At 62.7% G+C, this 56265-nt stretch carries 57 protein-coding genes, 1 tRNA gene and 1 pseudogene (2 of these 59 cut by a window edge); 28 read left to right on the plus strand and 31 right to left on the minus strand.

The window, feature by feature from the left end:
- The 3 genes in view from DP106_RS02010 to DP106_RS02020 are tightly spaced (each overlapping or abutting the next) and all read left to right on the plus strand, a layout consistent with a single transcriptional unit that may run on beyond the window.
- Nucleotides 1-1213: the 3' portion of a CTP synthase gene (locus DP106_RS02010; RefSeq protein ID WP_120083005.1), read on the plus strand. The gene continues 470 nt to the left of window position 1, outside the view; the window shows 1213 of its 1683 coding nt (coding positions 471-1683); the start codon falls outside the window, past its left edge; it ends in the stop codon at nucleotides 1211-1213.
- A complete protein-coding gene (gene guaA, locus DP106_RS02015) occupies nucleotides 1214-2131 on the plus strand; it encodes a glutamine-hydrolyzing GMP synthase (protein WP_120083007.1) in 918 nt (305 codons plus the stop codon). It begins immediately after the preceding gene.
- Entirely contained in the window at nucleotides 2128-2463 is a 336-nt protein-coding gene (locus tag DP106_RS02020) for a DUF7126 family protein (protein ID WP_120083010.1), read from the plus strand. The genes guaA and DP106_RS02020 overlap by 4 nt, the downstream gene beginning before the upstream one ends.
- 178 nt (nucleotides 2464-2641) lie before the next feature.
- On the opposite strand, the gene DP106_RS16030 is transcribed toward DP106_RS02020, so the two are convergent.
- Nucleotides 2642-2932 (minus strand): hypothetical protein, encoded by a 291-nt coding sequence (locus tag DP106_RS16030; RefSeq protein WP_205738862.1) that lies wholly within the window; start codon nucleotides 2930-2932, stop codon nucleotides 2642-2644.
- Entirely contained in the window at nucleotides 2901-3161 is a 261-nt protein-coding gene (locus DP106_RS02030) for an AbrB/MazE/SpoVT family DNA-binding domain-containing protein (RefSeq protein WP_120083012.1), read from the minus strand. The genes DP106_RS16030 and DP106_RS02030 overlap by 32 nt, the downstream gene beginning before the upstream one ends.
- 152 nt (nucleotides 3162-3313) lie before the next feature.
- Here DP106_RS02030 and DP106_RS02035 point away from each other — a divergent pair, with 152 nt between their 5' ends.
- Nucleotides 3314-4207 (plus strand): hypothetical protein, encoded by an 894-nt coding sequence (locus tag DP106_RS02035; protein WP_120083014.1) that lies wholly within the window; start codon nucleotides 3314-3316, stop codon nucleotides 4205-4207.
- A 132-nt stretch (nucleotides 4208-4339) separates the two neighbouring features.
- On the opposite strand, the gene ppc is transcribed toward DP106_RS02035, so the two are convergent.
- Entirely contained in the window at nucleotides 4340-7033 is a 2694-nt protein-coding gene (gene ppc, locus DP106_RS02040) for a phosphoenolpyruvate carboxylase (protein ID WP_120083016.1), read from the minus strand.
- Nucleotides 7034-7193: 160 nt separating this feature from the next.
- On the opposite strand from ppc, the gene DP106_RS02045 reads away from it, so the two are divergent.
- The 3 genes from DP106_RS02045 (at nucleotide 7194) to DP106_RS15705 (ending at nucleotide 8709) form a co-directional block, all read left to right on the plus strand.
- Entirely contained in the window at nucleotides 7194-8042 is an 849-nt protein-coding gene (locus DP106_RS02045) for a Rieske 2Fe-2S domain-containing protein (RefSeq protein ID WP_120083018.1), read from the plus strand.
- Nucleotides 8043-8109: 67 nt separating this feature from the next.
- Complete coding sequence (locus tag DP106_RS02050; RefSeq protein ID WP_120083021.1) at nucleotides 8110-8487, plus strand: hypothetical protein; 378 nt, start codon at nucleotides 8110-8112, stop codon at nucleotides 8485-8487.
- 45 nt (nucleotides 8488-8532) lie between these two features.
- Nucleotides 8533-8709: a hypothetical protein gene (locus DP106_RS15705; protein ID WP_165857798.1), complete on the plus strand. Its 177-nt coding sequence runs from the start codon at nucleotides 8533-8535 to the stop codon at nucleotides 8707-8709.
- 18 nt (nucleotides 8710-8727) lie between these two features.
- Here the strand turns inward: DP106_RS15705 and DP106_RS02055 are convergent, their stop codons facing one another.
- Nucleotides 8728-10686: a molybdopterin biosynthesis protein gene (locus DP106_RS02055; protein WP_120083023.1), complete on the minus strand. Its 1959-nt coding sequence runs from the start codon at nucleotides 10684-10686 to the stop codon at nucleotides 8728-8730.
- Nucleotides 10683-11915: a molybdopterin molybdotransferase MoeA gene (locus tag DP106_RS02060; protein ID WP_120083025.1), complete on the minus strand. Its 1233-nt coding sequence runs from the start codon at nucleotides 11913-11915 to the stop codon at nucleotides 10683-10685. Before DP106_RS02060 ends, DP106_RS02055 begins: the two co-directional genes overlap by 4 nt.
- Before the next feature lie 92 nt (nucleotides 11916-12007).
- On the opposite strand from DP106_RS02060, the gene DP106_RS02065 reads away from it, so the two are divergent.
- From DP106_RS02065 to DP106_RS02090, 6 genes are all read left to right on the plus strand, one after another.
- The gene (locus DP106_RS02065; RefSeq protein WP_120083027.1) at nucleotides 12008-12367 is read left to right on the plus strand and encodes an Hsp20/alpha crystallin family protein; all 360 of its coding nucleotides are present in this window, start codon (nucleotides 12008-12010) and stop codon (nucleotides 12365-12367) included.
- A complete protein-coding gene (locus DP106_RS02070; RefSeq protein ID WP_120083030.1) occupies nucleotides 12368-14053 on the plus strand; it encodes an ABC1 kinase family protein in 1686 nt (561 codons plus the stop codon).
- Nucleotides 14054-14124: 71 nt separating this feature from the next.
- A complete protein-coding gene (locus tag DP106_RS02075) occupies nucleotides 14125-14427 on the plus strand; it encodes a UPF0175 family protein (RefSeq protein ID WP_120083032.1) in 303 nt (100 codons plus the stop codon).
- Nucleotides 14424-14948 carry a hypothetical protein gene (locus DP106_RS02080; RefSeq protein ID WP_120083034.1) on the plus strand — a complete coding sequence of 175 codons (525 nt, stop codon included), beginning with the start codon at nucleotides 14424-14426 and terminating at the stop codon, nucleotides 14946-14948. Before DP106_RS02075 ends, DP106_RS02080 begins: the two co-directional genes overlap by 4 nt.
- Before the next feature lie 44 nt (nucleotides 14949-14992).
- Nucleotides 14993-15934, plus strand: coding sequence for an NAD(P)H-binding protein (locus DP106_RS02085; protein ID WP_120083036.1), 942 nt, complete (start codon nucleotides 14993-14995; stop codon nucleotides 15932-15934).
- 67 nt (nucleotides 15935-16001) lie between these two features.
- Nucleotides 16002-16724 carry a DUF7530 family protein gene (locus tag DP106_RS02090; protein WP_120083214.1) on the plus strand — a complete coding sequence of 241 codons (723 nt, stop codon included), beginning with the start codon at nucleotides 16002-16004 and terminating at the stop codon, nucleotides 16722-16724.
- 97 nt (nucleotides 16725-16821) lie between these two features.
- On the opposite strand, the gene DP106_RS15710 is transcribed toward DP106_RS02090, so the two are convergent.
- Nucleotides 16822-16995, minus strand: coding sequence for a DUF5786 family protein (locus tag DP106_RS15710; protein ID WP_165857799.1), 174 nt, complete (start codon nucleotides 16993-16995; stop codon nucleotides 16822-16824).
- 116 nt (nucleotides 16996-17111) lie between these two features.
- On the opposite strand from DP106_RS15710, the gene DP106_RS02095 reads away from it, so the two are divergent.
- The 5 genes from DP106_RS02095 to DP106_RS15720 all read left to right on the plus strand — a co-directional run bounded on the left by DP106_RS02095 (nucleotide 17112) and on the right by DP106_RS15720 (nucleotide 20538).
- Entirely contained in the window at nucleotides 17112-18182 is a 1071-nt protein-coding gene (locus DP106_RS02095) for a DUF5784 family protein (protein ID WP_120083038.1), read from the plus strand.
- A gap of 56 nt (nucleotides 18183-18238) precedes the next feature.
- Entirely contained in the window at nucleotides 18239-19033 is a 795-nt protein-coding gene (locus tag DP106_RS02100; RefSeq protein ID WP_120083040.1) for a PHP domain-containing protein, read from the plus strand.
- Nucleotides 19034-19063: 30 nt separating this feature from the next.
- Entirely contained in the window at nucleotides 19064-19228 is a 165-nt protein-coding gene (locus tag DP106_RS15715) for a DUF6757 family protein (RefSeq protein ID WP_165857800.1), read from the plus strand.
- A 72-nt stretch (nucleotides 19229-19300) separates the two neighbouring features.
- Nucleotides 19301-20287 carry a porphobilinogen synthase gene (gene hemB / locus DP106_RS02105; protein ID WP_120083043.1) on the plus strand — a complete coding sequence of 329 codons (987 nt, stop codon included), beginning with the start codon at nucleotides 19301-19303 and terminating at the stop codon, nucleotides 20285-20287.
- Nucleotides 20288-20370: 83 nt separating this feature from the next.
- Entirely contained in the window at nucleotides 20371-20538 is a 168-nt protein-coding gene (locus tag DP106_RS15720; protein ID WP_165857801.1) for a DUF7576 family protein, read from the plus strand.
- Between the two features lie 55 nt (nucleotides 20539-20593).
- Here the strand turns inward: DP106_RS15720 and sufU are convergent, their stop codons facing one another.
- Nucleotides 20594-21022 (minus strand): Fe-S cluster assembly sulfur transfer protein SufU, encoded by a 429-nt coding sequence (sufU, locus tag DP106_RS02110; protein WP_120083045.1) that lies wholly within the window; start codon nucleotides 21020-21022, stop codon nucleotides 20594-20596.
- 279 nt (nucleotides 21023-21301) lie between these two features.
- Nucleotides 21302-21823, minus strand: coding sequence for a hypothetical protein (locus tag DP106_RS02115; RefSeq protein ID WP_205738863.1), 522 nt, complete (start codon nucleotides 21821-21823; stop codon nucleotides 21302-21304).
- Between the two features lie 77 nt (nucleotides 21824-21900).
- On the opposite strand from DP106_RS02115, the gene DP106_RS02120 reads away from it, so the two are divergent.
- The gene (locus DP106_RS02120; RefSeq protein ID WP_120083047.1) at nucleotides 21901-23139 is read left to right on the plus strand and encodes a PAS domain S-box protein; all 1239 of its coding nucleotides are present in this window, start codon (nucleotides 21901-21903) and stop codon (nucleotides 23137-23139) included.
- Between the two features lie 437 nt (nucleotides 23140-23576).
- Here the strand turns inward: DP106_RS02120 and thpR are convergent.
- A pseudogene (thpR, locus tag DP106_RS02125) lies at nucleotides 23577-24138 on the minus strand (RNA 2',3'-cyclic phosphodiesterase).
- A 196-nt stretch (nucleotides 24139-24334) separates the two neighbouring features.
- On the opposite strand from thpR, the gene uvsE reads away from it, so the two are divergent.
- From uvsE to DP106_RS02140, 3 genes are all read left to right on the plus strand, one after another.
- The gene (gene uvsE, locus DP106_RS02130; RefSeq protein ID WP_120083049.1) at nucleotides 24335-25297 is read left to right on the plus strand and encodes a UV DNA damage repair endonuclease UvsE; all 963 of its coding nucleotides are present in this window, start codon (nucleotides 24335-24337) and stop codon (nucleotides 25295-25297) included.
- A 68-nt stretch (nucleotides 25298-25365) separates the two neighbouring features.
- Entirely contained in the window at nucleotides 25366-26553 is a 1188-nt protein-coding gene (locus DP106_RS02135; RefSeq protein WP_120083052.1) for an inorganic phosphate transporter, read from the plus strand.
- A gap of 51 nt (nucleotides 26554-26604) precedes the next feature.
- Complete coding sequence (locus DP106_RS02140) at nucleotides 26605-27024, plus strand: universal stress protein (protein WP_120083055.1); 420 nt, start codon at nucleotides 26605-26607, stop codon at nucleotides 27022-27024.
- A 25-nt stretch (nucleotides 27025-27049) separates the two neighbouring features.
- Here DP106_RS02140 and DP106_RS02145 read toward each other — a convergent pair whose 3' ends face one another.
- Nucleotides 27050-27643 (minus strand): IMP cyclohydrolase, encoded by a 594-nt coding sequence (locus DP106_RS02145; RefSeq protein ID WP_120083057.1) that lies wholly within the window; start codon nucleotides 27641-27643, stop codon nucleotides 27050-27052.
- Nucleotides 27644-27798: 155 nt separating this feature from the next.
- Here DP106_RS02145 and DP106_RS02150 point away from each other — a divergent pair.
- A tRNA-Gln gene (locus DP106_RS02150) sits at nucleotides 27799-27871 on the plus strand.
- A gap of 113 nt (nucleotides 27872-27984) precedes the next feature.
- On the opposite strand, the gene cgi121 is transcribed toward DP106_RS02150, so the two are convergent.
- Nucleotides 27985-28485: a KEOPS complex subunit Cgi121 gene (gene cgi121 / locus DP106_RS02155; RefSeq protein WP_120083060.1), complete on the minus strand. Its 501-nt coding sequence runs from the start codon at nucleotides 28483-28485 to the stop codon at nucleotides 27985-27987.
- On the minus strand, nucleotides 28482-30959 hold the full coding sequence (locus tag DP106_RS02160; RefSeq protein WP_120083062.1) for an ATP-dependent DNA helicase: 2478 nt from the start codon (nucleotides 30957-30959) through the stop codon (nucleotides 28482-28484). Before DP106_RS02160 ends, cgi121 begins: the two co-directional genes overlap by 4 nt.
- A 147-nt stretch (nucleotides 30960-31106) precedes the next feature.
- On the opposite strand from DP106_RS02160, the gene DP106_RS02165 reads away from it, so the two are divergent.
- Entirely contained in the window at nucleotides 31107-32216 is a 1110-nt protein-coding gene (locus tag DP106_RS02165; RefSeq protein WP_120083215.1) for a pyridoxal-phosphate-dependent aminotransferase family protein, read from the plus strand.
- A 32-nt stretch (nucleotides 32217-32248) separates the two neighbouring features.
- Here the strand turns inward: DP106_RS02165 and DP106_RS02170 are convergent, their stop codons facing one another.
- Nucleotides 32249-32590: a type II toxin-antitoxin system RelE family toxin gene (locus DP106_RS02170; protein WP_120083065.1), complete on the minus strand. Its 342-nt coding sequence runs from the start codon at nucleotides 32588-32590 to the stop codon at nucleotides 32249-32251.
- Nucleotides 32590-32754: a hypothetical protein gene (locus DP106_RS15725; protein ID WP_165857802.1), complete on the minus strand. Its 165-nt coding sequence runs from the start codon at nucleotides 32752-32754 to the stop codon at nucleotides 32590-32592. Before DP106_RS15725 ends, DP106_RS02170 begins: the two co-directional genes overlap by 1 nt.
- Before the next feature lie 160 nt (nucleotides 32755-32914).
- Between DP106_RS15725 and DP106_RS02175 the strand changes: the two genes are divergently transcribed.
- Entirely contained in the window at nucleotides 32915-33157 is a 243-nt protein-coding gene (locus tag DP106_RS02175) for a ferredoxin (protein ID WP_120083067.1), read from the plus strand.
- A gap of 13 nt (nucleotides 33158-33170) precedes the next feature.
- Here DP106_RS02175 and DP106_RS02180 read toward each other — a convergent pair whose 3' ends face one another.
- The 4 genes from DP106_RS02180 to DP106_RS02195 all read right to left on the minus strand — a co-directional run bounded on the left by DP106_RS02180 (nucleotide 33171) and on the right by DP106_RS02195 (nucleotide 38916).
- Nucleotides 33171-34460 carry an O-acetylhomoserine aminocarboxypropyltransferase/cysteine synthase family protein gene (locus DP106_RS02180; protein WP_120083070.1) on the minus strand — a complete coding sequence of 430 codons (1290 nt, stop codon included), beginning with the start codon at nucleotides 34458-34460 and terminating at the stop codon, nucleotides 33171-33173.
- Between the two features lie 102 nt (nucleotides 34461-34562).
- A complete protein-coding gene (gene metX / locus DP106_RS02185; protein WP_120083072.1) occupies nucleotides 34563-35819 on the minus strand; it encodes a homoserine O-acetyltransferase MetX in 1257 nt (418 codons plus the stop codon).
- Between the two features lie 39 nt (nucleotides 35820-35858).
- Nucleotides 35859-37139: an O-acetylhomoserine aminocarboxypropyltransferase/cysteine synthase family protein gene (locus DP106_RS02190; protein ID WP_120083075.1), complete on the minus strand. Its 1281-nt coding sequence runs from the start codon at nucleotides 37137-37139 to the stop codon at nucleotides 35859-35861.
- Between the two features lie 88 nt (nucleotides 37140-37227).
- Nucleotides 37228-38916: a sensor histidine kinase gene (locus DP106_RS02195; RefSeq protein ID WP_165857803.1), complete on the minus strand. Its 1689-nt coding sequence runs from the start codon at nucleotides 38914-38916 to the stop codon at nucleotides 37228-37230.
- Nucleotides 38917-39045: 129 nt separating this feature from the next.
- On the opposite strand from DP106_RS02195, the gene ligA reads away from it, so the two are divergent.
- Entirely contained in the window at nucleotides 39046-41154 is a 2109-nt protein-coding gene (ligA, locus tag DP106_RS02200; protein WP_120083081.1) for an NAD-dependent DNA ligase LigA, read from the plus strand.
- Nucleotide 41155: 1 nt separating this feature from the next.
- Here the strand turns inward: ligA and DP106_RS02205 are convergent, their stop codons facing one another.
- Nucleotides 41156-41431 carry a hypothetical protein gene (locus tag DP106_RS02205; RefSeq protein WP_120083083.1) on the minus strand — a complete coding sequence of 92 codons (276 nt, stop codon included), beginning with the start codon at nucleotides 41429-41431 and terminating at the stop codon, nucleotides 41156-41158.
- A 144-nt stretch (nucleotides 41432-41575) separates the two neighbouring features.
- Here DP106_RS02205 and DP106_RS02210 point away from each other — a divergent pair, with 144 nt between their 5' ends.
- Complete coding sequence (locus tag DP106_RS02210; protein WP_120083086.1) at nucleotides 41576-42106, plus strand: DUF7437 domain-containing protein; 531 nt, start codon at nucleotides 41576-41578, stop codon at nucleotides 42104-42106.
- Nucleotides 42103-42627, plus strand: coding sequence for a hypothetical protein (locus tag DP106_RS02215; RefSeq protein ID WP_120083088.1), 525 nt, complete (start codon nucleotides 42103-42105; stop codon nucleotides 42625-42627). The genes DP106_RS02210 and DP106_RS02215 overlap by 4 nt, the downstream gene beginning before the upstream one ends.
- A 12-nt stretch (nucleotides 42628-42639) precedes the next feature.
- Here the strand turns inward: DP106_RS02215 and DP106_RS02220 are convergent, their stop codons facing one another.
- The 12 genes from DP106_RS02220 to glyS all read right to left on the minus strand — a co-directional run.
- Nucleotides 42640-44829 (minus strand): ATP-dependent DNA helicase, encoded by a 2190-nt coding sequence (locus DP106_RS02220; RefSeq protein ID WP_240625308.1) that lies wholly within the window; start codon nucleotides 44827-44829, stop codon nucleotides 42640-42642.
- Between the two features lie 40 nt (nucleotides 44830-44869).
- Nucleotides 44870-45763, minus strand: coding sequence for an ornithine carbamoyltransferase (gene argF, locus DP106_RS02225; RefSeq protein ID WP_120083094.1), 894 nt, complete (start codon nucleotides 45761-45763; stop codon nucleotides 44870-44872).
- A complete protein-coding gene (locus tag DP106_RS02230; RefSeq protein WP_120083096.1) occupies nucleotides 45760-46905 on the minus strand; it encodes a [LysW]-lysine hydrolase in 1146 nt (381 codons plus the stop codon). The genes argF and DP106_RS02230 overlap by 4 nt, the downstream gene beginning before the upstream one ends.
- Complete coding sequence (locus tag DP106_RS02235) at nucleotides 46905-48041, minus strand: aspartate aminotransferase family protein (RefSeq protein WP_120083099.1); 1137 nt, start codon at nucleotides 48039-48041, stop codon at nucleotides 46905-46907. Before DP106_RS02235 ends, DP106_RS02230 begins: the two co-directional genes overlap by 1 nt.
- Nucleotides 48038-49003: an acetylglutamate/acetylaminoadipate kinase gene (locus DP106_RS02240; RefSeq protein WP_120083101.1), complete on the minus strand. Its 966-nt coding sequence runs from the start codon at nucleotides 49001-49003 to the stop codon at nucleotides 48038-48040. The genes DP106_RS02235 and DP106_RS02240 overlap by 4 nt, the downstream gene beginning before the upstream one ends.
- A 16-nt stretch (nucleotides 49004-49019) precedes the next feature.
- On the minus strand, nucleotides 49020-50063 hold the full coding sequence (argC, locus tag DP106_RS02245; RefSeq protein ID WP_120083103.1) for an N-acetyl-gamma-glutamyl-phosphate reductase: 1044 nt from the start codon (nucleotides 50061-50063) through the stop codon (nucleotides 49020-49022).
- Between the two features lie 25 nt (nucleotides 50064-50088).
- Nucleotides 50089-50970: a RimK family alpha-L-glutamate ligase gene (locus DP106_RS02250; RefSeq protein WP_120083105.1), complete on the minus strand. Its 882-nt coding sequence runs from the start codon at nucleotides 50968-50970 to the stop codon at nucleotides 50089-50091.
- A gap of 54 nt (nucleotides 50971-51024) precedes the next feature.
- On the minus strand, nucleotides 51025-51195 hold the full coding sequence (gene lysW, locus DP106_RS02255) for a lysine biosynthesis protein LysW (protein ID WP_120083107.1): 171 nt from the start codon (nucleotides 51193-51195) through the stop codon (nucleotides 51025-51027).
- A 203-nt stretch (nucleotides 51196-51398) separates the two neighbouring features.
- Nucleotides 51399-52904, minus strand: a complete 1506-nt coding sequence (gene argH / locus DP106_RS02260) for an argininosuccinate lyase (protein ID WP_120083109.1) — start codon at nucleotides 52902-52904, stop codon at nucleotides 51399-51401.
- Nucleotides 52905-52910: 6 nt separating this feature from the next.
- A complete protein-coding gene (locus tag DP106_RS02265; RefSeq protein ID WP_120083112.1) occupies nucleotides 52911-54137 on the minus strand; it encodes an argininosuccinate synthase in 1227 nt (408 codons plus the stop codon).
- 298 nt (nucleotides 54138-54435) lie between these two features.
- On the minus strand, nucleotides 54436-55053 hold the full coding sequence (locus DP106_RS02270; RefSeq protein ID WP_120083114.1) for a diacylglycerol/polyprenol kinase family protein: 618 nt from the start codon (nucleotides 55051-55053) through the stop codon (nucleotides 54436-54438).
- Nucleotides 55054-55102: 49 nt separating this feature from the next.
- Nucleotides 55103-56265 carry the 3' portion of a glycine--tRNA ligase gene (gene glyS / locus DP106_RS02275; RefSeq protein ID WP_394343442.1) on the minus strand. Its footprint extends 682 nt past the window's final position, so only the last 1163 of its 1845 coding nucleotides appear in the window; the start codon falls outside the window, past its right edge; its stop codon occupies nucleotides 55103-55105.

Here is a 56265-nt window from a genome sequence, read left to right on the forward strand (position 1 = left end):
CGGCGACATCGAGTCGATGCCGTTTCTCGAATCCCTCCGGCAGTTCGCCAGCGAGGAACGCGACGATGATCTGCTCTTCATGCACGTCACGCTCGTCCCCAACTCGATGAACGGCGAGCAGAAGACCAAACCGACCCAACACAGCGTCAAGGAACTGCGATCGATCGGCTTGCAGCCCGACATCCTCGTCGGGCGCAACGAGGAGCGACTCAACGAGAAGACGAAAACGAAGATCGCCCGCTTCTGTGACGTCTCAACCGATGCCGTCTTCTCGAATCCTGATGTCGACGACATCTACAAGGTGCCGCTGATGGTCGAAGACGAGGGCCTCGACGAGTACGTGATGGAACGGCTCGGCATCGCCAACAACGCCGTCCCGAAAGCCGACCGCTCCCAACGCTGGCGGGAGCTTGTCACCCGTGAACGCGATGGCAGCGTCAAGATCGCGCTGGTCGGCAAATACGGGCTTGAAGACGCCTATATGTCGATCCACGAGGCGCTGAAACACGCCGGGATCGAACAACAAACCGATGTCGAGGTCTTGTGGGTTGATGCCGACGAGATGGCGGAGAAACACGCCGAGCGGATGGAATCGGCCGACGGGATCATCGTCCCCGGCGGCTTCGGCTCCCGCGGCGCGGCAGGGAAGATCAACGCTGTCCGCTACGCTCGCGAAAACGACGTGCCGTTCCTCGGGCTCTGTCTGGGCTTCCAGATGGCAGTCATCGAGCAAGCCCGCAACGTGCTGGGGCTTGCGGGGGCCCACTCCGCTGAGATCGATGAGGAGACACCGCATCCCGTCATCGACATCCTGCCCGAGCAGACAGAGATCGACGACATGGGCGGGACGATGCGGCTCGGTGCCCACGAAACCCGGATCGACCCCGACACGCTGGCCGCCGAGATCTACAACGCGGACTCCTGTACCGAACGCCACCGCCACCGCTACGAGGTCAATCCCGAGTATATCGACGAACTGGAGTCCGAGAACATGGTCTTCTCCGGAACCTCGGGCCGACGCATGGAGATCCTCGAACTCGACGACCACCCATTTTTCCTCGGGACGCAGTTCCACCCCGAGTTCCGGTCGCGGCCCGACCGCGCGAGCCCGCCGTTCGTGGGCTTCCTTGCGGCGGTCACGGAGCACAGCGACTCGACTGAAGCGGCAAGCGAACCAACCGATGATGACACCGAAACCGAGGCGACAGTTTAGATGGTAAACCCAACCGAGTTCATCGACGACGCAGTCGAATCGATCAGCGAGCAGATCGGCGACGACAACGCGATTATCGCGCTGTCGGGCGGTGTCGACTCCTCCGTGGCCGCGACAGTCGCCTACGAGGCCGTCGGCGAGCAACTCACGCCGGTCTACGTCGACACCGGCCTGATGCGGAAAGGCGAAACCGAGCAGATCCGCGAGACGTTTTCCTTCATGGATTCCCTCCAGGTTGTCGATGCCCGCGAACGGTTTCTCGACGCGCTGGAGGGGGTGACTGATCCCGAGGAGAAACGGGAGGCCATCGGCGAGCAGTTCATCCGGGAGTTCGAACGCGAAGCGAAGGAAACGGACGCCAAGCAGTTGGTGCAGGGAACGATCTATCCCGACCGCATCGAGTCGGAAGGCAACATCAAATCCCACCACAACGTCGGCGGGCTGCCCGAGGTCGTCGACTTCGAGGGGATCGTCGAGCCCGTCCGCGACCTCTACAAGGACGAGGTTCGGGCGGTCGCCCGCGAACTCGACCTCGAAGCGATTATCTCTGAACGCATGCCGTTCCCCGGCCCCGGCCTTGCGGTGCGGATTATCGGCGAGGTGACACCGGAGAAGGTCAAGGTTGCCCGCGAATCCTGTCACGTCGTCGAAGAGGAGCTTGCGGAGTACGAGCCGTGGCAGGCCTTCGCCGCCGTGATCGGGAAAGCGACGGGCGTCAAAGGTGACAACCGCGTTCACGGCTGGGTCGTGGCCGTCCGGTCGGTCGAGAGCCGCGACGGGATGACTGCCCGCGCTCAAGAGATCGACTGGGAAACACTCCAGCGCGTCCAGAGCCGCATCACCGGCGAAAACGAGAATGTCGCCCGCGTCGTCTACGACGTGACCCACAAGCCGCCGGCGACCATCGAGTACGAATGAGCGAGACCGCAATCGTCGCCGGCCCCGATCCCGATGGGCTGGGCGACGCCCTGGCCGACGAGGGGTTCAGCATCACCCGGATCGACGGTGTGGTATCGTCGTCGACGCTGGATGCTGCCGGCATTGACGACGCCGCGATGGTGGTGTTGACCGACGTGGGCGAAGCCAGCGGGATTCCCGTTGCCAAGGAACTGAACCCCGAGGTTCGCGTGGTCGTCTACAGCGAGCAGTCGCTGCCGGAGGTCGCAACACGGCAGACTGACTTGGCGGTCGATCCCGCGCTGTTGGACGTGAGCGTTGTCGCCGAGGAGTTGGCCGCCGAATCTAGTTGACGCTGTGAGATTCCTCAAGAACGGGCGACGGAACAGGATTCACATATTCAAACGGTTCGCCGTCGCATAACGATTCAAAATCCAGATCAGTCGTGACGAGCCGATCCGCTTCAGCCTGCCGTGCGAGCGAGAGGTAGAAACAGTCATACACATCGTGATTTTTTGCCGCGCTGATCTCCTAGGCGTTGCGGACGGTTGTCTCGTCGCTATCGACGAACTCGATGGGATATGCAAGCAGAGAGTTGACCGCGTTTTTGGCTTCGACTGTCTCGAAGCCGAGATCTTCCAATAACCATTGCACACGAAGCGGGAGGTAGCCAAAGACCAGCAACGTCTCGCTGCCGCGGAGCACGGGCACCAACTCGTCGGCAACGTACGAATGGCCCGGATGGTCGTCGATCAGCTGGATCGTCAGCGCGTTCAGATCCGGGAGGACGCTATCGGCAACCGAACGTCGCCTCCCCAGCATCGCGGAACGCTTCCTCGCCCCACTCGTCGCCGTGGGTAACCGTTTCTAACTCCGGTAATTCCCGGACGAGACGGATATTACCGCCCTCCCGAATCACGGTGAACTCAACACCGCCGTCGAGCTGTAAGTCCTCCCGGAGCGATTTCGGAATCGTCAGCCGGCCGCGGTCATTCAACTCCGCCGTGCCGTACTGCTCGCCGGTATCGGTGTCGTCGTCAGTTTGACTCATCCAATCAGCTATATTTAATCGAAAGAGTTTGATCATTATAGGTCTTGGTGACCCCAGCGTAGTTATGATCGAGTGGTTCTTCGACAACCCGAATGCCCGCCGAGAATTAGTGTATCAAAGGCTATATTTATATTCAGGTTAAGCAAATCTGTATGTATGTTCGCTCTGGTGATAACCCCCTCCAGACGCCGGAGCAGTTAGATGGGCGTTTCAAGCTTGTGGCCGGGCTTTACGCCGCCGCATTGCTCTCACCAGCAGTGTTAGGCCTCGCGACACCGTGGCTGGGGTCGGTGAGCTGGCCAGTCACGCTCGGCTTGCTTGGGGCAGTGGGAGCAGTTCTCACCGCCACCGTCGCATGGACAGTTTCCCGGCAAAGCGAGTTCGTTGCATGGCTTGACTCTCCTTGGATCGCGTTTCTCGTCCCCGCTGTCGGTATCCTCCCGATAAGTCTCTATCTGTTTGATGTCTTCCTATTCGTCGCGTTCGCCGTTACGGATCTTCAGCCGGACACCGCGGCCAATCTCATTGGATTCGTCGGCTTTGTTGCCGGGATAGCGGCTACGTTACTGGGTGAGTACCTCGTCCTCAGAGCCCGCACTCAACTGGCGAACACGACGGTAGACGACACCGACGTTGCTGTCGAGTGGACGGCAGGGTGGCCACGACGCGCTCAGCTTTGGTTCATGATTGGAACACTCGTCGTCATCGGCCTTCTCGCCGGAGTGGCCTTCTGGCGACTGGGCTGGAGGGGGGTAACGACTGTCCTACCTCTCGGACCGGTACTCGTGATCGCACTCAGATCGGTGGTTTCCGAGCGCACGCATCGTGCGAGTTCAGTGGGACTGGAACGGCGCAGAGACGGGCGATGGCTCGGCCCCCGTCGCCTCATCCCGTGGTCGAGGGTTGATGGCTTCAGTGTGACCGATGACGCGATCATCCTCCACCGGGCGTTGCCCCGCGTCGACATTCGATGCCAACGGAATCTCATCGATGACGAGGCAGTCGTCGCGGCACTCAACACCCATCTCGATCGACGGGACACATAGCGTCTCGGTATCTCTCGATTAGATCGCAGCGAATACTATCGGCCGCCGAAGGTCATCTCCCAGACCGCCGCGAAACGCTTTTTTTACCACTCGTCAGCGTGGGCGAAGGACAGAGCCGACAGTACGACGGCGTTATCCGGTGTTTTTCATCCCGGCGGCGATCCCATTGACTGTCAGCCGGAGGGTTCGCTCCTCAGCTTCGGTGAGATGGGTCTGGCTCAACAGATGCGTCTGCAGCAGGTTCAGCGGATCGACGTATGGGTTGCGGCGTTCGAGGCTCTCGGCGAACCAGTCACGCCGCAACAGCGAGCTTCGGCCGGTGATCTCCTGCATGTACTCGACGGTCTGTTCGTACTCGGCTTCGAGCCGGGGCTGGAACTCCTCACGAAGTTCGCTGTCGGCCAGCGCGGCGTACTCGTCGGCGATTTCGAGATCCGTTCGGGCGAGTGCGATCGTCGCCCGATCAAATGTCGTCCGGAAAAACGGCCACTCCTCGTACATCTCGGCGAGCGTATCGAGATCGCCGCCGTCATCGAGATAGGCGTCGATACCGGCGGCGATCGAGTACCACCCCGGCAGGATACACCGCGATTGCGTCCAGGAGAACACCCACGGGATCGCTCGAAGATCCTCGACGGATCGCTCCTCGGAGCGGGAGGCTGGCCGAGAGCCAAGGTTGAGATTCTCGATAACGGTGATCGGCGTCGCCTGCTCAAAGTAGGAGACGAAGCCATCGGTTTCCAGCAGGTCGCGGTACGCCTCGCGGGCGGCCGTAGCCATCGTGTTCATCGCTTCCGTCCACTCGTCGGGTACCTGCTCGACGGGCTCCTGCAAGGCGTTGTTGCGGGCGCGGATCTGGGCGTCGAGCATCTGTTCGAGGTTGCGCTCGGCGATCCGCGGGGTGCCGTACTTTTCGGCGATGGCTTCGCCCTGCTCGGTGAATTTGACCTGGCCGGTGACAGTCTCGTTTGGCAGCGCGAGCAGCGCGCGGTTCATCGGGCCGCCGCCGCGAGAGATCGAGCCGCCGCGACCGTGGAACAGCCGCATCGTGATATCGTAGTCGGCGGTGATCTCCGCGAGGCGTCGCTGGTTCTTGTAGAGATCCCAGTTGGCCGCCATGAACCCGTTTTCCTTGTTGGAGTCGGAGTACCCAAGCAAGATCTCTTGGGTGTCGTTGCGGGCCTCAATGGCCTGTCCATAGGCCTCGTTTTCGAACAACGTGCCCATAATCCGGTCGGCCCCGTTGAGCGCGTACTCGGTTTCGAGCAGCGGGACGATGTCGAGGCCGACGTGATCGGGCAGGGAGACGACATCAACCTGATCGGCGAGGAAGAGGACTTCGAGGACGTGGCTTGGCTCCTCGGCCATCGAGATACAGTAGGTGTCGATGGCCTCGGTGCCGTACTCCGTCTGCCAGTCGCCGAGGGCGACAAACCGATCAACCACCTTCTGAGATTCCTCGGTGAGGTCGCCCGGCGACGCCATGTCAATCAGCGGCTCGTCTTGGAGAATCGCCTCCGTCAGGAGCTCGGTGCGATCGTCCTCGTCGAGTTCGCGGTAGTCGATCCCCTCGTTGGCGAGGGCTTCATCGACCGCTTTTGTGTGTTGAATGCGGTGATCCCGAAGGTCGAGGCTGGCCAGCGAGAAGCCGAAGGTGTCGACCTGGCGGATCAGCGGCTCGATGAACGCGTCGGCGATGTCGACGCCGCCGTAGCTGCGCAGGCTTGCGTCGACGGTTTCGAGATCGGCCAGCAGTTCCGCCTCATCCTCGTAGCCACCGGGACGAACGTCGCCGACGCGGGCGAGTCGCTCCCGCATAAAGCCGAACTTCTGGCGGTAGGGTTCCTCGGGGTATCGCTCCTTGGCCTCCTCGGAGACCGAGGGGAACCGTTCCATATCCGCCGCAAGCGAGGTTTGGAACGCGCCGGTCGTCGCATACCGGTTGCCGTCCTGGCTCAGCACGGCCGAGAGCCGCTTGAGTTGGGTCTTGTAGCGATCGAGCACGATCTCACGCTGGGTGTCCAGCGTTTCGTCGGTCACATCGACGGTGACAAAGGGGTTACCGTCGCGGTCGCTGCCGGCCCACGAGCGGAACTCAAAGAGCTTCGGAACGTCGATATCGGGGTATTCGTCGGCGATGACAGCCTCAAACTCGCTGTAGACCTCGCCGACGACATCGAACAGCGTGTTTTCGAGATACCACTGCACGTTGCGGGCCTCATCCTGTGGCTCGGGCTGTCGTTGTCGCACCTGTCGGGTCTGCCAGAGGCTGGTCACCTCGGCGTTGATGTCCTGCCAGACATCGTCTGCTTCCTGATCGGTGAGATTGTGTTCGTCCAGCGTTTTGAGATGGTCGGCGATCGAGCGGAGCTTGGCTTTGACCGTGCTGCGGCGGGCCTCTGTCGGGTGGGCGGTAAACGTCGGCTCGATGAGCACATCGTTGAGAATGCCTTCGACAGTCTCGCTGTCGGCCCCGTCGTCGGCCAGCGCGGAGATCGTCTTATCGAGACTGTCATCGAGGGTGTCTTCCTGTGAGCCCTCCCGAACCGCGCGGACGCGTTCGCGCTCCTCGGCGAGGTTGATCAGCTCGAAGTAGGTGGTGAAGGCGCGTGCCACGTCGCCCTCTTCGTCAGGCGACAACCCTTCGATCGTGTTGCGTAGCTCATCGCGGGAGCTGATCTCGCCGTCGCGGTAGGCGATCGCCGCCTGGCGGAGGGATTCGACGGTTTCGAAGGCACCGGTCGAGGTCTGTTCTTTCAGTACGTCACCGAGTAGGGCACCGAGTTCACGGACATCCTGCCGCACACCTCGGTTGTGCAAAGACATACCGTATGGTAGAACAACCCACTCCTAAAAGTCTCACCACATCGGCTATCTGGCCGATTTCGGTGGATATACTACGCGAGAGCCGCCAAGCGGGCTGATTTCGGTTATCTCAGGGCCACGGTTTCGTCATACTTTTTACGCCCGCGACGAACGCCTACTTATGAGCGAAGACGACAAGTATCCCCCGGAGTCTGGGCGACGGCGGTTTGTCAAAGGCGTCGTCGGCGGTGGCGCGTTGGCCGGCGTTGGCGCGACCGGTGCGGTCTCTGTCAATACTCTGACAACTGCCTCAGGTGCGGGTGGCGGGACGGTTGAAGCCCGTGTTGTCGAGAATACGGGTGGCCCAGCCCCACGTGGGATGCCACAGATCCCCATCGAGATCGACGATGATGGCTTCATCAAAGGGGTCTGGCCGGAGATTACAACAGAGACAGCCCAGGGGGTCGAGTACGAGATCGCTAAAACGGAGGACTTCAAGGGTTCAGGCGTCGCTTACTCCCAGGAGTGGTTCCAGTACTGCGGGCTCGAATCGAACAACGCACTCGTCCCCAGCTACGAGTCGGACAACTACTTTATCGCCACCGAAAGCTCCGATTACGCGTGGCAACAGGAGGCAAAATCCGAGGGTGATCGGTTCAACGTTAGCGACTTCGATGATTACACCGAGTGGGGCAACGGGATCGGCAAGGCCGGCCTCGGCAAGCCCGCACAGGCAAAGTGGCGATCGGCTGACTCCGAGAATCTCATGCCGGTGGCGATCATCCGCTCGGAGGCGATCGAAGAGGCCGCCCAGGACGATCCGTGGATCGAAGCCAGCACCGATCAGGGCGTCATGGCGTACCTGAACAAGTGTACACACTTCTGTTGTGTGCCGGGCTACAAGACGCTCGGCGGCTCAGCGAACTACGATGCCGAGGATAGAGTCTACTGTCAGTGCCACCAGTCGGTGTACGACCCGTTCTCGATCGTCAGTTCGCTCTACGTCGGCCGGCCGCGACCCGACGACTAACGACCTAGCATCACACCCACGGCTGCCCGACCCGCGTCTTTTTGCCTGTTCTCCGCCGACATCGACCATGAGCGACCGCACCGATTTTACCGCCGACCGCGACCGTGCGCGCACCCTGCTGGACAACGACGACATCACTGGCCTCCATCTTGGCGTCATCCGCGACGATCAGACCGTCGACACCGTTATCGCCAGAGATCCAGCCAGCGACTACGATCCACGTATCCATACGCTCTCGTTGTTGGCGACCCACATCCGAGCGGTCGCCGCCGAAGCCGGTGCCGACTACGACGCTGTCGCCGCCGATGCCGCGGCGATTGCCGGCCAACTTGATGAGCTCCCGATCGAAGGGGCGGCCGACGAGATCGACGAAGCAGTAACCGGTGCTGACAATCCCGCAGACCAAACGAACGGCGTCGACGATGACACAACACACGAAGAGTGAGCAGTTTGACAACGATTTTGTGTCGGGCTGATCGGAACGCCGTGTATGGACAGCAGCCGAGTATCAACGGGGTCGATCGCCGGGAAAATAGCGGCGTTGCGCGCGCTCGTTGGGTTGCTAGTGCTCGGCATCGCAAACGGTGGCGGGTTCACGCCGACCGGGATCGCACAGGCGATTCCAGCAACGGTCGTTGTCGGCGGTGCAATCGTCTGGTTTCTCTAATCGAGACAAGCGTCACCGTCACTCAAACTGATAGCCTGCAAGCGACGAGCAAACCGTTGGCAGCGTTTCGAGTGCGTTACGAACCGCGTCGATTGCGGGTTTTTCCTCCCGATCTGGATTGCCGAGCAGCCGGACGGCTTGTGTCCCGATCGACACGAAGCCGAGGTCGTGGCGGTCGGCGGTCGCTCGCAGCCCGAGCCCGACGGCTGTTCGACCATCGGCGACGCGGCGGGCAGGGCTTTCGACCCCACTCACGGTCGCTTCGTAGCCGTTGATCGCGGCGGTCAGATCGCGGCCGTCGACGCCGCGGGCGTCGGCCAGCGTATCGAGTTCGGCATCGAAACTGGCTCGCAGCCCGGAGTCGCGGTCGCGGTTGGCGAGGTCAATATCGTCGTCGACGAGGTCGGCGAGGCCGTCGACACCCTCAGGGTTGCCTTTTTTGACGAGCAGCCCCCACTCCCGTGACCAGCCGCCGAGTTCGACCGCGTCGACCGCACGATCGGTCGGGCCGGCAACGACCGCGAGATCGGGGATTCCGTCCCGAAGGCGGCGCAACCCCTCGCGGCTCCCGACCGGGAGAGATCGCGGGCGGTCAAGCTGATCCAGCAGCTCGGCAAGCGCCGGATCAGCCTCACCGACCGCAAGCAGGGATGGCGGGCGCACGGCAGGATCGAACAGCTGTACCGTCACCGACTCGCCGGCCGCAAGATAGTCCGTATCAGGATCGATCGCGACGACGCCGTCGGCATCAACGAGACTCGTCGTCGCCCCCGAACCCTTATCGACCGGATACACCAGCGGCGAGCCGTCGGCGTCCTCGATCAGCGCGACCGAGAGCAGGCGAAGTCGGCCCTCGTCGTGTCGCTGCTGGGCGATTAGTTCGCCGTCAACGGTCGCGGTCGCCGGCTCGGGCTGACCCGCGGCGGCCCGGATCGCCGGTGCGACAAACACCCGAAAGATCGTTAGCGCGGAGACGGGGTAGCCCGGTAGCCCGATGTATGCGGATTGGGCTGTGTCGCTGGGTTCCGCCGCTGTCTCGTCATCGTCGCTGCCGGACTGATCGATCCGGCCGACCACCATCGGTTTGCCGGGTTTGACCGCCACGCCATGCAACAGGAGTTCGCCGCGTTCCTCGATGACGCGGTAGATCACATCGACCGCGCTGGCGGAAGTCGACCCCGAGGAGACAACGAGATCACAGTCGTCAGCAGCCTGCCGGAGCAGGCGCTCCATCGCCTCGAAGTCGTCGCCTGCGTGGGGATAGACAACGGGGTCGCCGCCGGCCGCCTCGACGCCCGCGGCGATCGTCGTCGTGTTGACATCGTAGATCTCCCCGCGCTCGCTGTCGAGCGGTTCGCCGGGCGGAACAAGCTCGTCGCCCGTCGAGATGATGCCGACGCGTGGGCGTGCCCGAACGGGCACCTCGTCGACACCAAGTGCCGACAGCAGACCGATCTCCCGCGGTGTCAGGCGGGTTCCGGGGCCAAGTGCACGCGCGCCGGCAGCGATATCGGCACCCGCGAGCATGACGTTCTCGCTTGGGGCGACCGCGGTGCGGATCTCGATGGCCGTGTCGTCGTTGTCGGCGTCGCCGTCGCCGTTGATCTCATTGGTTCGCTCGACGACGACGACCGCGTCGGCACCGGGTGGCATGACCGCGCCGGTCGAAATCTCGACGCAGGTGCCGGGCTCAACTGTCACGGCCGGTTTCTCACCGGCGTGAACCGTGCCGGCGAGATCAAGCACGGCTGGATCAACCTCACCCGCCCTGACGGTGTCGCTGGCTTGGACAGCGTAGCCATCCATCGCCGCCCGGTCGAACCCCGGCACGTCGATGGCGGCGTCGACGCGCTTGGCCAACACTCGATCGCGGGCCTCGCGGAGGTCGACGTGTTCGACCCCGCCGCCGAGATTGAGGTCGGCGATGGTTTCGCGGACGGTTTCCGGGGCAGCCAGTGTGCGGAACTCCGTGGTCATGGCAACGCCTCCCAGTGTTCGACGTCGACCGTTTCACCCGCGCTGTAGCCCTCCCGCCCCTCAGAAACGACAACCCAGCCGTCAGCCAGCGCGACACTGGAGAGGATGCCCGCGCCGCCGGTGCGGACTGGTGTTGCAGTCAGGTCGCTATCAGAGTCGCCCAGGCGTGTTTCGACACGGGCAAACGTTCGGGTTCCGGGCTCGCTGGGGAGTTTGCGCTCCAGTGTCGCCGACTGTGTCGGTACCGGCTCAACAGGGAGGTGGCCCGCCTGTTTGAGGGCGGGCCGGAGGAACTGCTGGGCGGTGATGATACAGGCAACTGGATTGCCGGGAAGCATGAGCACCGGCGTCTCTTGGACAACGCCGAGAGCAACCGGATAGCCGGGTTTGATCGCCACGCCGTGGACGAGCACCTCGCCGAGTTCGCCGACGACCTCCGGGAGCAGGTCGCGCTCGCCGACCGAGGAGCCGCCCGTCGTGACGATCACGTCTTTCGTAAGATCGCGCTGGATCGCCGCTCTGAGCGCGGATCGGTCGTCGGTGACGGTGTTTCGGTAGGTTGCGACGCCACTCCACCGATTGACCGACTGCGAGATGGTTAACCCGTTGGTTTCGATAAGTTCACCCGGCTCAGGATCGGCTTCAACGAGTTCCTCGCCAGTCGGAATGACGCCGACGGTCGGGTTCTGATACACCGCAACTTCACGGCAGCCGACAGATTTCAGCAAGCCGAGATCTGAGGGGCGAAGCCGATGGCCCGGCTGATAGAGCGACTGGTTCTCGGTGACATCCTCGCCGACCGCGCCGACGTTGGTGCCCTCGGCGAGAGCCACAAACACCTCAAGCTCGTCGCCGACAGTCTCAGTTTCCTCGATTTTCACCACAGCGTCGGCACCGTCCGGAAGTTCGCTGCCGGTATGAACGGGAACAGCCCCGTTCGGTCGACAGTCGGTCTCAGCATCGAGTGCGTCCAAAACGGCCGGGCTACGGCTTGACGCGCCGACGGTGTCGGCTGCGCGAACAGCGTAGCCATCCATCGCGGCGCGCTCATAGTTCGGTACCGGGGTGGGAGCCGTGAGTTCCGTCGCCACCACACGGCCGTCAGCCAGCGACAGCCGCAGGTGTTCGGTGCGGTCGTGCGGCGTGATCGCCGACAGCAACTGCTCGCGGGCGGCGGTAAGGCGGGTTCGTTGCTTAAACCCGGAACGGCGTCGATCCTCGGATGGCATAGTCTCGCTTACAGGGCCGTCCTCTTAAGCCGCGGCCTCGCAGCACAACGCCGACCGCGGGGTTTTTCGACCTCCCGATTCTACGGAGGCGTATGTCACCACTGCGCGATGCGTTGCAGGAGTTGCCGGATGCGGTGTTCGCTGATCTCTTGGAGTCCGACGACGCCTACCTGCTGGTGCTCGATGTTCCGGGGGTGACCGCCGAGACCGCTGACATCCGTACCGAGAGTGGGCGGCTGGTCGTTGAGGCTCGTCGTGGGAAGTCGGTGCCGCCGGAGTTTCAGTATCTCCAGGAGGATCGGCCGCTGTTTCTCGACGCCGAGTTGCCGCTGCCACGCGAGGCAGACGGCAGTGCGGCGAGCGCCGAGATCGACCGCGGCGTCTTAGAGATCCGGCTGCCGAAAGCCGACACCGACGGGGAGCCGATCCCGATCGACGACGCCTCGGCGTAGGTGGTCGCTCTGGTCTCTTTGCGTGCCTACCGACGGTTTGTCGTCGTCGCCTACCGGTTTTTGCCCCTGATCGTCGCCTACCTGCGGGATCGGCGGCGGTTTCTCATCGTTGGCCGGAGTCGGCAGGTCAGCCGCGAGACCCAACGCGAGCGCGCGGCGATCCTGCTGGAGACACTGTTGACACTCGGACCGACGTTCATCAAGCTCGGACAGCTGCTGTCGACCCGTCCCGACATCCTGCCGAAGGCCTACATCGAGGTGTTGTCGAGTCTGCAGGATGACGTACCGCCCGCGCCGTGGGCGGAATCGAAGCTCGTCATCGAAGAGGAGTTGGGCGACGTCGACGAGGTCTACGACGACTTCGACACCGAGCCGATCAGCGGCGCGAGTCTCGGGCAGGTGTATCTCGCCGAGTATGCGGGCGAGCAGGTTGCCGTCAAGATCCGCCGGCCGGGGATCGAATCGCTTGTCGAAGCTGATCTGAAGGTGCTACGGTGGTCGATTCCGATACTCGTACGGTTCATCGGCGAGGGTCGGGCCTTCTCGCTTGACAGCCTCGCCGACGAGTTTGCCAAGACGATCCGCCAGGAGATGGATTACAGCCGCGAACGCGATATCCTAGCGGAGATCCGCGGCAACTTCGCCGGCACCGACGCCATCGACATCCCCGAGCCGATCGATCCGCTCTGTAGCCCGCGGGTGCTCACGATGGAGTATATCCCTGGAACGAAGATCAACGAGATCGAGTCCCTCGACGAGAAGGGCCTCGACCGCACCGAGTTGGCAACAACACTTCAGGAGGTCTACCTCCAGATGATCATCAAGGATGGCGTGTTTCACGCCGACCCCCATCCGGGCAATCTCGCGGTGAAAGACGATGGCACGATCATCTTCTACGATTTCGGAATGTCGAGTACGGTCGACCCCTTCATCCAAGAGAAGATCGTCGAGTTCTATATCGCCGTCGCCAACCAGGATATCGACGCGATCCTTGATACCCTGATCGACATGGGGACGCTCAGCCCGACGGCCGATCGGGAGGTCATGGGCAACGTCTTAGAGCTCGCTATCGCCGACGCTCGCGGCGAAAACATCGAGCAGTACCGTGTCAACCAGATTATCGAGCAGGTCGAGTCGACGATCTACGAGTTCCCGCTGCGACTACCCCGCAATCTCGCGCTCGTCCTCCGGGTGGCGACCGTCGTCGAGGGGGTCTGTGTGACCCTCGATGAGGACTTCGATTTCATCTCGGTGGCGACCGACTACCTCAGCGAGCAGGGCTACCGCGAGGAGACGGTCAAGCGGCTGGCCACGGAGGCCGGCGAGCAGGTGCAGGATACCGCCGAGGCGCTGTTTACCGTCCCGCCGAAGCTGAACCGAGTGTTGGATACGGTCGAACGCGACAATCTCACGGTCAACGTCCAGATCGACGACGAAAACCACGTGCTGGATAAGCTGGCCAAGCGCATCTCCTATTCGATCATGGTCGCTGTCGGGCTGCTGTCGGCGTCGATCATCTACTCCTTTACCGGCCAGTGGCGCATCTCGGTGGCGATCCTCGCGTTGACGCTGCCGATGGTGTTTTTTCTCTATCGGTCGTTCAAACAGCCGACCGGGCTGCGGGCGCGACCGCAGTTCACCCGCCAGGGCATGCGCCAACAGCGGCAGCGTGACGAAGAGCGGTAGAACCGATTGGATAGCTGATAGAACTCCCTGGCGAGTATTTTTAGTGTATGACGTTGTAATAAGACGCATACATGCCCTCAGTTAGTGCTCGGATCCCCGACGACGACAACGACGAAATCGAGGTGGTCGCCGAACTACTCGACTCAGATAAGAGCACCATTATCAGAGAAGCCCTCCGCGAGGGACTGGCCGACATGCGACTTGACCTTGCTGTCGAGCAGTATCAGACCGGCGAGGTGTCGGTCAATGAGGCTGCTCGAATCGCGGGGTTGAGCCTCGCCGACTGGCTGGTGGTCGCCAGAGAACGAAATCTGACCACGCAACTCACGCCCGACGATCTCGCAGCCGACGCTGAGGCTGCCCGCGAGCTATGAGGGTCTACTTCGACGCGACAACACTCATCGCACTCGGTTCGGTTGACGCGCTTGACCTCCTGGAAGTCCGTGATAGCGAAATCGTCGTTCTTGATCGGATCAGCAGTGAAGTCACAACCGAGCCAGCGCGAACCGCACTCCAGCAGTTCCGCGAGGAAACCGATCTCAGGTCGCCGACAGCAGTCGATGAAACTGATATCGAGCAGGCACAGACGATGCTCGGCGAACAGGAGCAAAACGGCGATGTTGCGCTCATTGCGCGGGTGTTGGCACACGACGGCGACAATATCACCGTTGTAAGCGATGACCAGCGCGTCCGCACGGTGGCACGCACACTCGGGGCAACAGTCACCGGCACGGTTGGGATCGTCGTGCGTGCGGTCACCGCCGGGCGACTCACCTCCGAGGAAGCCAAAGACCTCGTTCGCCGCCTCGACAACCACGGCCTACATATGACCGGCGAACTCCGCGAACAAGCTGACAAACTCATCGATGACGCCGCAGCCGACCACGGATCGTAGTTAGTCGAGCCAACAGTTATTCGCATCCCGACCCAACAACTAATATGCAGATACTCGTCACCGGCGCGACCGGGTTCGTCGGCGGCAACCTCGTCGACGCCCTGCTGGCCGCCGACCACGAGGTGACGATCCTCACCCGAAGCCGCGAGCGCTACGACGGGCCCGAAGCGGTGCGGGTCGTCGAGGGCAACGTCTTGGAGCCAGGCAGCTTCGATGACGCCCTCGATGTCGACCTCGCGTACTATCTGATCCACTCGATGGGTGCCGGCGGCGACTACGCCGAACGCGACCGCCGAGCGGCCCGCAACTTCTCAGAGGCCGCCGGCGACGCCGGTCTTGACCGTGTTGTCTATCTCGGTGGGCTGGGGGCCGACGGCGATAATCTGTCGCCACATCTCCGGTCGCGCCGGGAGGTCGAGCGCATCCTTGGGCTCGGCGAGTACGACCTTACCGTCCTCCGGGCGGCGATCATCGTCGGCGCGGGCTCGATCAGCTTTCAGCTGATTCGGCAACTCGCCGGCCGGCTGCCGGTGATGATCACGCCAAAATGGGTACACACCAAGTGCCAGCCGATCGCCATCGACGACGTGATCGGCTATCTCGTCGGCGTCGCCAAAACCCCAGAGACCGCCGGCGAGACCTACGAGATCGGCGGCCCCGACGTGTTGACCTACGCGGAGATTCTCAGGGAGACCCGCCGCCAGCTCGGTGCCCGGCTCCGGATCGTCCCGGTGCCGGTGTTGACCCCGCGGCTGTCGTCGTGGTGGATCCGCTTTGTGACCGATGTCGACCCTGCGGTCGCCCGCCCGCTGATCGACGGCGTCAAAAATTCCGTTGTCGTCACCGACACCCGAATCCAAGATATCCTTCCCCGCGATCGCCGCCACTTTGAGGCGGCGGTCGCCGACGCGCTTGCCGACGAGCCGGCGACGACGCCGACCCCGAAGGCACGCCTCGGGCGACTGTTCCGCGGGAGCAAGCCATGAGCGGCGTCGGCGAGACAACATCGAAACCGATAGACACGAGTGTGTGGCCGCCAAGCAGTGGACACTGATGGTCAAGGAGTACGGCGACACATGGGTCTATGAGGGGATTGTCGGCGGACTACCGGGGATTGAACTCTCAAATACCCATGCTGTCGCAATCCAGTTTGGGCTGTTTCAGGTTGGGATCGTGGTGTTTGCGGCGATCTACGATCTCTGGTCGGCCGCCCTTGCCGGCACGGCCGCTGTCGTCGTCGCGACGGTCGGTAGCGTCGCCATGCACCGGTTGGGCGTGCGAAATCGATCCATCGACGCGCCGCCGGTATACTACCGGCTGTTGTTTGGCTCAAGCATCGAAGTCGTGCTGTCGGTGCTGGCGTTTATTGCGCTTATTACGCATCTGTTTGCGTTTGACATCCAGTCACCGGGTGAGCCGTTGATCACCACGCTGTTCGGCACCGAGCCGCCGGTGATCGTCGTCTACCTCGTGTTGTTGGTCGGGTGGGATCTCTGCTATCGGATCGGCACCTCGTGGTGGGCCGCTGTCGTCTCGCTGTGGCGCGCACTCACAATCGCCTGTGAGCCGGATGCTGAGAATCAGTTCGTTCGGATCGATCTGGAAAACGTCGCATTTGCCTCTTCGCAGGTTATCTTGCTGCCATTTCTTCTTGAGCAGCCGGTGTTGCTCGTTGCTGTCAGCGGTCATATCGTGGCCGTTGCTGTTGTCTCGGCGGCGTCAATCTGGCTTACGCGGACAGCCGACGACCCAGTTTTGACGACGACACGCGACTGAGACGAACCGGCGACGCCGATGAGAGCAAGGAATCGACAGCAGGGGTGCTACGCGAAGTAACACCCCATAGAAGGTGTGGCCGCGACACCCCGGCAGATCACTCGGTTTGGAGCTGTTCGAACTGCGCCAACAGCTCGTCGGCAGACGCGCCGGTGTCGTCCTCCATTGACCCCTCATACTCCGAGCGGGCCTGCTCGAAATCGGCATCCACCGTCGCATTCTTTCGCTCCCGGCGTTCGTGTTCGGCTTCGTCGTAGTCGCCAAGTGACATGGTATGTCATACCTTGGAAGCTGCCAGATAAATAGATATCGGTCAGTGGCATCGCTGCGAACAGCCGACCCACCGAAGCCAGAACACGTAACTACCCCGCAGGCGACTGTCTGTGCGTGGCGCGACCGCTTCGCTTCCGGTATGCCCCCGGTCGGTGGTCGAAACCCCGGCTTCGGTCAGACGTACTGCAGCCGCTGGATGACAACCTCGGCGCGACGATGGACGGGCCGTGGTACCGACCACCGAGTGGCTACGACGCGGTTCGCTTTGCGATAGACAACGGCGATACCGCGCTGTTCATCTGGACTGACGGCGACGACGGCCCTGCAGGCGTCGATGGCGGCCCTAGCGGCTACTGGCTTGGGAACACCGAAACGCCGAGCAGCCTCTGGCGGACGGAAAAATACGGGTTCAGCGAGGTTCCCTACCCGGTCTCACGGTGGGCTGAACGCGAGTTGTTGGCGCAGCTACGGATGGAATCGCCGTGGCTGGGGCCCTACGACCACCTTGCGTGGTTCTTTCTGCCCGTGTTCCTCTCGAAGGATGGCCGTGAGAGCACCCGGTCGTTTTTCATCGATCACGCCGCCGGCTTTCCGAATGCGAGCGCCGAGGAAGCACTCCAGCACTACGAGGCTGTCCTCCACACCGGCGCACTCGACGGGTACCGCGAGGAGATGGCCGGCAAGCTCGGCACCTCCGAGCAGCTTGATCTCACGCGGATGACCGCCGCAATGGGCGAATTCAACGTTGCGAAGCTGTTGGTCGAGGCGGGCTATGAGATCACCCCGGAGATCACGGTGACGACCGGCCACGCAATCGATTTCCGTGCCGAACCGGCTGATAACGACGACAACGGTGCGGTACTTGTCGAGGTGACCCGCCCGCTGCCGCCGGATCGACGAGCAGCAAACGCCGCAACGACCGCGATCAAAGAGACGGTCAAAACGAAGACCGATGGCCAACTCAACGCCCACGCCGGCGGCATCGTGCTGTTGGTCGACTGTTCGTCGTTTCCTGACCCGGATTGGCAGCCGATCATCGCCGAGCAGCCGGAGGTCGGCCACCGGCCAGCAGTTGTTTTCCGCCGCCGCCCGGACGGAACCACGACGGGCTACCGAACGGGGCGACTCCCACTGTCGCTCGACGATGCCATCGATTTCACCACCGACAACGAGCCGGCAGGGTAGCCGCTAGCTGCTGTCGTCACAATGGCCGATAACCTCTTTCCACAGCGGCGGCGAGGGTGAGTATGGCGCAGCCGGCCGCGGATCTCCATGTCCACACGACGGCCTCTGACGGCACACTGCCCATCGAGGCGGTGCCGGCAGCGGCCGACGCCGCAGATATCGATCTCGTTGCGGTCACCGACCACGATCGGATTCAGCCCGCACTTGACGCGCCGATCACCGACCACGACGGGGTGACCGTGATCCGTAGGATCGAGCTTCGGGTCGACACCGGTCGCCAACGACTCGACCTGCTGGGCTACGCCGTCGAATCCACCGACGAGCTGACCGTTGAGCTTGATCGCCTCCAGCAGAATCGCATCGAACGCGCCAAGCAGATCATCGACCGCGTCGAAGACTACATTGGCGTGACCCTCGAACTCGACATCCAGCCCGGCATCGGTCGCCAACACATCGCGCGAGCGGTCGCAAACAGCGACGCCAACTACGATTTTCAGGGGGCCTTCGGCGAACTCATCGGAGACGGCTGCCCCTGTTATATCCCCCGAGAGATCACGCCGGTTGCCCGCGGGATCAGCCTTCTCACCGAGGCCTGTCCGGTCGTCAGCCTCGCTCACCCGCTTCGGTACGACGATCCCGGCGCGGCCCTCGATCACGCTGCCGAGCTTGAGGCGGTTGAACGCTACTACCCATACGATCACGCGGTCGACACCGACCGTATCGACGACGCCATCGACCGCCACTCGCTGCTGGCAACCGGCGGCAGCGATGCCCACGGAACAACGCTGGGACAGGCCGGGCCACCGCCGGCGGCCGTCAAGCGGTTTCGCCGTTGGCTTCAAAAGCGGTGAGTTAAACACGTTCCGCGCCTACAGTAGGGTATGCGCTGTCATTACTGTGAGGAGGCGGCGGCGTTTGCGGCGGAGAAAGATGGGCTGAAAGTTGGTCTCTGCACGGAGCACTTCCAAGAGCGCATGGAGGAGCTCACCGACTCCGCGGAGCTTGCCGAACTCGAAGAGCAACTCGACGTCAACCGGACGGAATAACCGAGCGTCAGCGGCGTGGTGCGGCTGTTTTCGGAGCGATACGTCTATGGGCGGTGCGGCCAACGATCCGGTATGTCATTTACGCCGACTGACCGGCCACGCCGTCTCCGCACCGACGGCATCCGTCCGCTAGTGCGGGAGACAACGGTGGATGCACAGGATCTCATCGCACCCGTTTTTGTCGATGAGACAACCGACGAGCGTGTCCCGATCAGCTCGATGCCAGGCCACGAGCGTGTCCCTGTCGACGAGGCCGCCGCCCGCGTCGAAGAGATTCAAGAAACCGGTGTCGAAGCCGTCATGATCTTCGGGGTTCCCGACACGAAAGACGAGGTCGGCAGCGAGGCCTACGCCGCGGATGGCGTCGTCCAGCGGGGGATCCAGGCAGTCACCGAAAACACCGACGCCTACGTCATCGGCGATGTCTGTCTCTGTGAGTACACCGACCACGGTCACTGCGGTGTGCTTGAACCACACGCCCACGACGATCCGACGCTGACCGTCAAAAACGACGACACCCTGGAGCTGCTGGCCGATGTCGCCGTCTCACAGGCCGAGGCCGGCGCGGATATGGTCGCCCCATCCAGTATGACCGACGGGATGGTTGGAGCGATCAGGACAGCGCTTGACAGCGCTGGTTTTGAGCAGATTCCGATCATGAGCTACGCCGCAAAGTACGAATCCTCATTCTATGGGCCGTTCCGCGAAGCCGCCGACGGCGCGCCAGCGTTCGGCGACCGACGACACTACCAGATGGATCCCGCAAACCGGCGGGAAGCCCACCGCGAGGTCGCCATTGATGCCGAGGAAGGCGCGGATGTGTTGATGGTGAAACCCGCCTTGCCGTATCTCGATATCGTCCGCGACGTACGGGAAAGCGCCGACAAGCCGGTCGCTGCATACAACGTCTCCGGCGAATACGCGATGATTCACGCGGCCGCCGAAAAGGGCTGGTTGGATCTCGAAGCCACAGCGTATGAATCGCTGCTGAGCATCAAACGCGCGGGTGCGGATCTGATCGTGACCTACTTTGCCGAGGATATCGCCGGGCGGTTGTAGTCGGTCGCCCGCGAGGTGGGCTGTGCACACACGTAGCACAGCCGGGGTAACGCCATACCCACGCCCAGTGTCAGTCAGCGTGTATGAGCGAGACACCAATCAGCGAGGATGAGGCACCGAACTGCGCAGTCTGTAGCGAATCAATCACAGCCCTCCCGACCAACCGTGTGATTGCAACGACAGGCGACGACGGTGAGGTCAGCTACAACCACTTCTGTTCGGCAAGCTGTGAGTCGTCGTATCACACCTAAATGTCGGACGACGCGATTGTTGAACTGGCCGGCTACTCGGTGAGCGACGCCGTTTTCACTCCTCGGTGATCGTCTCGCCGTATTCCTCGGGGTCAAGCTCGCCCTGATGAAGCCTCGCGCCGTCCTTCGCAACTTGGTTGCCCAACACAGCACAGGGGATCCGCATCGGCGAGATTGTCACGCCGAGCATATCGGTGATATCGTCAGTTTCGAGATTCTCTAGTTCTTCGAGGGTCATCCCGACAAGCTGCTCCGAGAGCATGCTCGCCGAAGCCTGTGAGATAGCACAGCCATCGCCAGTGAAGCTGACGTATTCGATCTCCTCGTTGCTCTCATCGAGTTTTACGTCCATCTGAATCGTGTCGCCACAAGAGGGGTTTTCGCCGGTGTGGCTGAAATCCGGATCCTCAAGTTCCCCGTAGTTTCGGGGGCTCTTGTAGTGGTCGAGGATCTGCTGTCGATACATGTCAGAGCCTGTTCCCATGTTGTTTGTTTATATGCCAGTCGGCCGCAAAAGGGTTCCGGGGGGCGACGCTGGCACTGTGCGGAACAAGCAGTATTCCGAGGATAGTTGTTGGAAGCCGCGACGAAATCGTCATGAGACAGTGTTCACCGCTGACAGCCGATGGGATCCTGCCGCTTTCTGTGAGGACGGTGTAGAAGGGGGGTTGCCCTGCAGATAGGCGATAGGAAATGGGTCGACCATCGTGGACAGATTGACACGCAGTGATAGATGGTCGCTGGTGGCCCAATGGATCGGTGCTCACTTGCTGGGTCGTTCTTTGATATGGGGACGACTGTCGTGAGATTCACGCTGGCCCAAGAGCTGTTTGATAACCACCCCAACAGCGAGAATAATACCACTAACCAGGGTAAACAGCCCTCCGAAGAAGACGCCGCCGGCTGTAGAAGCATACAGCGCGTATAGACTCGTCGCTGCCAGCCACAGGGTTACTACGCTAAGTATTCCAACCACAGCTGAGCTGATAGAGATCCCATCACGGATCGTCACAACGAGCGTGATACATCCGAGTATGCCTGGGGCAACAAGTTCCGGGTTGATTGGGACGGCTCCAAGCGTTGGCCATGTTGGGTACGGTTGTGGCAGTGGAGAGAACGTAATGATGGCGATCAAAACAACGCCTACGGCAGCAACAACTTGGCTCACGCGGAGGAGCCCATTCATATCGATTAACTGACCGGACATAGTATCATAAATCCTGCCTCTCGCAAGTAGAAGGGCCACATGGTCGAGCAGCGGTACGTCATCGATCTCAGATGGCATACCCGCTTCCGTCAGCTACCGTCGACACCGTCCTGTGGTGAAGGAGTTATACAGACCTAGGCTTTAGGTCTCCCTAAATGAGAGGGGAAGTTGAGCAGCTTGTTGGGATACTATTTCGGACTCTCGCTGAGGAAGGCTATACAGAGGCCCAAACAGCCCTTTTAGATACATATCAGTCCAAAGCAGATACTGACAGAGAGGAACTTGCCGAAGAGCTCTTTGTCGAAGTCGTGACCAATCTGAGTTACCATCTTGAGACTGAAACGGAGGTTGAGGTTCTCGTCACAGCGATCGAACAGCTCCTAAGTTGGTTCTCAAGTCTCGTTGAGGCAGCACCCGTCGCGATTCTGGCCGTCGAGACAGACGGACAAATTGAGTTTTGGAACGACGGTGCTGAGAGAGTGTTTGGCTGGAGTAAATCTGAAGTTCACCAACGGCCGTATCAGGACGTGTTCGCGGCCTCGTCGGATGAGATGGAGCCACATCTTGCGCAACTGCAGGACGGAAAGCAACTTACCGGCCTTGAGACGCAGCATCAGCACAAAGATGGATCGATTCGTGACGTACGGATCTGGGCAGCCCCGTTTCGCACACGTCATGAACGGTTTGAGGGAGCAACGTTCGTAATAAGCGACGTTACTGAACAAAAACAACGCGAACAACGTCTGTCCGTTCTCAACAGGGTGCTGCGGCACAATATCCGAACAGACGTAAATATTATTCACGGCCACCTGAACCAGTTGGCCGAGACTGTTGATGATACGACCGAACATCTGCGAGTGATGGAAGATCGGCTCTCCAATATTATCCAGCTGAGCGACGCCGCGCGGCATATTGAGCAGTTGCGCGACGAAGGCGAGGACGGCCTGACGACGATTGAGTTGGAATCTGTGATACAGGAGCGTGTGACCCGACTGCGGAAGGAATCGGCGAATGCAACGATTAGAACCACACTCGCGGAATCGACCGCCGTCGTAGCACACGAGTTATTGCCATATGCACTGGATAATATCTTAGACAACGCGTTAGAGCACAATGACGCAGAAACCCCGTTAGTTGAGATTGCCGTGTCGACAGGAGAAACCGCCGCCAGTGGACAGACGACCGTGAGTGTGGCTGATAACGGCCCTGGGCTCCCCGATCATGAACAAGCGGTGCTTACCTCCGAGGAGGAAACGCAACTCAACCACAGTAGTGGGCTAGGGCTGTGGTTGACTCGGTGGATTGTTCGAAATTCAAGCGGCACCCTCTCAGTTAATAAGAGCACGTGGGGTGGAACTCGAATAGAGATCCGGTTGCCGACACAAACAAGCTAGCTCTGGGATCAGCACCGCGATCGAAACAGTGTTTGAACGCTTATCCGTAGTGATTGTTGTCGGCGGGGTGTCGCTGTGAAGAAGTGGTTGGCAACAGTAACACAGTGGTGCCATTGGATGTATTCGCAGTCGAACTGCTTCGTTCAGCAGTTGCTATCGCTGACCTGCCTCAGTAGTGGTGAGTATAACGACTGATACTGGTTGCACTATCGTCGGATCCCACAGTTAATAACACAATTATCAGATGCTTCAACGATATATATGAGAAGTATAAACGCTTGTTCAACACCAAGGGTCGTTAAACGCAGCTCGCAATTTCTTGCCGTATTTAATTCCTGTGGGTGTGGCGAGTACACCCGCATACGATCATCAACACTAGAGAAGTTCCGCAAGAGATCGGCCAAACTGGGCTACGTGTGAGAGCCCAACATACATAGTCACAATCGAACCGCGCTGACCGTCTCGTAAGCCGACCCATCGTCGGTCAGCGTACTCTTGTTGAGTCGAAGGCGCTCAACCTGAAACGCCCCGATTGTCGGGTCAGTCTCGTCGACGAGCCGTTGGACACGCTGTTCATCACGGGGGAGCATCCATCCGAGCAAGTGTAATATGTGGGATGAACTCGTGGTCAGCAGGGTCGAAGCCGATGGCGGTGGGCTCGTCTTCGACAGCCGCAGCCAGCGTGGTGAGTTCGGCGTTGCCGGCACCCTCGCGGACGCCGGCCCAGATGACACTGATCTACGCCGTTGAAGGAAACACACCCAGCCCGCCGACCGTACAGTCGAAGGGATCGACGCCGGCGTTGGTGACGGCTGTTTCGAGAGCAGCCTCGATCTCGTCGACACGGTCGGGATCGGTGTCGCCCAGAAATGTGAGCGTGCAGTGGGCTTGGGTTGGATCTGTCAGCCAGAGGCCGGCGCAGCCGTCGAAGGGTGCCTATGCGTCGGCGACCGCCTCAGCAGGCGATGTCGGGAGGTCAACGCTGAGGAAACAGCGCATACAACACGCTGGCGCGCCAAGAGACAACACGCTTTCGATCACACAATAGAACAATATCCATCGTGGACAGACATCGGTACGATGTGATAGCAGTTAGAGAACAGAGAGCAGGGGAGAAACACTGCCCAGTAAGATGAAAAACGCGATCCGCCAGAGCGCAACGATTAGGCCACTGGCTCTCATACTGTGACTATTCGTGTCGCCCGATTTTACGCCACCAGAACCTGATCGACCCGCACCACAGTTTGGCTACGCCGCGCTCAATCGAACGCTCCGGGAGGACGACGTGCGAACCAACCGTGGAATGCGGGAATCAACGTTTCAGGATCGCGGGCTCAGCTATGCCGGTGAGCTTGCCGAACAGAACTGCCGTGGGCTGCAGCGTATCCTAGAGTGGAATGTCGACCACGAGATCTATTTTTACCGTATTTCCTCGGATCTTATCCCATGGTACAGTCAGTATGAGCTTGCTGAACTCCCAAACAGCGAGACCGTGCTGTCGTTGTTGGCGGCGATCGGCGAGTTTGCCACCAGCCATGACCTCAGATTAACCTTTCACCCAAGCCACTTCGTTAAGCTTGCCAGCCCAACGGCGTCAGTTGTTGATAACGCGGTCAGAGATCTCGAATGCCACGGCCGGCTGTTGGATGCGATGGGTCTCTCTCGGTCGCCGTACAACTCGATCAACATCCATATTGGGGCCCATTACAGCGATAAGACAGCGACAGCAGAACGATTCTGCTCGGTCGTTGACTCGTTGCCGCCGGCGGTTCGGTCACGGCTAACCGTTGAGAATGATGATACGGAATCGCTGTGGAGTGTTCGTGAGTTGGTTGCGGCGGTACACGACGAGGTTGGGATTCCGGTCGTCTACGATCAGCTCCATCATCAGTTTACTGACCGCGGTGAAACCTACAGAGAGGCTCTTACCACAGCAGCCGAGACGTGGCCCGACGAGGTTCGACCGATCATCCATTACAGTGAACCACGCCGGCTGCATGAATCAGATCCCAGTATCGCACCACAAAACCACGCGGACTATATCGCAGACCCGATCGATCTGTTTGATACCGCTGTCGATGTCATGATCGAGGCAAAGATGAAAGAACAGGCACTCCAGCGATATCGGCAGCAGCACGCGACCGCTATCTCGATGTAGTAGATGAACAGATCGGAGACAGACACGATATCAGACCCATTAAGCAGGGTGGCCGTAAACAATCACCTGTGATAGAGGGACTGCTGCTTATCGGTGTGCTCGTGGCGATGTTTGTCGGCTACAACATCGGTGGATCAACCACCGGGCCGGCCTTCGGCCCCGCGGTCGGGGCGGGAACGATCTCGAAGACCGTTGCCGCCGCGCTGATGAGCCTCTTCTTTTTCCTTGGTGCGTGGACGATCGGCCGTCGCGTCGTCGACACACTGGGTCGGGAACTTGTCACCAACCCTAGTGTCTTCACGCTGCCGGCCAGCATCACGGTGCTGTTTTTCATCGGCCTCGCGCTGTTTGTCGGCAACGTCTTCGGCGTCCCGGCCTCAACGTCGATGACCGCTGTCGGCGCGATCGCCGGGCTGGGCCTTGCCAGCAACTCGCTGAACTGGGCCGTCATGGGAGAGATCGTCACATGGTGGCTTGTCGCACCCGTCGTTGGGTTTTGGGTTTCGGCGGTTATCGGGCGGTACTTCTATGCCACGCTCAACGAGCGGGTCGCCCTCGTCCAAAGCAATGGCCCGCTAGTGACCGTCGATCGTTCTGGCATTATGCCAAAGATCGCGCGTGGGCCGGGGACGACCGGACGGGAGCTGGTTGGCACCGCGGTCGTCGTGGCGATCGGCTGTATCATGGCGTTTAGCTCCGGCACCAGCAACGTTGCCAACGCCATCGCGCCGCTGGTCGGCAGCGGAGCCCTTGAAATGAATCCCGGGATCCTCCTCGCCTGTGTTGCTGTCGGGCTTGGAGCGTTCACGATCGCCCGCCGGACACTGGACACCCTCGGCAGCGATATCACCTCGCTGCCGCTGACAGCGGCGATCGTCGTCGCGACTGTCAGCTCCTTGCTTGTGATCGGCCTCTCGGCGATCAAGATCCCCGCTAGCTTCGTCGTCATCGCCACGATGTCGATCATCGGCCTCGGCTGGGGGCGAGCAACGCGAACCATGCGGGCCTCCCGGGAGTCGATCAGCGACCAGGCCGGCGACGCCCGCGTTACCGTTGGCTCGCTGGCCGCCGACACTGAGGGCGAAGAGCTCCCCGACATCGGCGAGGAGGATCCCGAAGATATCCCTGCAGCGGCCGATCTGTTCAACCCCTCAACGACCGCCCGGGTGATTCTAATGCAGAACGTTGTCCCGCTGATCTCGACGATCGGTGCGTATCTCGTCTTCCGATTCGTTCCCGTCTTCGGCTTCTCGTAACGACGCCACCGACGGGGGCGCATTTATTACCCGCAGCCCCGTTTGTGTGGCATGGTATCACGCGTGCTCGTTCCGATGGACGACTCCGAGATGGCCGATGCGGCACTTGAGTTCGCGCTGTCGGCGTTTCCCTCGGCGGCGGTGACCGCCCTCCATGTCGCCGGCGGGCCGACATCCTACATGGGTGAGGCGATGAGCCTCGCCGTCGCCGACGATGTCGATGCGGCGGCCGCCGACCGCGCTGAGCCTGTCTTCGAGCGCGCCAGAGCGATCGCCGCCGACGCCGAGCGAGCGATCACCACCGAGGTTGACCTTGGCTCGCCGGCGAAGACAATCATCGAGCACGCCGAAGGGTTCGATCTGGTCGTGATCGGCAGCCACAGCAGCAACATCGCCTCGCGGCTCTTGCTCGGCAACGTCGCCGAAACTGTCGCCCGCGATGCACCGGTTCCGGTCACGATCGTTCGGTGACGCTTCTTAGAGTAAAGGCTGAGTCCTACTCGCCGTTGTCGATGGCGTGGCTAACGCCGTCGGCGTCAACAGTCACGGCGGCCGCACAGATCGCGTGTTCGTAGTCGGCATCGTAGACAGCACCGGCGGCGTCAGCCGCGCCTTCCACGTCGAAGTCGTAGACTCGTGGGCTATCCTCCTCGTAGGTCGCCACCAGCGTCGGCTCGTCGACGGCTTTGACCAACAACGCGTCATCGCGGACGGTGCCGATGTGGGCCGAATCGGCGGTAACGACGCCCGCGATCCGGGGCGTGTTGTAGTCGTCCTTTTCGTAGTCAAGCGCGAGCAGTGGCTCGGCGAGGGCGTCCCGTGCTGGGTAGCCCAACTCGATCTTTTCGGCGATCGGATCGACGTGGGAACCGTTGCCGACGACAACCCACTGGCCGTCGCTGGCGGGTGGCGACACCATCTGGAGGCAGTTATAGGAGACGTAGGGGTTGTCCGTCTCGGGGGCGTCAGGTGTCGGTTCGACGGTCAACAGGCCATCGCGGTCGGCGATCCGGCGGTTCGGGAACGACCGCGAGGAGACGCGGTAGGCGCCGACGCCCGGCCCGACGACGATGAAACGGCCGATGTACATGTTTGTTTGAGCGTTGCTACCGAACAAATAGCTGCTGATACGACCGCGGGAGACGGCCGAAACACCCCTAGATGGTGGCGATCTGTGTGGCAGAATCACCCACAGGCAGGGAACCGACACGGTTTTGTAAACACACCCACTTCCATCGAATGCGCAGTTCCATAGGGTAGTGGCCAATCCTGTTGCCTTCTGGGGGCAACGACCCAGGTTCGAATCCTGGTGGAACTATTCAGCTGTTTGCTCTTTTGTGGTGGGTCGCCACGATACGAACGTACGTCGGCTGTATGTCAGACATACGTCAGCTGATCTCCACTTGAAACGAAGGGGATCAGCCGGCACCGTTACGTTTCGACATCGAGCAGCGCGACGCGTTCGAGGACCATATCCTCCAGATTGCCGTCGACGACGGCTACCTCGCGGTCGCCGATATCGAAAAACATCTTGATCGTGTCCGCGTTGCCGAGGGATACGCCGGTATCGCCAGCGTCAGTCCCACCGAGCAGTTTCCGAACGCGCTGTTCGGCTGCGGCTTCATCACCATCGGTGACGACAGCGACAACGTCGCCTTCGCCCTCGCTGACACCCATTTCGAGCGCCTGGTTGATTTGGCGTCGCCCAGCCGCATACAACAGGATTTCGACCGCTGGCTCGCGGGCGACAGCCGTACCCTGCTCGCGGGCCCGCACAGCCAACTCGACCGCTCGGCGGAGATGGCGGTCGCCGGCGACGTAGGTGGCATCGAAACACTGGATGGTCGCGCCGGTCGCCTCGCTGATCGCCTCGATCTCGGCGAGAACGTCCTCAAGGTCGCCGATGGTCGTCGTCGCGGCGACGGTTCTCACCCAAAATCACCCAGACTTGACTGGTCGTCGCTGTCGGCGGTAGTGGCGTCGCTGTGGCTCTCGCCGCTGCCCGCGCCATCATCGTCTGTGGTAGCCGCGGCGGTTGCCGTTTCGGCCGCGGTCACATCGTCCATCGAGGGATCCTGTCGCCCGACGTTTTCGAGGATCGTTTCGGCCGTTTTCTCGCGGCCCCGCAACGCGCCCAACACGACGCTTTTGTCGGCGTCTCGCAGGTCAGCACGGCTCTCGACGCCGGCCTCGTAAAGCCGGCGGGCACGCTTCCGACCGACGTTGCGCACGCCCGCGAGATCGAGCAGTTCCTCGCGGACACCGTACTCGATCCGTTTTTTCGCCTCGCGGATCGCAACCCGCGAGGAGCCCCCGAGTTCGCCGGCCAGCTGCTCGGCGGCCCCGAGCAGCCACTCGGCGGTATCGACCTTCCCGCGGATGTCGCCGGGGCCGACGCCGTACCGTTCGGTGATCCGATCCTCGTCGACCTCGCTGGCCCAGTCGTCCAGCAGCTTCGCCGTTTTCAGCGCGGCCAGCCAGTCCTCAAAGGCGACATCCTCATACTCGGATGGGACACGGCCGAGGAACGCCGATTCGTGTTCGTAACAGAGCTCAGTGTAGGTTTCTCGATCCCCGGATTTCAGATAGAGTTCGTACATATCCGGCGTCCGGCTGACGAGATGGTAGAGGCCGAGCGGCGTCGGCTGTGCCGTTTCGCCGCCGCTCTCGTCGTCGATTTCGTTGTTCTCGCTGTCGCTTTCGGCGGTGGCATCATCGTCAGCCCCGTTCGACTGGAGTTCGCTCGCTGAGACAAACGCCTCGTCGCCATCGGCTGCCGGTCGCTTCAGATCGCCATCCTGCTGATTCACGGTCGATGTATCCGCTGGTGTCCCGCGGTTCTCCTCGGCGTACCGCAGTCCGTCAATGATCTCGGCGGCACTCATCGGATCAAGATAGAGTCGCGAGACGGTGTGGCCGATGTTCGTCGCGTGGATCGTGTCATCCTCACGTTCGATGAACTCGTTGCGCTCTAAGTAGGCGAGGACGGTGTCGGTCACGGTGGCCAGCCGGCCCTCGTCGCCGGTCTGAGTCGCATACAGCGTCGCATCGAGGAACTCCAACAGTGCCTCGCGGCTGTTGGCAAAGCCGGATGAAATCGTCGCCAGCAGATGCGTTCGCAGAGCGGGTTCGGCGGCCAGCTTCGACTGGACAGGATCAGGGTCAGCCCAGACATACCGCTCGAAGAGTTCGTCCATCGTCTCGCTGTCCTTGGCAAGGAGGACGGCCTCGCCGTAGGGGTCAAGGCCGGGACGGCCCGCCCGCCCGCACATCTGGTGGATTTCGAGGGTATCGAGCGGCTGCATGCCGCCGAACTCGCCGTCGTAGCGTCGCCAGTCCCGAACGATCACCCGGCGGCTCGGCGTGTTGACACCCGCCGCGAGCGTCGGCGTCGCACAGATCACCTTCAGGAGGCGATCACGAAAGGCGTTCTCGACGAGGCTGCGATGCTCCGCGGCGAGGCCAGCGTGGTGGAACGCCGCGCCGCCCTCAACGCAGTCGGCGAGATCGTCGCTGGTATCGGTATCGGAGACCTGTCGGATCTCGCTGGCAAGCTCGCGGAGATCGGCGCGCTCCTCGCCTGTGAGATGAGATTCGACGACGCCAGCTTGTCGCTCAGCCGCGCTCTCGGCGTTGCGCCGGGAGTTGACAAAGACAAGCGTTGAGCCGCCCTCGCTCAGCGTGTCGTCGACAAGGGCTTCGGTCTGTCGCTGGCTGCCCGCAGCCGACACCTCCCGTTGGCTGCCGTCATCGAAGTTGACGGCGTCACCGTAGTGGACGCCCATCCGGAGGTCGATGGGCCGCCAGTCGGACTGGACGAGTTCGGCGTCGAGCCAGTCGGCGATCTCGCCGGCGTTGCCGACGGTCGCCGACAGCGCGACCGTCTGGAGCTCGGGGTTGATCCGGCGGAGTTTAGCGAGGGTGACCTCCAGGGTCGGCCCGCGGTTGGTGTCGTCGACAAGGTGGACTTCGTCGGCGACGACACAGGAGAGATCGTCGATCCACGGCGCGTTGTTCCGGATCAGCGAGTCGACCTTCTCGCTGGTGGCGACGATGATATCGCGGCTGGCCAGCCACTCGCCGCTGGCGTCGTAGTTGCCGGTCGAGACGCCGACCGAGAACCCCTCGTCTGCCCAGCGTTCGAACTCGGTTTTCTTTTCGCTGGCGAGGGCGCGAAGCGGGACGATATACAGGGCGGTGCCGCCGCGTTCGATCGCCGACAGCATGGCGAGTTCGGCAATCAGCGTCTTGCCGCTGGCGGTCGGTACTGAGGCGACGAGACTTTCGCCCGCAGTGAGGCCGGCCTCGACGGCCTCGGCTTGGGGCGGGTACAGCTCTTCGATCCCCTCGCCGGCAAGATGGTCGGCGACGCCCGGCGGCAGGGTAGGGATCTCGGCTGGCTTCATTGGCGTCTCTTGGCCGGTGGTCGGGTTTAAATTTCCGGACGGCGGGCTGTCGCCTCCGACAGCACGGTTCGCCGCCCGCTGGTGCTGGCGCGGTATCACAACTCCCATGTCCGCTCGCTGCCGACCTACTGTCACAAGGTGGATTCCGTGAGCAAAAAACAAGAGTACACCGGCGATTATCCAGAGAAGACGCTGTATCTCCCCGGGCCGACAGAGGTGCGCGACGACGTGATCGAGGAGATGGCACAGCCGACGTTCGGCCATCGGATGGATCGGATGACCGACCTCTATACGACGATTGTTGAGGACACAAAACAGTTCCTCGGCACCGACGACAACGTGATCATCCTCACGGCCTCAGGCACCGAGTTTTGGGAGTCGACGACGCTCAGTCTCGTTGAGGATCGGATGCTTGTGCCGACCTCCGGCGCGTTCAGCGAGCGCCAAGCCAACGTCGCCGAACGCCTCGGTAAAGAGGTCGACCGCATCGAATACGAGTGGGGCCACGCGGTCAAACCCGACGACATCCGCGACGCACTCGAAGCCAGCGATGAGGGCTACGACGTCGTCGGCATGGTGATGAACGAAACCTCGACCGGTGTGCGCAACCCGGTTGAGGAAATCGGCGACCTGCTGGGCGACTATCCGGATACCTACTTCGTCGTCGACGCCATCTCCTGTCTCGGCGGTGACTACATCGATATCGAGGCCCACAACATCGATTGTATCTTTACATCGGTTCAGAAGGCCTTCGCCATGCCGCCCGGCCTGGCCGTCTGTACCGTCAGCGACGCCGCCTACGAGCGCGAACTTGAGAAGGACTCTGCGTCGTGGTACGGTGGGTTCCAGCGGTGTCTCGACTACTACGACCGGAAGGGCCAAACGCACTCGACGCCGGCGATCCCGCTCATGTTGGCCTACCGCAAGCAGATGAAACACATGCTCGATGAGGGCCACGCTGCTCGCGACCAACGCCATCGGGAGATGGCCGAATACACCCGCGAGTGGGCCCGCGAGCACTTTGGGCTGTTCGCCGAGGACGGCTACGAGTCCCAGGCGGTCACCTGCATCGAGAACACCCGCGGTATCGATGTCGCCGCCACCGTCGAAGCCGTCTCCGAGAAGTACGACATGGTTTTCGCCAGCGGCTACGGCGACCTCAGCGAGGACTCGTTCCGTATCGGTCACATGGGCGAACACACCGTCGAGTCGATCACAGCACTGACCGACGCGATCGAAGACGTGGCTGATCTGTAGACGACTCCCGGCGCGTACGGCGGGGTAGTCTGCTACTCTCTCGTTCGTTGATCCATCCGTCGACGGAACTCCGCGAGATCATACGTCTTCTCGCCTTTCGGAACAATACCGACGACGGTCATTCTATCACCACTGATCTCGTACACAGCGCGATAACCTGCATTGCCTACGCGTTCGCGATAGAAATTGTACTGATCAGAGCCGGTTAGATACGTGAGATGCTGCTGTGGGACACGTCCCCACTGGATTTTCTCCGACCAATCGTTGATCTTGTTGAGAATTCGCGCCGCGTGATCGGGGTTATGTTGTTGTATGTCGGCCAGATCATCCTGCGCACTCTGGAGAACGGTAAGTTCTGTCGGTGCCCGAGGCATCACTCTTGGTCAAGTTCGATGTCCAGCGCGTCAGCAACCTCATCAACCGAGCGGTGTGCCTCCTCGTCTTCGAGTTCGGCAAGTCGATCAGCAATGACGGCTCGCTCATCGGGGAGCATCTCATCTTCGGGCGGGTGACTGGGTGCTTCGCCGTCAGTTGCCATACAATAGTGTGCGTGGCGTATATTGATAAGCTTTGTTCCAAACCTTCGAATCAGTGTCTGTAACGACGCTACAACGAACGCAGTGGGTTCAGCAGGATACACTCCGTCTGCGCTTCTCGTGTGCAACACGGCTATGTATCCCACCTCCTAATACCGGATCATGAAAGTCGAATTTGACCGCGACACCTGCATCGGGATGTTCCAGTGCGTCGCCGAGTGGGACGGGTTCGAGAAGGATATGGACGCCGGCAAGGCCGTGCTGAAAGGCGGCGAGGAAACTGAGGACGGCGTCTTCGTTGTCGAGATTCCGGAGGATGAGGAACTCGACGCGAAGTTTTCGGCTCGATCGTGTCCGGTCGATGCGATCGCCGTCTACGATGATGACGGCGAACAGATCGTCTGAGCAGCCGACCGATCTAACTCGACGCCGAAATCGCCTGATCGAGGTCGTCGATGATGTCCTGTGGATCTTCGATCCCGACCGACAGCCGGACGAGGTCGTCGGTGACGCCGGCCGACAGCTTCTCTTCGTCGCTCAACTGTTGGTGAGTCGTCGATGCCGGGTGAATGATCAGCGTCTTTGCGTCGCCGACGTTCGCCAGCAGCGAGGCCAACTCGGTCGACTCGACGGTTCCGCGGGCGGCGTCGTAACCGTCCTCCAGCCCGAAGGTGATCATCCCGCCGTAGCCGCCATCGAGGTATTTCGAGGCCATCTCGTGGGTTTCGTGGCGTTCGAGCCCCGGATAGGTCACCCACGACACGTCTGGGTGGTCGTCGAGAAATTCGGCAACGGCCATGGCGTTCTCACAGTGTCGCTCCATCCGCATCGGCAGCGTTTCGAGTTTCTGCATGGTAACCCACGCATCGAAGGGACTCTGTTGATTGCCGAGGTCGCGAAGCCCGCGGGCGATGGCAGCGTAGGTGAAGCCGGCGTCGCCGAACGTTTCGGCGAAGTTGACGCCGTGGTAGGCGGGGTTGGGCGCGCCGATCTCCGGGTAGTCATCGGCGTGGGCTAGCCAATCGAAGGAGCCGCCGTCGATGAGCGCGCCGCCGACCGTCGAGCCCGCGCCGTGAATCCACTTCGTCGTCGACTCCCAGACCAGATCCGCGCCGTGTTCCAGCGGGCGGCAGAGCGCGGGGGAGGCGAAGGTATTGTCGACGAACAGCGGCGTGTCGTGCTCGTGGGCGATGTCGGCGATGCGCTCGAGATCCGGCGTCACGAGCGCGGGGTTGCCGATGGTTTCGAGGTGGACGTAGGCGGTGTCATCGTCGATGGCCTCGGCGTAGGCGTCGTAGTCGAGGGTGTCGACAAAGCGGGTCGTGATCCCGCGGCGTTCGACGCTGTGGGTGAAGTAGGTGTAGGTGCCGCCGTACAGCGACGACGAGGAGACGATGTTGTCGCCGGCTTCCGCCAGCAGGAACGTCGCGACATCGAGGGACGCCATCCCCGAGGCGGTGGCGACCGCGCCGACACCGCTCTCAAGAGAGGCCAGCCGCTCCTGGAGCTGGCCGACCGTCGGGTTCATCAGCCGCGAGTAGATGTGGCCCGGCTTTTCGAGGGCGAACTGTTTGGCGGCATCTTCGGCGTCATCGAAGACGTAGGAGGTGGTCTGGTAGATCGGCGGTGCGCGCGCCCCGGTCGCGGGGTCTGGATCGGTGCCGGCGTGGAGACTTCGGGTCTCGAAGCCGTCTGTGTCGTCGGACATACGGACGGGTAGACGCCGAGCGGGCACCTAAAACTGCCTGCCGCCCGCGGGACTGCCGGTATCTTGGACACAGTGTTACCGTCGGAGCCACTGACGACAGCGTTAGCCCGAAAACAGACTGCTGTGAACTGGCGCAAAATCCTCGTCACCATCGTCGACGCGCTCCTCGTCGTCGGCTGCGGTGTCGGTGATCGCCCGTCCATCAAGGCCGCTGTCGAGGAAATCCCGAACCGGCGGGCCGACGTTTTCGGGTTCGACGAGGAAGGCGTCGTGACCGTGATCGGAGTCGACGACGTGGTGGGCGACAGGCACATCAGCCGCGCGGAACGCCTCGGCCAGCGTCTCTGATTGGCTTACAGTGAAATGCCAATCCGAGGTAAACGACAGCAACAGCGCCTCGCCCTCGAACGCCGAGATCGCCCGCTCGATGGTGCCGTGGCCCTCCGCGAGGTCGTAGTCGTCCATCGCCCGCGTCAGATAGAGGTAGCTGTTGGCGTCGTATCGCCCGGTGAATTTCTCGGCGTTGTAATCGAGGTAGGACTCAACCTCCCGGTAGGGGAAGAACGCCGCGGCCTTATCCGGCGGAAAGAGGGCGTCGCTGCCCTCGATGCCGCTGTCGCGGCCCGCCGAGCGGCGGCCGAACTTGCGCTCCATCGAGGCCTTCGAGAGGTACATTACGTGACCGAGCTGGCGAGCGATGGCAAGGCCTTGCTGTGGCGGGCTGGCGTCCGCGTCGTCGCCGCCGTAGTAGTCGCCGCCGTTCCAGTTGGGGTCGCTGCGGATCGCCCGGCGGGCGACGGCGTCGATGGCGAGACACTGGGGATCGAGGCTGGCCGCCGCCGCGACCGGCGCGATCAACTCCGCGTCGTCGGGGAACTGTTTGACCCACTCAAGCACGTTCATCCCACCGACGCTACCGCCGATGATGAGCCGGAGGCGGCCGACGCCGAGATGATCGAGCAGACGACGCTGGGCTCGCGTCCAGTCGCTGATAGTGACGGGTGGGAAGTCGGTGCCGTAGGGCTCGCCCGTCTCTGGATTCGTCGAGGCAGGCCCAGAGGAACCGTAACAGGAGCCGGGCACGTTCGCGCAGACGACGTAGTAGTCGGTGGTGTCGATGGCCTTCCCGGGGCCGACGATGTCGCCCCACCACGCTCGCGCCTGTCCCGCGGTGCCGGGGGTGTTGTAGCTGGCGGCGTTCTGGCTGCCGGTCAGCGCGTGACAGACTAAAACGGCGTTGTCGCCGGTGAACTCGCCGTAGGCCTCGTAGGCGATCTCGAGGTTGGGGATCGACTCGCCGCACTCGAAGCGGAACTCGCCGATTTCCACCGTCCCGCGGTCGACCTCAGTCGCACTCATGTATTGCCTCCAGTTTGTCGTCCTCGATCATAGTGGTGCTCATTGGTCGGCAGCCACCGCCAGCCCAGCGTCGAGATCCGCGATGATGTCCTCGCTGTTCTCGATACCGACCGACAGCCGAAGCATGTCAGGGGCGACACCTGCCGCGCGCTGTTCGGCCTCGCTGAGTTGGGCGTGGGTCGTCGAGGCCGGATGAATCACGAGCGTCTTTGCGTCGCCGATGTTGGCGAGGAAACTCGTCAACTCGACGGCCTCACAGAACGCCTTGGCGGCCTCGAAGCCGCCGTCGACGCCGAAGGTGACCATGCCGCCGTAGCCGTCAAGATATTCGCTGGCAGTGTCATGGGTCGCGTGGTCATCGAAGCCGGGATACGTCACCCACGCGACGCACGGATCATCTCGAAGGAACGCCGCTACCTCGTGGGCGTTCGCACAGTGGCGATCCATGCGTAACGGCAGCGTTTCGATCCCCTGCATCGTCTGCCAGGCGTCGAATGGCGACTGCTGATTGCCGACCGCCCGAACCGCGCGATGGCGGGCGGCCAGCGTGAACGCGCGGTCGCCGAACCGCTCGCTGAAGTCGAAGCCGAAGCCGGGGTTTTCGCCCGACAGCTCCGGATAGTCCGCATCGGGGTGATCCCATGGGAACGTGCCGCCGTCGACGAGCACGCCGCCAACAGTCGTCCCCGAGCCATGAATCCATTTTGTCGTCGACTCCCAGATGATGTCCGCACCGTGTTCGATTGGTTGGCAGAGCGCGGGCGTCCCGAAGGTGTTGTCGACGACGAGCGGAACCGCGTAGTCGTGAGCAATGTCGGCCAGCCGCTGGAAATCCGGGGTAACCAGCGAGGGGTTAGCGATGGTTTCGACGTGAACGTAGGCGGTATCGTCGTCGATCGCGTCGGCGTAGGCGTCGTACGCAAGTGTTGGCACCGTGCGGGCCTCGATCCCGCGGCGCGGCGCGAGCGTCGAGAGGTAGCTACCGGTGCCACCGTACATGTCGTTGCTGGCGACGATGTTGTCGCCGTTTTGAGCTAAGATCGTTGTCAGCGAGTCCAGCGAGGCCATGCCCGAGGCGGTGGCGACGGCACCGACACCACCCTCCAGATCAGCCAAACGGGCTTCGAGCTGGCGGACAGTCGGGTTTGAGACCCGAGAGTACACGTCGCCCTCCTCGCGGAGCGCATAGCGGTCGGCGGCGGTGTCGGCGTCCTCAAAAACGTACGAAGAGGTCTGATAGATCGGTGTTGCCCGCGCGCCGGTGTCGGGATCGGGCTCCGTCCCGGCGTGCAGACTCCGCGTGTTGAAGCCCGTGGTCATGTACAGTATGCATATATCTCTAAGGTTTTATGCGTGAGAGTTACGGCAAAACCGGCTGGTATGTGGTGTGGTGTCACTAAACAATTGCTTAGGTCGAAACGCCGGTAATCTCGAAGCATGTCCCGCCGTCGTCGCGTTCGTCGACCGCGATCCGCCATCCGTGGGCCTCGATAATCCGTTTGACCACCGCAAGGCCGATGCCGGTTCCCTCGTCGTCGGTGCTGTAGCCGAACTCGAAGAGTGCCTCGTAGTCGTCGGAATCGATGCCGGTTCCGTCATCCTCGACGGCAAAGCCGTCCGGCGTTGTTGTGACCGTCACCATCGATGCCTCACCGTGATCGTTGGCGTTCCGAAAGAGATTCTCGAAGGCCTGCCGGAGGCGGGCTGGGTCTGCGGCAACCGTCCGGTCGCCCGCAACGGCGAGTTCCAGCTCGCCGGTCTCAGCGGTCGCCCACGCGTCGGTCGCACAGTCCTCGATAGAAACGGGTTCGGGATCGGCAACCGTCTGGCCTTGTCGGGCCATCGTCAACAGCATCCCGATGAGCTCGTCCATCCGGTTGTGGGAGGTTGCGATATGCTCAAGTCCCATCCGTGCGGTCTCGACATCCGGCTCCTCACCATCGAGGGCGTCTGTGATCGCCGCAGCCCACCCCTCAGCCGTTGACAACGGATTGCGGAGGTCATGCGAGACGACATCGGCAAACTCTTCGAGCCGGTCGTTTTGCTCCTCAAGCTGTCGTTCCCGCTGTTTGCGGTCGGTGATATCGCGCAACACAACGACGTAGCCTTGGGTGAGATCGAACTGGTCGGTCACCGCTGTCACCTCGAGATCGTAAACCCGCGCTGGGCTCTCGTTTGTCGTAACTTCAACAGGCGTCTCCGGGTTCTCGATCGCAGCTTGAACCCGCTCGCTGAACCCCTCGGCGTCGGGCTCGGTGAGTTTGGCTCGTTTGTCGAGCGTCCCGACCACCCGGGTTGCGGCCTCGTTGTACTCGATGACGGTCAACTCGTCGTCGACGATCACCGCTGGGTCGGCCATCTCACGAAAAAACCGGTCGGCCGCGACCGGGGCCCGCCGCAGGAAATCGTACCGGTAGAGGGCGATCCAGATAACAACCCCCTGTCCGGCGTACAACACCGGTGTAAGATCCAGTTGCGGGTGTAGTCGAACATCGAAAAGAAACAGCAACGTTGAGGCGGTGTTCACCACGACTGCCCCCAGAATAATGATCGCCTGATACCGATAGAGGCTCTGTGCCCGGCGAATAAACCGAACGAGGAGTCCGAAGGTGAACAAAAGCAGGAGTGTCGTGACAAGAAACGTGCCCCGCGTGAGCGGGCCATACACTTCGAGTGGGAGAACAAACAGCCCGAAGGAATCGTATACGATCTCAGAGATAAAAAGATCATTTGGATTACTGATCCGAAGAAACCCGTGAACACCGGCCCACAGCCACAGCAACCGCGGCGCGGTATCCGGGATCCACTCGCTGTCGCCGGTGTAGTCGATCACGAACGCGAACCACGCGGCGATCGAGAACGCGGCTGCGATCCCTTGGCCGACGACGGCGGCGCGGGTCAAAACACCCGGCGGGCCGAGCAGCATACGTAGATAACAGCCAGCCCAGAGCCCGTAAGCGGCCAACAGCCGTCCGAACGAATCGGCGATCGGGTGATCGATCCGGTATCGAACGTAGGCAGCTAGCCCAATGCTGACAGCCGTTGATAAAAACACCAGGATGGCGACAACGACACTCAACAGTACGTCATCGCCCATTTGGTTAACAGGTTGGTGTGGCCGCATATAAAATAGTGGCCACAGAGACCGGTGTAGACCGGCTGTTCGTCCGTCTCTCGTCACCCGGAACCGAACCGACTTTTCACGCACGTGCCGTTAAAGCCACCAATGAGCTACGCCGACGACGACAACCCTTATCTCCGCGAGCCGCCGACGGAATTCGAGTCCGCCGAGTCGCTCACACCCGAGGCGGCTGAACACCAAGCCGACCAGCTCCGGGCGGCGATCCGCGAACACGACTACCGCTATTACGCCGACAACGATCCGCTAATTGCCGACCGCGTCTACGACCAGCTGTTCGACCGCCTCAAAACACTCGAAACCGCATTCGATCTCGACGACCCCGACAGCCCGACCACCCGCGTCGGCGGCCAGCCGGTCGACGAACTCGACACCGTTGAACACACCGCGCCGATGCTTTCGATCGCCCAGAGCGGCGAGGCCGGGGATGTCCGCGAGTTCCATAAACGAACCGCCCGCCTGCTCCGCGAGGAGGGGTTCGACCCCGACAACATCGGCTACGTCTGTGAGCCTAAATTCGACGGCATCTCCATCGAACTCGTCTACGAGGGCGGTCGGCTCACTCGCGCGGCCACCCGTGGCGACGGCGCGGAAGGCGACGACGTGACCGCACAGGCTCGCCGCATTCGGGCGATTCCGCAGCGGCTCCGCGGCGATTCCCCCGCGCTGCTGGCGGTTCGCGGTGAGGTGTTCATGCCGAAAGACGGCTTTCGGGAACACAACCGCGAACGCGTCGAGGACGGGAAGGAACCGTTCGCCAATCCCCGTAACGCGACCGCGGGGACGATCCGCCAGCTCGACCCCTCGGTCGTTGCCGACCGGCCGCTGGACTGTTTCGTCTACGACATCATGGCCTACGAGGCCGGTGACACCGGACACGAACGACCGGCCACCCAGTGGGCCGAACGCGAGGCCATCGCGTCGTGGGGGTTTCACGTCGATGACCTCGCCGACCGCGTCGACGACATCGAGAGCGCAATCAAGTACCGCGACTCGCTGCTCGACGAGCGCGAGGAATTGAACTACGAGATCGACGGCGTTGTTATCAAGATCGATGACATCGCCGCGGCTGACGCCCTCGGCAACACCGCCCGCGAGACGCGGTCGGCGTTCGCCTACAAGTTCCCGGCCCGAACCGAGGTGACGACGATCACCGATATCGTCGTTCAGGTTGGCCGCACCGGCCGGCTCACCCCGGTCGCGCTCCTAGAGCCGGTTCAGGTCGGCGGCGTCACTGTCTCGCGGGCAACCTTGCACAACCCCGGCGAGATTGAATCCCTTGGCGTCGCTGTCGGGAACCGAGTCCGCGTGCTGCGCGCTGGCGACGTGATCCCGTATATCGATGAGGTCGTCGACGACGAAACAGACAGCACCTTCGCATTTCCCGATGCTTGCCCCGTCTGCGACAACCCCGTCGACCGCGACGGCCCGCTGGCCTTCTGTACCGGTGGGCTGGGCTGTTCGGCCCAACGGGAGCGGGCTATCGAACACTACGTCAGCCGCGGCGGCCTCGACATCGAGGGGCTTGGCTCCGAGCGCATCGGCCAACTCCGGGCGGCCGACCTGCTGGACTCGCTGGACGACCTCTACCGCCTCGACCGCGAGAAACTGGCCGCACTGGAGGGGTGGGGCGAAACGAGCGCGCAGAATCTCCTCGATGAGATCGACGCTGCCAGCGAGCCGCCGCTGGATTCGTTCCTCACCGCGCTGTCGATTCCGGAGGTCGGCGGCGCGACCGCGACCGCGCTGGCTCGGGAGTTCGGCGATCTCGACGCACTGATCAACGCCGACACCGACGCCCTCGAAGCTGTCGACGACGTGGGGCCAATCGTCGCCGAGACGATCCGGGAGTTCTTCGACAACCCCGACAACCGCGCAGCCATCGACGCGCTGCTCGATGCGGGTGTCGACCCGCAGCCGGTCGAGGGAGCCGACGCCGGCGACGAACTCGACGGGCTCACCTTCGTCTTCACCGGCTCGCTGGCGGTCTCGCGGAACGACGCCCAGGCGCTGGTCGAAGCCCACGGCGCGAACGCGACTGGGGGTGTCTCTGGCAACACCGACTACCTCGTCGCCGGCGACAACGCCGGCCAGCGAAAACAGGACGACGCCGACGCCAACGGCGTGCCGATCCTCTCGGAGCGTGATTTCGCCGAACTGCTGGCCGACTACGGGATCGCCTGGCCGCCGGCGTAACTCACTCACAATCCATCGCGCAGTCGTAGGCGTTGCTGTAGATCCAGTAGCCGTCGCCGGCCGGGGCCGTCAGCGTCGCGTACTCCAGCGTGAACCGCGGCGCGTTGGCCTGGTCGATGGTCTCGACGTACTGCCACTCGCCCGCCGGCTCGGGGATCGTGGGGTTGTACTGCCAGACGTGAACCTCGCCGTCGGTCACGCGCAGGGCGTAGGATTCCGGCAGTGGGTCGTCGCGCGGCGGCCGCGCCGCCTCGGGTGGCTGTGACTCGCTGGACATACCCGTCGTTCGGGTGAGTCGGACGTAATGCTATCTCGGCTTCCCGACACGAGCACACGGGAGAAGCGGTTCGAATATCATCGACGACAGGGAACGCGTGTTGTCGGAAGCGTTATTAGGAATTATCCATAATTCATAATTCAGATGGCGAAATCACCACCGCAGTCGGGGGAGCCGTCGATCCGCCAGCTTCAGACTGTCGTCGATCTCCTCAAAACGCCGGCTCTCGCCCGGATGTACGCCCACATTCTGCAGGAGGGTCCGGTCAGCGTCGCCGACATCGTGTCCGCACTTGATATCCCGCAGGGAACCGCCTACGACTACGTTCAGAAACTCGAAGCGGCCGGACTGATCGAGAAAACACGGGAGAAGCGACCCGCCGAGTACGATACCGAGGCGATTTCGCTCACGCTCTCGACGGATGGTGACAGCCAAACGATTACGCCAGCACTCATTGCCGCTGTCGCCCGCCGCGAGACGGACGAGGATATCGACGTGTTCGTCGACCGCCACGGCCTCGACGGCCTCGCTACCGCACTGGAGTACGCCACTGAATACGTCGAGGGTACCGTCAATCACCGCATCGCAGCCCGTGAACTCGACCTTTCGCCGCTCGAAGCTGAGATCATCCTGCAAGCACTGGAACCCGTCGTAACCGAGTACCGGACTGCATGACGACGGCGTACATCGCTGATACGGGGGTGTTCGTCCGGTGTGGCGGTCCGGACAACGAGAAATTCCAGCGGCTTCGCCACGCCCTCCGCAAGGCTGGTGTTTCCTTGCTCGTTCCGCAGCGCGTCTACGATGAACTCGGTGGCGACGCGGCGACGACGGAGTATCCTTCCGGAAACGTGGCATACAGCGACGGCTTCGAGGAGGGCTGGCTCACCGTCGCTGACGAACTCGATTACACGGAGTCGGTCGTCTCGACAGTGATGGACGCCGCCCGTCGCTTCATCGCAGCCGAAACCGACCGCGATGAGGATCTGATCGAGAAAGCTGACACGGCACTTCTCGGACTCGCTGTGCAGGTACTCGCCTCCGGACAGGCCGATCATGTCGTGCTCCTGACGACCGACAAACCGGCCGGCCGGGCAGCCGAAACGCTCCTCCCAAAACACGGGTTCGACGACCAGATCACGTACCGATACGTCAGCGTCGAGTATCTCGAAACGATCTCCGCAGAAGATTTTTGACGCTGAGCCGCGTTATGGCTCCGGCGGCGCGCCGTCGTAGGCCTCGTGATCGGTGTAGAAGTTCAGCATCGCAAATTTCAGCTTCTCTGGGCTAATATCGACTAACTCCTCACGCTCCTCGACCGGGAAGCTCCGGCGGACGCTGTATTTCCCCATGTCGGCCTCGGTGTATCGCTTGTCGGCGAGAATGCGGACGCCGAAATCCTCCGGCGAGCGGATCACCCGGCCGAGTGCCTGCCGTGTCTTGCGAATCGTCGGGATCTCGACGGCGTAGGCCCAGCCGGCGTCGCGCTTCTGGTGGGTCCCGCTGTAGGCGCGCTCGTAGGCGTCCTGGACGGCCTCCATCCGCTCGGAGAGTCGCGGGTACGGGACGCCGATGACGGCGACGGTGCGGGCCTCGTTGCCGTCGAAACTCACGCCCTCCGCGAGCGTCCCCCACAGCGACGTGAACAGCGCGGCGTCGTCGCTGGCGACGAACCGCTGGCGGAGGTCTTCGGTCGATTTCCCTGATTCATCAAGGATGAGCGTGCCAAATGGCTCGTCAGCACGGTTCTCGACGCTGAGGCGGCTATGGTAGCGTTCGGCCTCCGAATACGAGGGAAAGAAGAGCAATGTGTTGCCGGGCGTAAACCGGATCACGTCTCCCAGCAGCTGGCTGATGGTCTCCTGTGTCGCGGGGTCGTCGCGCTCGCTGGCGAACAGGGCCGGTACCTCGGCCGCGTACGTCCGGCGGTTTGCCTCGGGGTAGGCCAGCCCGTAGGCCATCGTCGCCGGCGAGTCAAGGCCGAGTACGTCCTCGGTCACGTCGAACGGTCGGAGCGTCGCGCTCATCAACACGCTGGCGTACACGTCGTCGAAGAGGTTCCGCGTTACTTCGCGCGGAATGCAGGTGTAGAGTTCGGCACGGCCGTAGACGTCGCCGGTCTGGTCGTTTCGCCGGACGCCGGCCATCGGGTGCTGGCCGAGTTCGCCGCCCTCGTCCATCCACGTGCTGATGAACTGGGCGGCCTGGAGGGTCTGACACTCCGCGCGGCTCGTCGCCTCGCCGTCCTTGTAGGCGCGTTCGTACTCCTCGTCGAGGGTGCGGCCCAGCTGTACCGCGAGTTCGGTCTCGGTGTCGATACCGCGGCCCTCGTAGAGCCGCAGGAAGGCGAGGGTGATCTCGTCGCGTGCGTCGGGGTTGGCGACCGACACGTCCTCCCAGTGCTCGCCGACATTGTCGCGTTCGTAGTCGCTGAGTTCGTCCTCGTAGGTGACGACGAGCGCGTCGCGGAAGGCCTCGATCACGTTGCGCGCAGGCTCGGCGCGGGAGTCATCGAGTCCGGCGAGTTCGTCGAGGGCGGCGTCGAGCGTCGTCTCGGTCATGGTTTTCGTCGCGTGATCGCGGGCCGCGCCCTCGATGTTGTGGGCTTCATCGAAGACGGTGATCACGTCGCTGGGGTCGCAGTCGAGCCACCGGAAGAACTGCTCGCGGATCATCGGATCGAGCAGGTGGTGGTAGTTGCAGACGACGAGGTCGATATCCTCCATCCCTTCCTTCAGGAGTTCGTACCCACAGAGGTTCTGCCCCTCGGCGTACTCGTAGATCTCCTCGGGCGTTCGCACGTCGTCGAAGAGCCACCCAAAGAAGTCGTCGGTGTCGGCAGTGAGGTTGTTGTAGTAGTACTCACAGACGTTGCCGCCGCGAAGCTCGTCGAGTTCCTCTTCCAGCTCGTCGAGTTCGTCCATCACCGCGTTGCGGGCTTCCGCCGCGCCGGACTCACCCTCCTGGCTCGCTTCGAGCAGTTCCTCCTGGCGGGCGGCGAGTGCCTCGTGGTCGGTTTCGGTATCGACGAGTTCGCGGGTGGTATCCCGGAGGGTCTGGCACTCCTGGTACCCCACGTCGATGTGGCACATCTCGGCTTTGCCCTTGAAGACGACCGCCTTGATCGGCTCCGTGCGGGTGATCGCGCGGGCGTCGTCGACGAACTGCCGCATCTGCTGGTGGACGTTGGTGGTGATGACGACCGTTTTGTCGTTATCGCGCGCGTAGGCGAGGGCGGGCACGAGCGCCGAGAGGGTCTTTCCGGTGCCGGGCGCGCCCTCGAAGAGTACGTCGCGGGCCTGGCCCAGCGAGTTGGCGATCCGGTCGATAGCCTCGCGCTGGTTCGGGTACGGCGTCTCGTAGGGGAAGAACCGGAGGTCGTCGTCCGCGGCTGTCACACCTGCTCTTTGGCGGCTATCGATTAAAACATAGGGTCGATTACCCGAGCAACTCGACCAGCAGTGCATTCTGGGCGTGCAGCCGGTTTTCGGCCTGCACCCACACAATCGAGCGGTCGCTTTCGATGACGCTGTCGGTGATCTCCTCGCCGCGATGGGCCGGCAGACAGTGCATCACCGTCGCGTCGGTATCGGCCAGCAGCTCGTCGTTGAGCTGGAAGCCGTCGAAGGCCGCGAGTTTTGCCTCGCGTTCGTCCTCCTCGCCCATGCTGACCCACACGTCGGTGTAGATCACGTCCGCGCCGTCGATGGCGGCGTCGGGATCGGTGTAGACCTCGGGTGGCTCGCCGCGTTCGGCGGCGCGGTCGAGGACGGCGTCATCCATCGCATACTCGGGTGGCGTTGCGACCGCGAGATCGACACCGGCGAGCGCGCAGCCAACCGCAAACGACTGGCCGACGTTGTTGCCGTCGCCGACCCACGCGACCCGCACGTCGTCGAGGCCACCGAACTGCTCGTGGATCGTCAGCAGGTCAGCCAGCGTCTGGCAGGGATGGGCGTCGTCGGTGAGGCCATTGATTACGGGGACATCGGCGTACTCGGCGAGGGTTTCGGCGTCGGCGTGGTCGAACAGCCGGGCCATGATCCCGTCGACATAGCGGCCCATCGCGCGGGCGGTGTCCTTCAGCGGCTCGCCGTGGCCGAGCTGGATGTCGTCGGGACCCATGAAGATCGCGTGGCCGCCGAGCTGCGTCATCCCGGTCTCGAAGGAGATCCGGGTGCGCGTACTCGGCTTCTCGAAGAGCATCCCGAGCGTCTGGTCGGTCAGTCGGGCGTCGCTCTCGCTGGCCTTCAGCTCAGCTGCCAGCGCGAGCAGATCGTCGAGTTCGTCGGCCGAGATATCGTCGATATCGAGGAAATCGGCCGCGTTCATTTGGCCGCCTCCGCGTTGGTCGCTGCTTCGCTGTCGCCGCTCGCCGCGCCGTCGCTCGCTACGTCGTCGTCGACGCCGCACCGCTCGCAGACGTCGATCAACACGTCGATAGCGTTGTCGAAGGCATCGAGCGGCAGGTGTTCGTTCGGCGTATGATCGAGACTGGAGTCGCCGGGGCCGTAGCTCACCATCTCACAGTTCCACTCGGTGGCGAAGACGTTCATATCGCTGGTGCCGGTTTTTCGGAGCAAGCGTGGGTCGCCGCCGCCCGCGCGGATCGCCGCCCGGAAGACGCGGGCCAACTCCGTGCGGGGGTTGGTCATCACCGGCGGGATCGACTCCGTCCAGTTGACTGTGCCGATCTCAAGTTCGGCATCCGAGAGCTCGCGCACCTCGTCGGGGGTGCGTTCGGGCGGCACCCGCAACTGGAACTCCATGGTCGCCTCCATCGAGAGCCCATCAACGGAGACACCGCCCTCGATGTCGACCGGCTTGGTCGTCACCTGCTCGAAAACGGGGACCCACTCGTCGGGCTCGAAAATCGCCTCGACGCGATCCCACCAGCTCATCCCCTGTTGGATCGCGTTGAGGTCGGGCCGGGAGTGGTGGCCGGACTCGCTGGCGGCGACGTAGGTGCCCTCGACGAGGCCGCGGTAGCCCAGCGTAATTCCGTCCCAGCCGGATGGCTCGCCGTTGATGATGAGGTCAGGTGCCTCGTGGTGGTCTGTCAGATACCACGCGCCACGCGAGGTGGACTCCTCGCCGACGACGCCGACGAACGAGGCACCGGTTTCGACCGCCGCAATCGCCATTGAGGCCAGCGATCCCGTCGCGTCGACGCTGCCGCGACCCCAGAGTTCGGGGCCGTCATCGCCGTCTTTGATCTCGACAGGAATCTCGCCGGGGACGGTGTCGATATGCGACGTGAGGAGGACGGTGTCGTCGCCCGGCGCGCGAACGTTGCCAATGTCGTCGATCCAGACCTCGCGGTCGTGGGCCTCGAAGAAGGCTGCCAGTGCCTCGGCGGCCTCTGTCTCCTCGCCTGAAACCGACGGAATCGAGACGAGTTCGACGAGCAGCTCCCGGCCCTCGGTGTCGATAGCGGGATGCTCCACTGCGGCGTGGGTTGATTCGACAGCCATCAGTCAAGTGCCTCCGTGAGCGCGTCGACGACAGTGTCGACGTGTGTTTCGTCAATGGTGAGCGGGGGCAACAATCTGACGACTGTCCGACCAGCCGGCAACGCGAGGATCTGGTGGTTCATCGCCAGATCACGCAGCACGCGGTTTGCACCCTTCTTCACCTCAACGCCGACCATCAGCCCCTCGCCGCGTACGTCGCGGACGCCGAGATCGTGTTCCTCGGCGGCGGCCTCGATCTCGCTCATCATGTACTCGCCCATCTCGGCGGCGTGCTGTGGGATCTCCTCGTCGACGATGGCCGAGACGGTTGCGTGTACCGCCGCGGAGACGACTGGCCCGCCGCTGAACGTCGAGGCATGCGAGCCGTAGTTGTCGGCGATCCAGTCACGGCAGAGCGTCGCGCCGACCGGGAGCCCGTTGCCGAGCCCCTTCGCGCTCGTGATCATATCCGGCACCACGTCAGCCCACTCGGAAGCCCACAGCGTCCCGGTGCGGCCCATCCCGGTCTGTACCTCGTCGAAGATCAGTGCCGCGCCGCTGGTCGCGGTTTCGACGCGCACGCGCTGGAGGAACTTCCTGCGTGCGGGGTTGATGCCGCCCTCGCCCTGCACCGGTTCGACGATCACCGCGGCGGTGTCGTCGTCGATGGCGGCGGCCATCTCCGCGGCGTCGTCGTAGGTGACGAACTCGACGTCGCCCATCAGCGGCTCGTACGGTTTCTTGTACTTGTCCTTCCACGTCGTTGCGAGTGCGCCCATCGTCCGGCCGTGGAACCCGCGTTTCGTCGAGATGATCTTCGAGTTCCCGGTCGCAGCGCGGGCGAACTTCAGCGCCGCCTCGTTGGCCTCCGTCCCGGAGTTACAGAGCCACACCTTGTCGACGGTCTTCGGGGCTGTTTCGGCGAGCAGTTCGTACAGCTTTGTCCTGATTTCGACCGGGTAGGACGCCTGCACGTAGGTGACCCGTGAGAGCTGGTCGGTGATAGCATTCTGGACGGCCTCGTGGCCGTGGCCGAGCGGGACACAGGCGTAGCTCGCGCCCATATCCAGATACTCGGTGCCGTTGCTGTCGGTGACGAACGCGCCGTCACCCTCGACGATCTCGATCGGTTTCTCCGAGAAAACAAAGCCACTCATTGGGTGATCTCTCCGTTATCTGCCAGCGCGCTCGCCTCGATTTTCGTGCCCGCGCCGTTGAGCGCGCTACTGACCGGCGCGTCGCGGTTGGCGTCGCCGACGTGGACCGCCGGCGCGCCACCTTCCAGTGCCTCGGTTGCGGCCATGACTTTCTTCGTCATGAACCCTTCTGCAGCGTCTTTCACTGATTTTAGCTCCTTGGGTGTCGCTGCCGACTCGATGAGCGTCTCGGGGTCGTCGGGATCGGCGTAGATGCCGGCCACGTCGGTCAACACCACGAGTTCGGCGCCGAGCGCGCCCGCGACGGCGGCCGCCGAGCGGTCGGCGTCGGCGTTGACTGCCAGTACCTCGTCGTCGTCCTCGCCGAGCATCGGGACGCTCACGACCGGCGTGTAGCCGTCGTCGAGCAGCGAGTCCAACAGGTCGCTGTTCACGTCGGTGATCTTCCCCGAGTGATCGCCGCGCTTGATCTTCTTTGTGCCGTCGTCGAGCACGCGAACCGCCGACTTGCGGGGACCAGACAGCAGGCCGCCATCGACGCCCGACAGGCCGACGGCGTCAACGCCGGCGTTGCGGAACAGCGTCGTCAACTCCGTGTTGAGCTTGCCGGCCATCACCATGGCGAAAACCTCCATCGTCTCCGCGTCAGTAAACCGGCCGGTGACACCGCCCGGCGTTTCGACGTACGTCGGCTCGATGTCCATGCGTTCGAGCGTGTCGTCGACGGCGGTCGAGCCGCCGTGGACGACGACGACCTCGCGGCCCGATTCGACGAGGGCGGCGATATCGTCGACCGCGCCTTCGGGGTCGACCGCGTTCGCGCCGCCGATCTTGACGACGACCGGCGGCTGGCCGCCGTCGGCTCGGAGTCGTCGCCGCCGTGCGTTCGCAAAGACCACCGACTGATCGGCCGGTTGATGCTGGCGACGACGAGCGCGTGTCTGTGAATCGTGTTCAGTCATGTGCAACCACTCCGTATTAGGGCGCGCCAACCGGGTGGAGTCCCTGAAAGTCGAGGCCCGCCGTTTCCTCAATGCCGAGGGCGATGTTCGTGCCGTGGATCGCCTGCCCGGCCGAGCCTTTCATCATGTTGTCGATCGCCGAAAACGCCACCAGCCGCTTGTTACCGGGATCGAGTTCGAAGCCGACCTCGGCGGTGTTGGTGCCGGCGACCGCCTTCGGTTCGGGGTAGCGATAGACGCCACCGCCGCCGGCGACCAGGCGCACGAAGGGTTCGTCCTCGTAGCTCTCGCGGTAGGCACTCCAGAGGTCGCCCTTCGAGACCGGTTCGCCGGGGAAGACGTGGCAGGTCGCCGAGGAGCCACGGGTCATATCGACCGCGTGGACGGTGAACGAGAGCGATACGCCGAGGAACTGCTCGATCTCGGCCTCGTGGCGATGGCCCGTCGGCGCGTACGGGCGGACGACGCCCGACCGCTCGGGGTGGCTGGAGGCGTCGCCGCCGCCCGCGCCGCCCTCCGAGGAGCCGACCTTCACGTCGGCGACGATCTGCTCATCGCCAGAGAGGATCCCGGAATCAAACAGCGGTTTGAGGCCGAGGATCGTCGAGGCGGCGTTGCAGCCGCCGCTGGCGATGAGGTCCGCGCCCGGCAACTCTTCACGAGTCAGTTCGGGCAGCGCGTAGACGCTCTCCTCGAGGTATTCGGGCGCGCTGTGGCCGTCGTACCACTCTTCGTACTGGTCGGCCGTGTTGAGGCGGAAATCAGCCGAGAGGTCGACGACAGTGTCGGCGTGCTCGGCAAACTCGTCGATCTGCTCCATCGAGACGCCGTGTGGCGTCGCTGCGAACAACACGTCGACCGATTCGAGATCGTCTGGCGAACTGAAGCGGAGATCGAGTTCGCGGAGATTGGGGTGTGAGTAGCCGACCGTCTTGTTCGCCTTCGAGCGGCTGGTTGCCTGTGTGATCTCGAAGTTCGGGTGTCCGCTGAGCAGCCGCAACAGTTCGCCGCCGGTAAACCCGGTGCCGCCGACGACACTTGCGGTGTAGGTCTCGCTCATTGGGATGCCTCCGCGGTTCCGTCGCTCATTGCGTCGCCTCCGGCGTTGCCTCGTTCGCTTTCGTTTCCAGCCAGTCGACGACGGTGGCCGGCACATCGACATCGACACAGCCGTTGAGGGCTTTGAACTCGACGGTGTGGTTGATCTCGTGGACGGTGTATTTGCCACTGTTTTCGCCGCCAACTTCCATCAGATCGACGCCGAGCAGGCCACCGCCAACCGCGTCGCTGGCTTTCTCGACGAGGTCAAGCGCGGTGTCGTCAAGTTCGAAGCCCGCGGTGTCGCCGCCTTTCGCGGCGTTGGTCAGCCAGTGATCCGAGGTTCTGGTCATCGCCGCGACGGGTTCGCCGTCGGTGGCGACGACGCGGATGTCGCGGCCGGGTTTGTCGACGAACTCCTGGACGTAGAACACCTTGTGCTCGTAGTGGCCGAGCACCTTCTTGTGTTCAAGAACGGCTTCGGCCGCGCTCTCGGAGTCGAGTTTCGCCATCAGGCGACCCCACGAGCCGACGACCGGCTTGAGGACGCAGGGGTAGCCGAAGGATTCGATGGCGTCCATCGCCGAGTCGACGGTGAAGGCGACCTTCGTCTCAGGGGTCGGTACGCCCGCGGCATCGAGTGCGAGGCTGTTTTTGGCTTTATCGGCACACACGTCAGCCGTTTCGGGGTTGTTGATGACTGGGATGTCGTAGTGATCGATAAAGCGGGTCGCGTACAGCGACCGGCTGGTTGACAGACAGCGGTCGACGACGATATCGAGGTTGTCGATGTCAGCAGTCGTCCCGTCGAGGCCGAACTGCTGTTTGCGGACATCGATCTTCTCGATCTCGTGGTCGCGGTCGCGCAGCTCGTTGAGCAACAGCTTCTCGTCCTGTCTGATCCGTGAGTAGAGGATGCCGACTTTCATGCTACTAGCTGTGGATCAGTCGCTCCCGCCGGCACCGCGGGCGTCGCGGTCACGTTACTCGCCCCAGTCCTCTTCGAGTTCCGGAGCCGTGTCGAGCTCCGGCGGATCAACCGCGATAACCTCAAGCTCGGCACCGCAGGTGCCACAGTCGATGATCTCTCCAACTTCGATGTCGTCGTGTAACTCGACGGTGGCACCGCACTCCGGACAATCTGCTTCTGACATGGCTGTACGCAGGAGTTCCCGACGTATATACTTAAACACATCGAACTTGTATTAAATTTTACACTAAATAGTATTGCCACTCCGCGTGGTTTCGGTGCTCTCACTGCGGCAGCGAAATTCTGTGCTGAATTTCATGTTAGTTCTGTGACCCCAACCGGGGTCGCCGGAGCCGGACAAACGGATGGCGACGCCTACGGCCCGCCTCAGACATAGCCGTCGACCCCCTGGTGGAGTCGCTCGGTCGCGTCGGCCAGTCGCTCGCGGCGCGCTGTGAGTTCATCGTTGTCGGTCGCCAGCGTCTCGCGTGCGCGACTGATCGATGCGGTGACCTGCTCGGCGGCCGGCCCGCCGGGCGAATCGCGGCTCGCGACGCTTTCGGCCGGGTCGAGTGCCGACTCGACGCTCGCCTCGTCGACGTACTCAAACAGCGACTCACCCAGCACCTCCTCGGCGACCCCGTCAAGCACGGCGGCTGTAACGCCGTCGTCGCTGTGCTCCGCCTCCTCGGCGGCCAGCGCGACGACCTCGTGAGCGGTGCGGAACGGCAGTCCTGCCATCGCCAGCAGATCGGCGATCCCGGTCGCCGTCGCAAAGCCGTCGTCGGCTTCGTCGGCCAACAGCTCGGCGTTCCAGTCGGCGGTCGCTACCGCGCCAGCCGCAATCGACGATGCCTCAACGACGGCATCGACCGCGCGGAACGTGTGCGGGTGGGCGCGCTGGAGGTCGCGGTTGTACGCTCGCGGCAGCCCCTTCAGCGTCGTCAACAACCCGGTCAGCTCGCCGGTCGCGTCGCCGGCGACAGCACGGGTCAGCTCCAGCGTATCGGGGTTCTTCTTTTGGGGCATGATCGAGGAGGTCGAACTGTAGTCGTCCGACAGCTCGATATATCCCTTATTGGCGAAGACAACGATGTCCTCGGCGAGCCCTGACAGGGTGGTCGCGTGGATCGCCAAGGCGGCGGTCGCCTCCGCGAGGAAATCCCGCGCCGAGGCGGCGTCCATCGCGTTGTCGACGACGCGGCCGAACCCGAGCAGTTCGGCGACGCGCTTGCGGTCGATATCGAACGGGGTCCCCGCGAAAGCCGCCCCGCCGAGCGGCGAGGCGTTCGTGCGGTCGTAGGCATCGAGCAGGCGAGCGGTGTCGCGGCCGACGGCGGCCGCATACGACGCGAGGTAGTGGCCGACCGTCGTCGGCTGGGCTGGCTGGAGATGCGTGTAGCCGGCCATTACCGTCTCGGTATGCTCGGCGGCGGCCGCCAACAGCGACTCGCGCAGCGCGAGTGTCGTCTCGGCGGCGTCCAGCAGATCCGCGCGGAGGCGATAGCGAATGCAGGTCGCCACCTCGTCGTTGCGGCTGCGAGCGGTGTGCATTTTCCCGCCATCGGGGCCGACGCGGTCGATGACCGCTGACTCGATGGCTTCGTGTACGTCTTCGCCGTCCGAGAGGTCGCTGTGGCCCGCCGAGTCGATAGCATCGAGGGCGGCCAGAATCTCACCGGCCACGTCGTCGCCGATGATCCCCTGTTCGGCGAGCATGACCACATGGGCGCGGTCGACGGCGAGATCAGCCTCGAAAATTCGGCTGTCGCCGGTGAGACTCGACAAGAACTCGCGGGCCGGGCCGCCGCTGAAGCGGTCACGGCGGACGACCGTCTCGCTGTCCACGTCTTCGTTGGGTTCGTCGTTGTTGCTGTTCGCGTCGGCGTCCATGATCGCTTACTCGTCGCCGTTGTCGCCGTCAGTCGCCCCGCGTTTCGCGTCGGCGGCGCGCTTGGCTTCGGCGGCGATGCGATCCTGGTAGCCGTGATACTTGGCGACGCCAGTCGCGTCGGCTTGGGTGATGTCGCCGACCTTCTCCGTGTTGAAGGAGGCGGCGTCGGCGGAGTAGACGGCATACTCGCTGTCGCGGCCGACGACGCGGGCTTGGCCGCCCTCGAAGCGGATCGTCACCGTGCCGGTGACTTTGGTCTGCGTTTCCTCGATGAAGCCCTCAAGCGCGGCGACGAGCGGGCCGTCGACGAGACCTTCGTACCCTTTCTGGCTCCACTCGGAATCGACTTGCTGTTTGAAGTCGCGCTCCTCCTTTGTGAGGACGAGTGCTTCCAGCCCCTCGTGGGCGTTGAGCAGCACCGTTGCCGCTGGGTGCTCGTAGTTTTCTCTCACCTTGAGCCCAAGCATACGGTCTTCCATCATGTCGGTGCGGCCAACGCCGTAGGAGCCGGCGAGTTCGTTGAGCGCTTCGATTAACTCGATGGGATCCAGTTCCTCGCCGTCCAGCGAGACGGGATACCCGTTCTCGAAGCCCAGTTCGATCTCCTCGCCGAAACCGCTCGGCGCAGTCGTCCACTCGTAGAGCTCCTCGCCCGGAACGTGATCGGGCTCTTCGAGATCGCCGCCCTCGATGGAACGGCTCCAGAGGTTGGTGTCGATCGACCACGTGCCTTCGTTGCCGGCCTCGACGGGCAGGTTGCGCTCGGCGGCGTACTCGATCTCCCAGTCGCGGGTCATCCCCATCTCGCGGACGGGCGCAATGACTTCGAGGTCAGAGGCCCGCCAGATCGCCTCGAAGCGGAGTTGGTCGTTGCCCTTGCCCGTACAGCCGTGAGCGATGCCGTCGCAGCCCTCCTCCTCGGCGACCCGGAGGATCGCTTTGGCGATCACCGGCCTGGCCAGCGCGGTGCCGAGCGGGTAGCCCTGGTAATCGGCGTTGGCGCGGACGGCGTCGAAACAGAGATCGGCGAACTCCGCTTTCGCGTCGACGACGTGGTGATCGAGATCGAGTGCCTCGGCGGTTTCTCGGGCCTCTTCGAACTCGTCGTCCGGCTGGCCGACATCGACGGTGACGCCGACGACTTCGTCGTAGCCGTACTCCTCTTCGAGAACCGGCACACAGACGGTGGTGTCGAGGCCACCGCTGAACGCCAGTGCCACGCGGTTTGTCATTACCCACACCAAACGGGGAGTAGGACTTAAATTCAGTGATTTTGATTTTCGAAAATAGCCGCGTAGACGGCTCTAAATGGCTGAAACACGGGGTTCGGCTAAAACCAGCGACGGTCAAACCGGGTATCGGCCCGACCGTCGGGACGTGGCGGGGCCGTCGGTCGGCCCCGCTCGCGAGAGTCGCCGCAGCCGCCGCTGACCAACGAAATGCGAGTTGGATCGACGGGCGACTGCCATTATTGACAGTTCAGTGTTCAGCTACAAAACCATTTCGTGATCACTCCGTGTGGAGCCGATTTCAGGCCCACAACGGAGCGAATCCGGTATCGACGCCGAACAGCCAGAACGTGACGACGATACCGACGGCCACGACCGGCGGAATCGTGAGGTTGTCGTCGACACCGACGCCGCGAATGACCGGCTTGACACCGTCAGCGACCGCACCAACGGCCGCACCGATCCCTGCCGCAGCGACACCGACTGTGGTGCTGCTGCCAGCGATAGTAAACGGCACGGCCAACAGAAAACAGACCCCGAACGTCGCAACGACGACGGCGGGTCGTTTGTGCTCGTCGGCCGCGTTGTTGCCGAGCATCCCGCTGATCGGATCGCCGAGAATCAACATCAACATCGCCGGAATCGTCACCGACGGGCCGAACAGCACGGCGACAGTGGTCATGCTAACCATATAAAGCGCGTAGCCGGCGACCGCGTGCTGCTCGTACGGGCGGGTGATCTCGTCGTAGAGCCGATGGGTGAGACCGACAACCAGCCGGAGGAATTCGAGGATGAAGACGATCACCGTCACGGCGAGCATGAAGTACCGGAGTTCGATCCACGTGACGATGTCCAACAGGTAGATCGCCGGCATCCCGACACCGCTGGCATGGATCGCCCGCCGGCCGTACTCGCTCATGGGCGTTGTCTCGAGACTGACCAAGATGTCGATACTCCGCGGTGCATCGTCAGTCAGTTGTCACGTCGGTATCGACGCGGTCGTAGCGATCCTGCAGATCGGCGAACGCGCGGTCGCCGTCGAAGATGGCTTCGAGCTCGGCGGCGAGATCGGCAACCGGCAGCCGGAGTTGGGCTGCCGAATCCCGCTCTCGTACCGTTACGGTCGTCTCGTCGTCGCCCTCCAAGCCGTCTTGGTCGACAGTCACACAGAACGGCGTGCCGACCTCATCCTGCCGGCGGTATCGCCGGCCGATCGAGCCCGAATCATCGTAGCTAACGGAGATACCGGCTGCCCGGAGCTCGTCGGCAAGGTCGCTGGCAACGTCGATGAGCGCGTCGTCGTTGCTGACAAGCGGGAAGACGGCCACATCGGTCGGCGCGATTTCCGGTGCCAAGGAGAGATAGGTACGCGTTTCGTCGTCGACTTCGTCCTCGCTGTAGGCGTGTTCGAGCAGCGTGTACACCGTCCGGCCGACACCGAAGGAGGGTTCGACGACGTGCGGCGTGATGTGTTCGCCGTTTTCCGTCTGTTCTTCGACCGAGAAGTTCGCGACCTCGGTATCAACGGTGTAGGTTTCGCCATCGTCGCTGGACTGCGTCCGGCTGCCAGAGGCGTCGGACGACGCCTCGCTGACCTCGACCGTGACCTCGTCGCCATCGAAGGCATCGGGGTCGCTCTCGGCGAGTTCCTGCAGGGCATCGGCCACGTCGCCGGCCGCGCCACCGAACTCGGGGCCAAGGGCGGCCATATCTGGATCGACGGTCGCGCGTTCAACCGTTTTTGGCTCGTCGTAGCGTTTGAACACGGTAAAGCGATCCTCGGAGTGCTCGCCGTGTTTTGTGAGATCGTAGTCGCCGCGGTAGGCAAAGCCGGCGATCTCGATCCAGTTGCCCCCGATCTCGCTTTCGGCGTCCCAGCAGTCGGCGGCATAGTGTGCTCGCTCGCCGGAGAGATGCTGGCGGAAACGGAACCGATCCATGTCGACGCCGACCCGCTCGTACCAGCCTTGGGCGACACCGAGGAAGTAGGCGACCCACGGCGAGGTAATGATCGCGTCATCGACCGCCTCGCCGATGGTTGTCTCGATATACTCGCCGTCGTCGTCGTGCTGTTCACTGACCGGGTAGAGCGTGACCTCAACGTCTTCGACATCGTCAAGCGGTGGCTCAT

It is taken from the genome of Halonotius pteroides, from assembly GCF_003605635.1.
Classification (GTDB): Archaea; Halobacteriota; Halobacteria; order Halobacteriales; family Haloferacaceae; genus Halonotius; species Halonotius pteroides.

Bases quoted from the DNA above. Each gene is read 5' to 3' on its own strand.
- guaA (WP_120083007.1), top strand. From the start codon at position 1,214: ATGGTAAACCCAACCGAGTTCATCGACGACGCAGTCGAATCGATCAGC.
- DP106_RS02020 (WP_120083010.1), top strand. From the start codon at position 2,128: ATGAGCGAGACCGCAATCGTCGCCGGCCCCGATCCCGATGGGCTGGGC.
- DP106_RS16030 (WP_205738862.1), bottom strand. From the start codon at position 2,932: ATGCTGGGGAGGCGACGTTCGGTTGCCGATAGCGTCCTCCCGGATCTG.
- DP106_RS02030 (WP_120083012.1), bottom strand. From the start codon at position 3,161: ATGAGTCAAACTGACGACGACACCGATACCGGCGAGCAGTACGGCACG.
- DP106_RS02035 (WP_120083014.1), top strand. From the start codon at position 3,314: ATGTATGTTCGCTCTGGTGATAACCCCCTCCAGACGCCGGAGCAGTTA.
- ppc (WP_120083016.1), bottom strand. From the start codon at position 7,033: ATGTCTTTGCACAACCGAGGTGTGCGGCAGGATGTCCGTGAACTCGGT.
- DP106_RS02045 (WP_120083018.1), top strand. From the start codon at position 7,194: ATGAGCGAAGACGACAAGTATCCCCCGGAGTCTGGGCGACGGCGGTTT.
- DP106_RS02050 (WP_120083021.1), top strand. From the start codon at position 8,110: ATGAGCGACCGCACCGATTTTACCGCCGACCGCGACCGTGCGCGCACC.
- DP106_RS15705 (WP_165857798.1), top strand. From the start codon at position 8,533: ATGGACAGCAGCCGAGTATCAACGGGGTCGATCGCCGGGAAAATAGCG.
- DP106_RS02055 (WP_120083023.1), bottom strand. From the start codon at position 10,686: ATGACCACGGAGTTCCGCACACTGGCTGCCCCGGAAACCGTCCGCGAA.
- DP106_RS02060 (WP_120083025.1), bottom strand. From the start codon at position 11,915: ATGCCATCCGAGGATCGACGCCGTTCCGGGTTTAAGCAACGAACCCGC.
- DP106_RS02065 (WP_120083027.1), top strand. From the start codon at position 12,008: ATGTCACCACTGCGCGATGCGTTGCAGGAGTTGCCGGATGCGGTGTTC.
- DP106_RS02075 (WP_120083032.1), top strand. From the start codon at position 14,125: ATGCCCTCAGTTAGTGCTCGGATCCCCGACGACGACAACGACGAAATC.
- DP106_RS02080 (WP_120083034.1), top strand. From the start codon at position 14,424: ATGAGGGTCTACTTCGACGCGACAACACTCATCGCACTCGGTTCGGTT.
- DP106_RS02085 (WP_120083036.1), top strand. From the start codon at position 14,993: ATGCAGATACTCGTCACCGGCGCGACCGGGTTCGTCGGCGGCAACCTC.
- DP106_RS02090 (WP_120083214.1), top strand. From the start codon at position 16,002: ATGGTCAAGGAGTACGGCGACACATGGGTCTATGAGGGGATTGTCGGC.
- DP106_RS15710 (WP_165857799.1), bottom strand. From the start codon at position 16,995: ATGTCACTTGGCGACTACGACGAAGCCGAACACGAACGCCGGGAGCGA.
- DP106_RS15715 (WP_165857800.1), top strand. From the start codon at position 19,064: ATGCGCTGTCATTACTGTGAGGAGGCGGCGGCGTTTGCGGCGGAGAAA.
- hemB (WP_120083043.1), top strand. From the start codon at position 19,301: ATGTCATTTACGCCGACTGACCGGCCACGCCGTCTCCGCACCGACGGC.
- DP106_RS15720 (WP_165857801.1), top strand. From the start codon at position 20,371: ATGAGCGAGACACCAATCAGCGAGGATGAGGCACCGAACTGCGCAGTC.
- sufU (WP_120083045.1), bottom strand. From the start codon at position 21,022: ATGGGAACAGGCTCTGACATGTATCGACAGCAGATCCTCGACCACTAC.
- DP106_RS02115 (WP_205738863.1), bottom strand. From the start codon at position 21,823: ATGCCATCTGAGATCGATGACGTACCGCTGCTCGACCATGTGGCCCTT.
- DP106_RS02120 (WP_120083047.1), top strand. From the start codon at position 21,901: ATGAGAGGGGAAGTTGAGCAGCTTGTTGGGATACTATTTCGGACTCTC.
- DP106_RS02140 (WP_120083055.1), top strand. From the start codon at position 26,605: ATGGTATCACGCGTGCTCGTTCCGATGGACGACTCCGAGATGGCCGAT.
- DP106_RS02145 (WP_120083057.1), bottom strand. From the start codon at position 27,643: ATGTACATCGGCCGTTTCATCGTCGTCGGGCCGGGCGTCGGCGCCTAC.
- DP106_RS02160 (WP_120083062.1), bottom strand. From the start codon at position 30,959: ATGAAGCCAGCCGAGATCCCTACCCTGCCGCCGGGCGTCGCCGACCAT.
- DP106_RS02170 (WP_120083065.1), bottom strand. From the start codon at position 32,590: ATGCCTCGGGCACCGACAGAACTTACCGTTCTCCAGAGTGCGCAGGAT.
- DP106_RS15725 (WP_165857802.1), bottom strand. From the start codon at position 32,754: ATGGCAACTGACGGCGAAGCACCCAGTCACCCGCCCGAAGATGAGATG.
- DP106_RS02175 (WP_120083067.1), top strand. From the start codon at position 32,915: ATGAAAGTCGAATTTGACCGCGACACCTGCATCGGGATGTTCCAGTGC.
- DP106_RS02180 (WP_120083070.1), bottom strand. From the start codon at position 34,460: ATGTCCGACGACACAGACGGCTTCGAGACCCGAAGTCTCCACGCCGGC.
- metX (WP_120083072.1), bottom strand. From the start codon at position 35,819: ATGAGTGCGACTGAGGTCGACCGCGGGACGGTGGAAATCGGCGAGTTC.
- DP106_RS02190 (WP_120083075.1), bottom strand. From the start codon at position 37,139: ATGACCACGGGCTTCAACACGCGGAGTCTGCACGCCGGGACGGAGCCC.
- DP106_RS02195 (WP_165857803.1), bottom strand. From the start codon at position 38,916: ATGGGCGATGACGTACTGTTGAGTGTCGTTGTCGCCATCCTGGTGTTT.
- ligA (WP_120083081.1), top strand. From the start codon at position 39,046: ATGAGCTACGCCGACGACGACAACCCTTATCTCCGCGAGCCGCCGACG.
- DP106_RS02205 (WP_120083083.1), bottom strand. From the start codon at position 41,431: ATGTCCAGCGAGTCACAGCCACCCGAGGCGGCGCGGCCGCCGCGCGAC.
- DP106_RS02210 (WP_120083086.1), top strand. From the start codon at position 41,576: ATGGCGAAATCACCACCGCAGTCGGGGGAGCCGTCGATCCGCCAGCTT.
- DP106_RS02215 (WP_120083088.1), top strand. From the start codon at position 42,103: ATGACGACGGCGTACATCGCTGATACGGGGGTGTTCGTCCGGTGTGGC.
- argF (WP_120083094.1), bottom strand. From the start codon at position 45,763: ATGAACGCGGCCGATTTCCTCGATATCGACGATATCTCGGCCGACGAA.
- DP106_RS02230 (WP_120083096.1), bottom strand. From the start codon at position 46,905: ATGGCTGTCGAATCAACCCACGCCGCAGTGGAGCATCCCGCTATCGAC.
- DP106_RS02235 (WP_120083099.1), bottom strand. From the start codon at position 48,041: ATGAGTGGCTTTGTTTTCTCGGAGAAACCGATCGAGATCGTCGAGGGT.
- DP106_RS02240 (WP_120083101.1), bottom strand. From the start codon at position 49,003: ATGACTGAACACGATTCACAGACACGCGCTCGTCGTCGCCAGCATCAA.
- argC (WP_120083103.1), bottom strand. From the start codon at position 50,063: ATGAGCGAGACCTACACCGCAAGTGTCGTCGGCGGCACCGGGTTTACC.
- DP106_RS02250 (WP_120083105.1), bottom strand. From the start codon at position 50,970: ATGAAAGTCGGCATCCTCTACTCACGGATCAGACAGGACGAGAAGCTG.
- lysW (WP_120083107.1), bottom strand. From the start codon at position 51,195: ATGTCAGAAGCAGATTGTCCGGAGTGCGGTGCCACCGTCGAGTTACAC.
- argH (WP_120083109.1), bottom strand. From the start codon at position 52,904: ATGGACGCCGACGCGAACAGCAACAACGACGAACCCAACGAAGACGTG.
- DP106_RS02265 (WP_120083112.1), bottom strand. From the start codon at position 54,137: ATGACAAACCGCGTGGCACTGGCGTTCAGCGGTGGCCTCGACACCACC.
- DP106_RS02270 (WP_120083114.1), bottom strand. From the start codon at position 55,053: ATGAGCGAGTACGGCCGGCGGGCGATCCATGCCAGCGGTGTCGGGATG.